General features: G+C 38.7%; 63 protein-coding genes and 5 tRNA genes (1 of these 68 cut by a window edge). 40 read left to right on the top strand and 28 right to left on the bottom strand.

Annotated features, from left to right (window positions below):
- The 3 genes in view from V4519_00340 to V4519_00330 are tightly spaced (at most 12 nt apart) and all read left to right on the top strand, a layout consistent with a single transcriptional unit that may run on beyond the window.
- Window positions 1–221 carry the final stretch of a hypothetical protein gene (locus V4519_00340; protein ID MES2436441.1) on the top strand. The gene continues 772 nt to the left of window position 1, outside the view, so only the last 221 of its 993 coding nucleotides appear in the window; the start codon falls outside the window, past its left edge; the stop codon is at window positions 219–221.
- Window positions 202–2247: a pilin gene (locus tag V4519_00335; protein ID MES2436440.1), complete on the top strand. Its 2046-nt coding sequence runs from the start codon at window positions 202–204 to the stop codon at window positions 2245–2247. The genes V4519_00340 and V4519_00335 overlap by 20 nt, the downstream gene beginning before the upstream one ends.
- Before the next feature lie 12 nt (window positions 2248–2259).
- A complete protein-coding gene (locus tag V4519_00330) occupies window positions 2260–3480 on the top strand; it encodes a hypothetical protein (protein ID MES2436439.1) in 1221 nt (406 codons plus the stop codon).
- An 8-nt stretch (window positions 3481–3488) separates the two neighbouring features.
- Here the strand turns inward: V4519_00330 and V4519_00325 are convergent, their stop codons facing one another.
- Genes V4519_00325 through rpmH form a run of 3 tightly spaced genes read right to left on the bottom strand, consistent with a single transcriptional unit; the run spans window position 3489 to window position 4726 of the window.
- Window positions 3489–4205, bottom strand: a complete 717-nt coding sequence (locus V4519_00325) for a YidC/Oxa1 family membrane protein insertase (GenBank protein ID MES2436438.1) — start codon at window positions 4203–4205, stop codon at window positions 3489–3491.
- A gap of 35 nt (window positions 4206–4240) precedes the next feature.
- Window positions 4241–4582 carry a ribonuclease P protein component gene (gene rnpA, locus V4519_00320; protein MES2436437.1) on the bottom strand — a complete coding sequence of 114 codons (342 nt, stop codon included), beginning with the start codon at window positions 4580–4582 and terminating at the stop codon, window positions 4241–4243.
- Between the two features lie 9 nt (window positions 4583–4591).
- Window positions 4592–4726: a 50S ribosomal protein L34 gene (gene rpmH, locus V4519_00315; protein MES2436436.1), complete on the bottom strand. Its 135-nt coding sequence runs from the start codon at window positions 4724–4726 to the stop codon at window positions 4592–4594.
- 128 nt (window positions 4727–4854) lie between these two features.
- On the opposite strand from rpmH, the gene dnaA reads away from it, so the two are divergent.
- From dnaA to V4519_00300, 3 genes are all read left to right on the top strand, one after another.
- Window positions 4855–6231: a chromosomal replication initiator protein DnaA gene (gene dnaA / locus V4519_00310; protein MES2436435.1), complete on the top strand. Its 1377-nt coding sequence runs from the start codon at window positions 4855–4857 to the stop codon at window positions 6229–6231.
- Between the two features lie 273 nt (window positions 6232–6504).
- Window positions 6505–7602: a DNA polymerase III subunit beta gene (gene dnaN / locus V4519_00305; protein MES2436434.1), complete on the top strand. Its 1098-nt coding sequence runs from the start codon at window positions 6505–6507 to the stop codon at window positions 7600–7602.
- A 52-nt stretch (window positions 7603–7654) separates the two neighbouring features.
- Complete coding sequence (locus V4519_00300) at window positions 7655–7912, top strand: hypothetical protein (GenBank protein ID MES2436433.1); 258 nt, start codon at window positions 7655–7657, stop codon at window positions 7910–7912.
- A gap of 53 nt (window positions 7913–7965) precedes the next feature.
- On the opposite strand, the gene V4519_00295 is transcribed toward V4519_00300, so the two are convergent.
- Window positions 7966–10479 (bottom strand): penicillin-binding protein, encoded by a 2514-nt coding sequence (locus tag V4519_00295; protein ID MES2436432.1) that lies wholly within the window; start codon window positions 10477–10479, stop codon window positions 7966–7968.
- A gap of 64 nt (window positions 10480–10543) precedes the next feature.
- Here V4519_00295 and tyrS point away from each other — a divergent pair, with 64 nt between their 5' ends.
- Entirely contained in the window at window positions 10544–11962 is a 1419-nt protein-coding gene (tyrS, locus tag V4519_00290) for a tyrosine--tRNA ligase (protein ID MES2436431.1), read from the top strand.
- A 49-nt stretch (window positions 11963–12011) separates the two neighbouring features.
- Here the strand turns inward: tyrS and V4519_00285 are convergent, their stop codons facing one another.
- The 5 genes from V4519_00285 to V4519_00265 form a co-directional block, all read right to left on the bottom strand.
- The gene (locus tag V4519_00285; protein ID MES2436430.1) at window positions 12012–12266 is read right to left on the bottom strand and encodes a hypothetical protein; all 255 of its coding nucleotides are present in this window, start codon (window positions 12264–12266) and stop codon (window positions 12012–12014) included.
- An 80-nt stretch (window positions 12267–12346) separates the two neighbouring features.
- Window positions 12347–12838: a crossover junction endodeoxyribonuclease RuvC gene (gene ruvC / locus V4519_00280; protein ID MES2436429.1), complete on the bottom strand. Its 492-nt coding sequence runs from the start codon at window positions 12836–12838 to the stop codon at window positions 12347–12349.
- Window positions 12839–12840: 2 nt separating this feature from the next.
- Window positions 12841–13371 carry a YebC/PmpR family DNA-binding transcriptional regulator gene (locus V4519_00275; protein MES2436428.1) on the bottom strand — a complete coding sequence of 177 codons (531 nt, stop codon included), beginning with the start codon at window positions 13369–13371 and terminating at the stop codon, window positions 12841–12843.
- A 29-nt stretch (window positions 13372–13400) separates the two neighbouring features.
- Window positions 13401–14420 carry a Holliday junction branch migration DNA helicase RuvB gene (ruvB, locus tag V4519_00270; protein MES2436427.1) on the bottom strand — a complete coding sequence of 340 codons (1020 nt, stop codon included), beginning with the start codon at window positions 14418–14420 and terminating at the stop codon, window positions 13401–13403.
- Window positions 14421–14726: 306 nt separating this feature from the next.
- On the bottom strand, window positions 14727–16403 hold the full coding sequence (locus V4519_00265) for an ATPase, T2SS/T4P/T4SS family (GenBank protein MES2436426.1): 1677 nt from the start codon (window positions 16401–16403) through the stop codon (window positions 14727–14729).
- Between the two features lie 138 nt (window positions 16404–16541).
- Here V4519_00265 and V4519_00260 point away from each other — a divergent pair, with 138 nt between their 5' ends.
- The 6 genes from V4519_00260 to V4519_00235 all read left to right on the top strand — a co-directional run bounded on the left by V4519_00260 (window position 16542) and on the right by V4519_00235 (window position 26599).
- Complete coding sequence (locus V4519_00260; protein ID MES2436425.1) at window positions 16542–17078, top strand: hypothetical protein; 537 nt, start codon at window positions 16542–16544, stop codon at window positions 17076–17078.
- Window positions 17079–17174: 96 nt separating this feature from the next.
- Window positions 17175–17606 (top strand): tRNA (adenosine(37)-N6)-threonylcarbamoyltransferase complex ATPase subunit type 1 TsaE, encoded by a 432-nt coding sequence (gene tsaE / locus V4519_00255; protein ID MES2436424.1) that lies wholly within the window; start codon window positions 17175–17177, stop codon window positions 17604–17606.
- A gap of 7 nt (window positions 17607–17613) precedes the next feature.
- Window positions 17614–20010 carry a DNA polymerase gene (locus V4519_00250; protein ID MES2436423.1) on the top strand — a complete coding sequence of 799 codons (2397 nt, stop codon included), beginning with the start codon at window positions 17614–17616 and terminating at the stop codon, window positions 20008–20010.
- A 17-nt stretch (window positions 20011–20027) separates the two neighbouring features.
- Entirely contained in the window at window positions 20028–20750 is a 723-nt protein-coding gene (locus V4519_00245) for a hypothetical protein (GenBank protein MES2436422.1), read from the top strand.
- Window positions 20751–20829: 79 nt separating this feature from the next.
- The gene (locus tag V4519_00240) at window positions 20830–23526 is read left to right on the top strand and encodes a hypothetical protein (GenBank protein ID MES2436421.1); all 2697 of its coding nucleotides are present in this window, start codon (window positions 20830–20832) and stop codon (window positions 23524–23526) included.
- 76 nt (window positions 23527–23602) lie between these two features.
- Window positions 23603–26599: a right-handed parallel beta-helix repeat-containing protein gene (locus V4519_00235; protein ID MES2436420.1), complete on the top strand. Its 2997-nt coding sequence runs from the start codon at window positions 23603–23605 to the stop codon at window positions 26597–26599.
- Between the two features lie 52 nt (window positions 26600–26651).
- Here V4519_00235 and V4519_00230 read toward each other — a convergent pair.
- A tRNA-Lys gene (locus V4519_00230) sits at window positions 26652–26724 on the bottom strand.
- A 99-nt stretch (window positions 26725–26823) separates the two neighbouring features.
- On the opposite strand from V4519_00230, the gene V4519_00225 reads away from it, so the two are divergent.
- Window positions 26824–27321 carry a TrmH family RNA methyltransferase gene (locus tag V4519_00225; protein MES2436419.1) on the top strand — a complete coding sequence of 166 codons (498 nt, stop codon included), beginning with the start codon at window positions 26824–26826 and terminating at the stop codon, window positions 27319–27321.
- Here the strand turns inward: V4519_00225 and mutM are convergent.
- Complete coding sequence (mutM, locus tag V4519_00220; protein MES2436418.1) at window positions 27318–28232, bottom strand: bifunctional DNA-formamidopyrimidine glycosylase/DNA-(apurinic or apyrimidinic site) lyase; 915 nt, start codon at window positions 28230–28232, stop codon at window positions 27318–27320. The two genes, V4519_00225 and mutM, sit on opposite strands and share 4 nt — an antisense overlap.
- Before the next feature lie 21 nt (window positions 28233–28253).
- Here mutM and V4519_00215 point away from each other — a divergent pair, with 21 nt between their 5' ends.
- Window positions 28254–29432, top strand: coding sequence for a peptidoglycan-binding protein (locus V4519_00215; protein ID MES2436417.1), 1179 nt, complete (start codon window positions 28254–28256; stop codon window positions 29430–29432).
- Window positions 29433–29444: 12 nt separating this feature from the next.
- Here V4519_00215 and murE read toward each other — a convergent pair whose 3' ends face one another.
- Window positions 29445–30740 (bottom strand): UDP-N-acetylmuramyl-tripeptide synthetase, encoded by a 1296-nt coding sequence (gene murE, locus V4519_00210; protein MES2436416.1) that lies wholly within the window; start codon window positions 30738–30740, stop codon window positions 29445–29447.
- 19 nt (window positions 30741–30759) lie between these two features.
- The gene (gene ruvA / locus V4519_00205; protein MES2436415.1) at window positions 30760–31338 is read right to left on the bottom strand and encodes a Holliday junction branch migration protein RuvA; all 579 of its coding nucleotides are present in this window, start codon (window positions 31336–31338) and stop codon (window positions 30760–30762) included.
- Window positions 31339–31410: 72 nt separating this feature from the next.
- Between ruvA and rpsT the strand changes: the two genes are divergently transcribed.
- The 4 genes from rpsT to V4519_00185 all read left to right on the top strand — a co-directional run bounded on the left by rpsT (window position 31411) and on the right by V4519_00185 (window position 33027).
- Complete coding sequence (gene rpsT, locus V4519_00200) at window positions 31411–31680, top strand: 30S ribosomal protein S20 (protein ID MES2436414.1); 270 nt, start codon at window positions 31411–31413, stop codon at window positions 31678–31680.
- A gap of 62 nt (window positions 31681–31742) precedes the next feature.
- Window positions 31743–32456 (top strand): UMP kinase, encoded by a 714-nt coding sequence (pyrH, locus tag V4519_00195; protein MES2436413.1) that lies wholly within the window; start codon window positions 31743–31745, stop codon window positions 32454–32456.
- Between the two features lie 18 nt (window positions 32457–32474).
- Window positions 32475–32708 carry a hypothetical protein gene (locus tag V4519_00190; protein MES2436412.1) on the top strand — a complete coding sequence of 78 codons (234 nt, stop codon included), beginning with the start codon at window positions 32475–32477 and terminating at the stop codon, window positions 32706–32708.
- A gap of 10 nt (window positions 32709–32718) precedes the next feature.
- Complete coding sequence (locus V4519_00185) at window positions 32719–33027, top strand: hypothetical protein (protein ID MES2436411.1); 309 nt, start codon at window positions 32719–32721, stop codon at window positions 33025–33027.
- Window positions 33028–33030: 3 nt separating this feature from the next.
- Here V4519_00185 and V4519_00180 read toward each other — a convergent pair whose 3' ends face one another.
- The 3 genes from V4519_00180 to V4519_00170 form a co-directional block, all read right to left on the bottom strand.
- Window positions 33031–33237, bottom strand: coding sequence for a hypothetical protein (locus V4519_00180; protein ID MES2436410.1), 207 nt, complete (start codon window positions 33235–33237; stop codon window positions 33031–33033).
- 16 nt (window positions 33238–33253) lie between these two features.
- Window positions 33254–33325 (bottom strand) — tRNA-Arg (locus V4519_00175).
- A gap of 26 nt (window positions 33326–33351) precedes the next feature.
- A complete protein-coding gene (locus tag V4519_00170) occupies window positions 33352–33810 on the bottom strand; it encodes a hypothetical protein (GenBank protein ID MES2436409.1) in 459 nt (152 codons plus the stop codon).
- A gap of 57 nt (window positions 33811–33867) precedes the next feature.
- Here V4519_00170 and V4519_00165 point away from each other — a divergent pair, with 57 nt between their 5' ends.
- Together V4519_00165 and V4519_00160 are read left to right on the top strand one after the other, a co-directional pair.
- Window positions 33868–34386, top strand: coding sequence for an alpha/beta hydrolase (locus V4519_00165; protein ID MES2436408.1), 519 nt, complete (start codon window positions 33868–33870; stop codon window positions 34384–34386).
- 40 nt (window positions 34387–34426) lie between these two features.
- Window positions 34427–34879 (top strand): hypothetical protein, encoded by a 453-nt coding sequence (locus V4519_00160; GenBank protein MES2436407.1) that lies wholly within the window; start codon window positions 34427–34429, stop codon window positions 34877–34879.
- 3 nt (window positions 34880–34882) lie between these two features.
- On the opposite strand, the gene V4519_00155 is transcribed toward V4519_00160, so the two are convergent.
- Window positions 34883–35812 carry a TerC family protein gene (locus V4519_00155; GenBank protein ID MES2436406.1) on the bottom strand — a complete coding sequence of 310 codons (930 nt, stop codon included), beginning with the start codon at window positions 35810–35812 and terminating at the stop codon, window positions 34883–34885.
- Between the two features lie 59 nt (window positions 35813–35871).
- Here V4519_00155 and V4519_00150 point away from each other — a divergent pair, with 59 nt between their 5' ends.
- A complete protein-coding gene (locus V4519_00150; GenBank protein MES2436405.1) occupies window positions 35872–36387 on the top strand; it encodes a DUF4385 domain-containing protein in 516 nt (171 codons plus the stop codon).
- Here V4519_00150 and V4519_00145 read toward each other — a convergent pair.
- Window positions 36378–36647, bottom strand: coding sequence for a hypothetical protein (locus V4519_00145; protein ID MES2436404.1), 270 nt, complete (start codon window positions 36645–36647; stop codon window positions 36378–36380). The two genes, V4519_00150 and V4519_00145, sit on opposite strands and share 10 nt — an antisense overlap.
- 51 nt (window positions 36648–36698) lie before the next feature.
- On the opposite strand from V4519_00145, the gene V4519_00140 reads away from it, so the two are divergent.
- The gene (locus V4519_00140) at window positions 36699–37244 is read left to right on the top strand and encodes a methylated-DNA--[protein]-cysteine S-methyltransferase (protein MES2436403.1); all 546 of its coding nucleotides are present in this window, start codon (window positions 36699–36701) and stop codon (window positions 37242–37244) included.
- Here V4519_00140 and V4519_00135 read toward each other — a convergent pair.
- From V4519_00135 to V4519_00110, 6 genes are all read right to left on the bottom strand, one after another.
- Window positions 37207–38157 carry a phosphotransferase gene (locus tag V4519_00135; protein ID MES2436402.1) on the bottom strand — a complete coding sequence of 317 codons (951 nt, stop codon included), beginning with the start codon at window positions 38155–38157 and terminating at the stop codon, window positions 37207–37209. The genes V4519_00140 and V4519_00135 overlap by 38 nt on opposite strands.
- Window positions 38154–38528: a hypothetical protein gene (locus tag V4519_00130; protein ID MES2436401.1), complete on the bottom strand. Its 375-nt coding sequence runs from the start codon at window positions 38526–38528 to the stop codon at window positions 38154–38156. Before V4519_00130 ends, V4519_00135 begins: the two co-directional genes overlap by 4 nt.
- Before the next feature lie 119 nt (window positions 38529–38647).
- Complete coding sequence (locus tag V4519_00125; GenBank protein MES2436400.1) at window positions 38648–39499, bottom strand: hypothetical protein; 852 nt, start codon at window positions 39497–39499, stop codon at window positions 38648–38650.
- 143 nt (window positions 39500–39642) lie between these two features.
- The gene (locus V4519_00120) at window positions 39643–40941 is read right to left on the bottom strand and encodes an MFS transporter (GenBank protein ID MES2436399.1); all 1299 of its coding nucleotides are present in this window, start codon (window positions 40939–40941) and stop codon (window positions 39643–39645) included.
- 47 nt (window positions 40942–40988) lie between these two features.
- Window positions 40989–41669 carry an ABC transporter ATP-binding protein gene (locus V4519_00115; GenBank protein MES2436398.1) on the bottom strand — a complete coding sequence of 227 codons (681 nt, stop codon included), beginning with the start codon at window positions 41667–41669 and terminating at the stop codon, window positions 40989–40991.
- A gap of 5 nt (window positions 41670–41674) precedes the next feature.
- Window positions 41675–42973 carry an ABC transporter permease gene (locus V4519_00110; GenBank protein ID MES2436397.1) on the bottom strand — a complete coding sequence of 433 codons (1299 nt, stop codon included), beginning with the start codon at window positions 42971–42973 and terminating at the stop codon, window positions 41675–41677.
- Window positions 42974–43072: 99 nt separating this feature from the next.
- Here V4519_00110 and V4519_00105 point away from each other — a divergent pair, with 99 nt between their 5' ends.
- Genes V4519_00105 through crtI form a run of 3 tightly spaced genes read left to right on the top strand, consistent with a single transcriptional unit; the run spans window position 43073 to window position 46544 of the window.
- Entirely contained in the window at window positions 43073–44179 is a 1107-nt protein-coding gene (locus V4519_00105; protein ID MES2436396.1) for a polyprenyl synthetase family protein, read from the top strand.
- Window positions 44176–45039, top strand: coding sequence for a phytoene/squalene synthase family protein (locus V4519_00100; GenBank protein MES2436395.1), 864 nt, complete (start codon window positions 44176–44178; stop codon window positions 45037–45039). The genes V4519_00105 and V4519_00100 overlap by 4 nt, the downstream gene beginning before the upstream one ends.
- A gap of 2 nt (window positions 45040–45041) precedes the next feature.
- Complete coding sequence (gene crtI / locus V4519_00095; protein ID MES2436394.1) at window positions 45042–46544, top strand: phytoene desaturase family protein; 1503 nt, start codon at window positions 45042–45044, stop codon at window positions 46542–46544.
- Here the strand turns inward: crtI and V4519_00090 are convergent, their stop codons facing one another.
- Window positions 46545–47393: a prenyltransferase gene (locus tag V4519_00090; GenBank protein ID MES2436393.1), complete on the bottom strand. Its 849-nt coding sequence runs from the start codon at window positions 47391–47393 to the stop codon at window positions 46545–46547.
- Window positions 47394–47560: 167 nt separating this feature from the next.
- Between V4519_00090 and V4519_00085 the strand changes: the two genes are divergently transcribed.
- Complete coding sequence (locus V4519_00085) at window positions 47561–47929, top strand: hypothetical protein (protein MES2436392.1); 369 nt, start codon at window positions 47561–47563, stop codon at window positions 47927–47929.
- Between the two features lie 128 nt (window positions 47930–48057).
- Here V4519_00085 and V4519_00080 read toward each other — a convergent pair whose 3' ends face one another.
- Window positions 48058–48294 carry a hypothetical protein gene (locus tag V4519_00080; GenBank protein MES2436391.1) on the bottom strand — a complete coding sequence of 79 codons (237 nt, stop codon included), beginning with the start codon at window positions 48292–48294 and terminating at the stop codon, window positions 48058–48060.
- A gap of 83 nt (window positions 48295–48377) precedes the next feature.
- A tRNA-Ser gene (locus V4519_00075) sits at window positions 48378–48462 on the bottom strand.
- 66 nt (window positions 48463–48528) lie between these two features.
- Between V4519_00075 and ruvX the strand changes: the two genes are divergently transcribed.
- The 9 genes from ruvX to V4519_00030 all read left to right on the top strand — a co-directional run bounded on the left by ruvX (window position 48529) and on the right by V4519_00030 (window position 53177).
- Entirely contained in the window at window positions 48529–48924 is a 396-nt protein-coding gene (gene ruvX / locus V4519_00070) for a Holliday junction resolvase RuvX (protein ID MES2436390.1), read from the top strand.
- Between the two features lie 7 nt (window positions 48925–48931).
- On the top strand, window positions 48932–49267 hold the full coding sequence (locus tag V4519_00065; GenBank protein MES2436389.1) for a hypothetical protein: 336 nt from the start codon (window positions 48932–48934) through the stop codon (window positions 49265–49267).
- A gap of 35 nt (window positions 49268–49302) precedes the next feature.
- Entirely contained in the window at window positions 49303–50370 is a 1068-nt protein-coding gene (gene pilM / locus V4519_00060; protein MES2436388.1) for a pilus assembly protein PilM, read from the top strand.
- A 5-nt stretch (window positions 50371–50375) separates the two neighbouring features.
- On the top strand, window positions 50376–50912 hold the full coding sequence (locus V4519_00055; GenBank protein MES2436387.1) for a hypothetical protein: 537 nt from the start codon (window positions 50376–50378) through the stop codon (window positions 50910–50912).
- Window positions 50909–51442: a hypothetical protein gene (locus V4519_00050; protein MES2436386.1), complete on the top strand. Its 534-nt coding sequence runs from the start codon at window positions 50909–50911 to the stop codon at window positions 51440–51442. Before V4519_00055 ends, V4519_00050 begins: the two co-directional genes overlap by 4 nt.
- An 8-nt stretch (window positions 51443–51450) precedes the next feature.
- Window positions 51451–51864, top strand: coding sequence for a hypothetical protein (locus V4519_00045; GenBank protein MES2436385.1), 414 nt, complete (start codon window positions 51451–51453; stop codon window positions 51862–51864).
- A 35-nt stretch (window positions 51865–51899) separates the two neighbouring features.
- Window positions 51900–51971: transfer RNA gene (locus V4519_00040), tRNA-Arg, on the top strand.
- A 41-nt stretch (window positions 51972–52012) separates the two neighbouring features.
- Window positions 52013–52085 (top strand) — tRNA-Val (locus V4519_00035).
- Window positions 52086–52166: 81 nt separating this feature from the next.
- Window positions 52167–53177, top strand: a complete 1011-nt coding sequence (locus V4519_00030; protein MES2436384.1) for a hypothetical protein — start codon at window positions 52167–52169, stop codon at window positions 53175–53177.
- A 115-nt stretch (window positions 53178–53292) separates the two neighbouring features.
- Here V4519_00030 and V4519_00025 read toward each other — a convergent pair whose 3' ends face one another.
- On the bottom strand, window positions 53293–53904 hold the full coding sequence (locus V4519_00025; protein MES2436383.1) for a hypothetical protein: 612 nt from the start codon (window positions 53902–53904) through the stop codon (window positions 53293–53295).
- A 175-nt stretch (window positions 53905–54079) separates the two neighbouring features.
- Here V4519_00025 and V4519_00020 point away from each other — a divergent pair, with 175 nt between their 5' ends.
- The 4 genes from V4519_00020 (at window position 54080) to rplS (ending at window position 56968) form a co-directional block, all read left to right on the top strand.
- Complete coding sequence (locus tag V4519_00020) at window positions 54080–54349, top strand: acylphosphatase (protein MES2436382.1); 270 nt, start codon at window positions 54080–54082, stop codon at window positions 54347–54349.
- Window positions 54350–54375: 26 nt separating this feature from the next.
- Window positions 54376–55755, top strand: a complete 1380-nt coding sequence (locus V4519_00015; GenBank protein ID MES2436381.1) for a L,D-transpeptidase family protein — start codon at window positions 54376–54378, stop codon at window positions 55753–55755.
- The gene (locus V4519_00010) at window positions 55748–56482 is read left to right on the top strand and encodes an RluA family pseudouridine synthase (protein ID MES2436380.1); all 735 of its coding nucleotides are present in this window, start codon (window positions 55748–55750) and stop codon (window positions 56480–56482) included. Before V4519_00015 ends, V4519_00010 begins: the two co-directional genes overlap by 8 nt.
- A 63-nt stretch (window positions 56483–56545) precedes the next feature.
- Complete coding sequence (rplS, locus tag V4519_00005; protein MES2436379.1) at window positions 56546–56968, top strand: 50S ribosomal protein L19; 423 nt, start codon at window positions 56546–56548, stop codon at window positions 56966–56968.
- Window positions 56969–57085: the final 117 nt, after the last annotated feature.

Here is a 57085-nt window from a genome sequence, read left to right as displayed (position 1 = left end):
ACTTCTCTACAGACTTTAGAGGAGGAACACCTACACTTTCTTTTGTGTGGAGTATCAATGGTACAGATTTGAATACCTCAGAAAGCACACTCCTACTACGTCGTCCGAATGGAACTACTTCAGGAAAAACCCAGGTGGGAGTAGAGGTAAGTAGTATTCCAAACATTTTGCAATCAGAATCACAAAACATTTTAATTAATTATGAAACACCTACTCAATAATAGTTTTAAGATTGTAGTTATAGGAGTAGTGTGTGCACTACTTTTTCCAATCGCTCATGTATTTGCAGCTGGGGAAGTAGGAGAAGCATATCAATTCCTAGCACCACTTCCTACAGAAACTGGAGCAACGTTACCTGCTGAAAATGGATTGAGTGTCTATGCAAATTCGATGTACAGAATTCTCGTGAGCATATCAGGAGTTATTGCTGTATTTATGCTTGTATATGGTGGAATTCTCTATATGTCGAGTGATGCTATTACAGGTAAAAGAGAAGGTAAAGATATAATTAAAAGAACCTTGTGGGGATTGATTCTCGTAATTGGATCTTGGCTCATAATCTATACACTCAACCCTTCTTCTCTTAACCCAGATACAGTTTCAAAGGGCGCTGAAAGTGTAGGAAGACAGGTTCCAGGAGTACCTCGACCAAAGTTGAATCCACGAACACCCGCATCATATGAACTACCTAAATATAATCCTGAAGATGCAGGAATCTACGTACCTGGCGATAGCAGTGGTGGACCGTTGGGCCTTCCAGGAGGGAGCACAGGTGTTTATAACCCTAATACAGGAGGAGGGGGAACAATTCCAGGTGGAACACAACCAGGTCCATCATACACACCTCCACCAGTACAACCAGAACCAGCATACTCAAACAATTTTACCCAAGTCACACCATCACCAACAAGTAAAAAAGTATATGTTAGCACATCGGGTAATGACAGTAATCCCGGAACCGAGGCAGCCCCAATTTCAAGCATAAACAAAGCTCTTACAAAGAACCCTGATTTTATCTACCTCAAACGAGGAGATACATGGACATCCGGATTTGATCTTACCGGAAGAAACGGTGTTAAGGTGTTGGCGTATGGTTCAGGACCACGTCCAAAGATTTCAATTCCTGGACAAGGAACTGGAATTCGAATTTGCTCAAATACTGGTAATATCCTCATCCAAAGTATTCATCTTCATACAACTACTTCAAACAATCAAGGAATTGCGATGGAAGGATGTCAGGGAGTTCACGATGTAACAATTGAGGATGCCTATATCGAAGGGTTCCGAATGGGAATCACCTTGAATATGACAACTAATGATGGTTCTGTAATCAATAATAAAAACCGAAACTTCAAATTGAGACGCTCAGTTATTACAAATAGTCATTCAAAAACAGGCGGAGACTCTTCAGGTTTATATATAGATCAGACTGATGGAATTCTATTAGAAGATAATGTGTTTTTTAGTAATGGACGACGTCTCGATGGAGGAGGGGAAACCACAAGAAATCACAATGCATATATTCATGCACTCAATTGGAATGTAACGGTCAGAAATAACATCTTTGCTTTTGCATCAAGCCATGGTCTTCAGGCACGAGCAGGTGGGGTGGTAGAAAACAACCTCTTTTATGACAATGCAATCCACTTATCATTTGGGCTCGTTAACGGTAGTGGAACAGGACATCCAAATGGTGTAGTAGGACGAATTACAAACAACGTAATGGTGGGTGCTAAGAATATTGGCAGTGAACCGCGAGGGTTTGGTATTATTTTTGGAAATATTAAACCAGGGGGTAATACTGTGGCTTCAGGAAATATTATTGCAAACAACCGAACTGGATCAAATTTTCCTGCAATACAATTGGAAAGTGGAGTGGGGGATTATGCACATCTTGCAGTAGGAATTCATGACTTAACATTGAAAGATAATATCGTCTTTAACTGGTCAAAAGCACTATTGGTAGAAGGAAGTATTACTCCCGGTGGAACAGGGAAGGAATCTTCAAGTAATATTATTGTTACCCAAAACTCATTCCCAACAGGAATTGTTGATGCTCGTAATGTATTAACAGTTAGTTCTCCTATAACTGGCGTGACCTATCCACATCCTGAATATGCTAATGATGGTTATCTCTCACTTATACAAGAAGCAATGAAAAATGATATTAATAACTGGAGACCAAACTACACAGCCAAGCAAGTTATCAACCGTGTTCGTGAAGGATTTGGTAAACCTGCGATATAATAAAGTGCGAACATGTTAAAAAAACTATTTATTGGAGGAATCATATTCTTTATACTTGCAGTTGGGATTGCTACATATTTTTTATTTTTCCGTTCATCAAATCAAAATGATTCTACGGATGTTATTACGACAGATTTTCCAATTTCAGGAGACAGACCAGTTGCAAGTCTTCCACCAAATCAGTCAACAACATCCACACCAAATCAAAATCCATTTTTAGCAAGTATTCTTGTGAAAGTATCATCTGCACCAGTGGCAGGTGGAGCAGCAGTAAGCATTGCAAGCACGACCATCATACGATATACAGAGCGAGGAACAGGACATATTAGTGATGTATATCCTGGAACAGGGGAGCTTAGAAAAGTTGTTAATACAACCGTCCCTACTGTGTATGAATCTCAAATGGATCCTCAAGGAAAGAATGTATTGTTACGTTATGTTGATGAAGCACATGCTGACATTTACACATCAGGATATGTCTTTTCTACATCAGCCACATCTACAGCGCAGTTTACTTCGTATCCAATAAATATTCGATCTGTTGCGTACTCACCTTCAGGTAAAGAGATATTTTATATACAAAAAACTGCTGATGGAGCCGATGGGATAGTTGCAGCATATGACGGTTCTAACCCAAAAAAGATATTTGACTCATCAGTGAGCGAATGGATAGTATCTTGGCCAGAAGCAAATACTATTATGTTGGCGACCAATGCTTCAGCCACCGATGATGGGTTCGCGTACTTTTTAAACCCAAAAACACAAGAATTTAAAAAGGTCTTAGGTGATATTAGAGGATTAACCGTTCTTGTGAATCCTACAGCGACTCATTTAGCATATTCAGATAGTAACAACACGTTAAATATTCTGTCTCTTAAAGATGCTACGGTAATTAATACTGGTGTAAATACGCTTACAGATAAATGTACATGGTCAACAGTACAAACAGATACACTTTATTGTGCAGTACCCGAATCTCTCTTTGATGGAGCATATCCTGATGTATGGTATTTAGGATTCACATCATCAAATGATGCTATTTATAAAATAATACCCGGAACAGCACCAGAACTCGTAGGCTCATTGGTAGCAACCTATAAACAATCAATCGATGTTATTAATCCCACAATAAGTCCTGATGGGAACTTCTTTATCTTTGGTAACAAGAAAGATTTCTCACTATGGAGTCTAAGAATTACTCCACAAAGTACACTAAATGAACCTCAAGTTTAGTAATCTAGTTATTTAATCCCTTTTTCTAGACGTCGACGAATGTATACCTCTTGAATAGACATAAAGATGTTACTAGTTATGAAATAGAGTGAGATTACCGATGAAATATAGGCTATAGGGAAGATAATCAAAGGAAATATATACCGCATTTGAGTATTCATACTCTTAGCAAAGTCATCTTGAAATGATGGCTTTTTGTTTGGGTTAGGAGCAGTTGGAGGCTGTTTTGGGAGAGCAAGATTAATTTGAATAAACTGAGTAATAACAGCTATAAGGGCGAGAATAAAACTTCGCTGAAGTAGATCAGTTCCTAAGAACGTCATCACAACTATTGTAGGTTCTTGAACAAATGAGTACAAAATACTTACATCAATTTTTGGTAAACCACTTCGAAACACATTATAGAGACCAATGAGAATAGGGAACTGGAGAATAAGGAGGAATAATCCAGCAAATGGATTAATATCATTATCTTTATAGAGCTTCATAAGCTGTCGAGCTTGATCTTGCTTATCTGCAACATTTTCTCGAATTCGCTTTGCTTCAGGCTCTATGCGTTTCATCAAAATCTGAGTTTTGATTGATTTTTTCGCAAGAGGATAGAGAACAAAACGGATTAGTATAGTAAGCAGAACCACAGCCCAACCAGCACTGTGCCCTGGGAGAATATCAATAATAAAAACTAATGCATTGTATATAGGTATATAGAAAAGTGTTTTAAACATGAGTTGATTGTATCAAATGTAAATAAAAAGAGCTCCTAAATCTTACCTGTAGCTCTATGTACCAACTGAACGAGCTCTGCACCACATTCTTCAACAGTAGAGCGTGTAAGCCCCTTTTTAACGGAAATAAGGACAATATAACCAGACGGTAGGGTAGCTAGGATCTCTTCTATATATGAAGACAGTTTTCTACGTAATCTATTACGTTCAGTAGCTCTTGTATCTACTTTTTTAGATATCGTTATAGCACAACGACTCAGTTCTTGTGGCATTCCAGAACTGAGTCGGAGTAGAAAATGAGGTGAATGAAAGGTTTTTCCACCTTTCATTGCCTCATTGAAAAGGCTTTTTGAAACCCTACGGTTTCGAGGAAGCATAAAATATGTTTATACGGTCAATTTATGACGTCCTTTTGCTCGTCGTCGCTTGATAGTATTTCGGCCAGTTCGTGATGCTGAGCGAACGAGAAACCCATGGGTCTTTGCTCGTTTACTTCGTTTAGGTTGGTATGTTTGAGACATAATAGGGGAGTATAGAATAAAAGTGTGAAATTGTAAATGGTTATCAAGGGTTTTTCACTTATCCACAAGTTATCAACATACTTATAGACTGTGCACAAGTTCTCGAAAAATTCTTGGAGGTATATACTATGTCCACACTAATTTTCCTAAAACATATTATGGACACCAAGAGATTATGGGAAAGTGCACTTGCTGAAATTGAAATTGAAGTTTCTAAGGCTAACTTCAATATGTGGTTTAAAGATACACACATATCTAGAGTTGATGATGGAATGGTGTATCTAAGCGTTCCTAATGTGTTTGTAAAAGATTGGCTCTATAATAAATTTCATAAATTTATCTTGAAATGCCTTCGAAACAATGCTGATATTCGAGGTTTAGAATATGTAGTTTCAAAAGATGAACCAAAGAGACAAGAAATTCAGCAATCTCAAAGAAACACCCTCCCAACAAACCCTACTTCTGAGCTCCCACTCAATGATTTCTATATTAATAAAGATGATAATCTAAATCCTCGCTATACCTTTGAATCATTCGTAGTAGGGCCATTTAATGAACTTGCTTATGCTGCAAGTCAGGCAGTAATAAAGAAACCTGGAATTACGTATAATCCACTCTTTATATATGGAGATACAGGTCGAGGAAAGACTCATCTTATTCAAGCAATAGGAAATTACTTAAAAACGGCTACATCTAAGAAGATTTTCTATGTAACATCGGAAAAATTTTCACTTGATTACATAAATTCACTTCAAAATAACAAAATAAATAACTTTAAAGAAAAATATCGTAAATATGATGTACTTATCATGGATGATATTCAGTTTTTCTCTAACAAAGAAAAGTCTCAAGAAGAATTATTCCACTTATTTAACAACTTATACGATGATAATAAGCAGATTATTTTCTCATCAGATAAGCACCCAAACTATATTCCAAACCTAGAAGAGCGCTTAAAATCACGCTTCGGAGCGGGAATGATTATTGATGTACCTCATCCAGATCAAGAATCACGTGCTGCAATTTTACGTGCAAAAGCAAAGCTTCAAAATGTCGATCTTTCTCCTGATATTATCGAATATTTGGCTTCCACTATAGATGGAAACATTCGAGAGCTTGAAGGTGCCTTAAATTCTGTACTTATGCAGTCTCAGCTTCGGGGAAGGGAACTTAATGTAAATGAGGTTAAAAATATCATTAAAAATAACGCTAAACCCAAAAAAGCGGTATCTGTTAAGGATGTAATTAAAACCATTGCTGACTTCTATAATATAGAGGAAGCGAGCATTTATGAGAAAACACGCCGAAAAGAAGTAGTTCGGCCTCGTCAGCTCATAATGTATGTTCTTCGAGAAGAATTTGATGTTTCATATCCATCAATAGGCCAAAAGTTGGGCGGAAGAGACCATACAACAGTTATTCACTCATGTGAAAAGATTAAAAATGAGCTAAAGACAAATCATATCTTAGCTCAGGAATTGAAGCAGATTAGATCAATGTTCTAAAAAACACATGGGAAATAGCTGGGGACAAAACTGTGGATAAACCTGGGGACAAAGTGGATATAAATTGTGTAGAGCGTGTGAACTAGATGAGGATGAATTGGTGATAAAAAATAACAGGTGGATAACTTATCCGGAATCCACAGTGCATATCCACAAGTGAGGGGATATGCAAATGAAGAAAAACCGTTACCCACAGCTATCCCCAGAGTTATACACAGTATCCACAGGGTTAATAGTAGTAATAAATCTTTTAATTAAAGATAATTAATATATATGAAGATCGAAGCAGCACGAGAGAAATTGGTTGATGCGATAAGCAAAGCAGATAAGATCACAGGGAAAAATTTAACCCTACCGGTTTTAAGTTGTATTCTCTTTGAAGCAACAAAACATGATCTTATTATTCGATCTACAAATATGGATCTTGGAATTGAAATCACTATTCCTGTAAAAGTCTATACAGAAGGTAAAGTAGCTATTCCTGGATCAATCATTTCAAATTTTCTATCAAATATCTCAAGTAACCTTATTACTCTTGAAGTGATAGAAGGAAATGTAAAAGTAACTACTGATTCAAACACTACTGTTATTAAATCTCTTAACCATGATGACTTTCCTACTATTCCTATGCTCGAAGGGGATAAGAAACTGTTATTGGCCGCTCGCGACCTCGTGAAGGGCATCAAATCTGTAAGCTATGCATCTGCTACCTCGAGCATGAAACCGGAGCTCTCAAGCGTGTATATCTACTCTGACGATGATCAGGTAGTGTTCGTTGCTACCGATTCTTTCCGTTTGGCGGAAAAGAAAGTAAAAATGAAAAATGCTCAGGATATTGGTCAGCTTCTAATTCCGGTTAAAAGTATCAATGACATTATTAGAATTCTTGATGCATGTCATGGAGATGTTGAAGTTGCTCTTACAAAAAACCAAATTTCATTTAAGTTTGATGGTACGTATTTAACATCACGAGTTGTAGATGGTGTATTTCCAGATTATCGACAAATTATTCCAAAAGAATATAAAACAGTCTGTACTGTATTAAAACAAGATCTTATTAAAGCTTTAAAAATAGCTACTCTTTTCTCTGATAAGTTTAATAAACTCAATTTTAAGATTCTTCCTTCAGAAAAGAAGTTTATGTTGAGTACGAGAAATGCTGATGTTGGAGAAAACAGCACGGCACTAGAAGCTGTATGTGAAGGTGACGATCTTGAGATAAACTATAATTACAAATACGTAGTAGATTGCTTCCAGTCTGTAGATTCAGATTCAGTTGCCTTGGAATTTAACGGTTTAAACAGACCACTTGTAATAAGAGGCGTTAACGAACGTTCTTTCTTATATCTCGTCATGCCGATTAACAAATAATCCACACACATCTATGTTGAAGGGAATATACATGAGGTATACTAGAGATACCATGAATAATCTCCAGCATCTTTTGGAAAAGTTTGCTAAGCTTGTTCAATCACCGGCACTTGTTAAAAAACCAATTCTCGCTTCAATACATAATGTCTCACGTATTCAGTTAGAAGAAGGCGATATAAACCTCAAGGAAAGTATTTTATACATCACTGCCTCTCCAAGTATCCGCAATGAACTCTACATGCGTAAGCGATCCATTTTGAAGGATCTAGAGCGTACCATGGGGGAGAACTGTCCTCGAGATATTCGATAAATAAAAACACCCTGACTTTTGATCAAGGGTGTTTTTATTTTGAAACTCAAGATTTATTTTATACTGAACTGTAAAGTTGTTTCATTTTTTACTTCGTTTTGATCGAAGACAACAACCTTAAGTTGATTATTGCTTCCTTGTGAAGCAGGACTGAGGCTCAGATCAATATCTAAGTTGAATGGTGCACTGTTTTTTACTCCAACATACGTTCCGTTAATGTAGAACTCTGCTCGCTTGAGAGGAGTTTGGCTTTGAGTTGAAATAGCTGCATTCATTCGGTCGGATTTATTGAAGCTTGCGTTGGCAGTTGGACTTGTAATTATCACAAGGGGAGCACCATTTTGAGGCTGCTGTTGATTTTGTTGTGGATTAGGGGAAGCAGCACCATTTTTTTCTGCCCAGTTTCGTACCGGAGTTTCCCATAGATAATACTGTGAATCACTTGCAGGGTTTGCTGGTGGATTACCTGTAGGATTATTTTTATCTACGTAGTGAAGAATCGTGTGAACCTCACCTCCGCTTGATCTCTCTTCACGATTTTCTGGAGGTGTTGCATCAGTTGCCGGTAGTCCAGTTGTTCGATCAACAGTATATGTCTGACCTCCTTGCCATGATCCTCGAAGGATTGGTTTGAGATTTGGATCAATAGGTTCTGGTTCTTTGAAGGCAACTTCAGGAAGATCTTTCAAAGCCTCATTCATAAATTGTCGCCACATTGGAGCAATGATAAGTCCTGAAGTTTTTCGAATCATTACAGAGTTGTCATTGTTTCCAGCCCAAGCTCCTACTGCAATTTGAGGTGTATATCCAATGATCCATGTATCACGAGTATCGTTTGTTGTACCAGTTTTGAGAGCTACTTGGCGAGAACCAAAGTCAGTTGCAGAGCCTGGGCCGTTCAATGGAAGTCGAGCCACATTATCACTCAATACATCATTGAGTAAGAGTACTGATTGCTCTGGAACTACTTGTTTTGGATCTGCCTTAAATTCTTCTAATACTTTTCCTTCTCGATCGGTGATTTTAAGAATTCCAGTAGTTGGATTTCTCATTCCGTTGTTGGCAAACACACCGTATGCGCCTGTCATCTCGAGTGGGGAAGCTTCGCCACCTCCAAGCACAAGTGTAAGTCCATATTGATTTACATTACTTAAACTTGTGATTCCCAAATCTCGAGCTGTTTGAAGAGTATCTTTCATTCCTGCTAGATACAGAGTTTTAATCGCTGGGATGTTGATTGATTGTGCTAAGGCGTTTCTTAGACTCATTGGACCTCTAAAGTTTAAGTCATAGTTATTTGGCATGTAACAACTATCTTTTTGAATTCCAGGAGATGTTGGGTTTCCATATGCATCACAATTTGTTGAAAACTGCGTAGGTACATCAAAGAGTACTGTTTCAGGCGTATATCCTTTAGTAAATGCTGTTACGTAGGCAAATGGCTTAAATGAAGAACCTGGCTGTCGGTGTGCCGTTGTAATGTTGAAGTTACCATCAATTTCTTTGTCGAAGTAATCACGTGAACCTACCATGACAAGCAGTTGTCCTGTTGCAGGATCAATAGCAATCATTCCTGCATTTGTTGCATTAAAATTTTTAGTATTTTTTAATGCATTCTCTTTAACTATAGCTTCAGCTTTTTCTTGGAGCTTATAATCAAGCGTTGTAATTACCTTAAGACCACCAGTATTTACTACATCTTCACCATATTTCTCTATGAGATATTCTTTAATAAACATCGAGAAGTGAGGTGCTTTGATGCTATTTATATCTTGCTTAGTAAAGGTTACTTTTTCTGCTCGAGCAGTTTCATACTCGGCTTCAGAAATGAAGTTGAGTTCTTTCATTCGTTGAAGAACAACATTTTTTCGAGTTTCTAGTTTATCAACATGTTTTCCAAAAGGAGAATAGGTGCTTGGAGCTTGAGGAATTGCTGCAAGATATGCTGATTCAGCAAGCGTAAGATCTTTAGCTGATTTGTTAAAGAAACGCTTACTTGCTTCTTCTACACCGTAGGCATTTCCTCCGTATGGTGAGCCATTAAGATACAAATTCAAGATTTGATCTTTTGTCATGATACGCTCAAGCTTAAGAGCAAGAACCCATTCTTTTATTTTACGAGAGATTCGTTTGTCTGAGGTAAGGAGAGCGTTCTTAATAACCTGCTGTGTAATAGTTGATCCTCCTTGTTTGAACTCTCCAGATTGAAGGTTCACAATAACTGCTCGAAGAAATGCCATTGGTCGAACACCTTTGTGAACATAAAATTCACTATCTTCAATAGCTATAGTTGCATTTTTAATGTAAGGAGAGATGTTTTCATACGGAACAACTTGCTGGCGTACATCTTTATTGAGGTCATACAAAACTATTTCACCAGTTTTGTCATAGAGACGAGTTGACCCAGAGAGGATTTTATCTTGAAAAGACTCTAAATCGGGGATCTTAAGCGTTGCGACCCACAAGAAAATACCACCACTTATGAATAATAATACTATTACAGCAAGCAAAATAAGCTGTTTCCAGCTATCTCTCCTCAATAACCAACCCGTTACTCTTTTTTTCATTAGGTTAATCCTATCACATACATATATAAGACAAAATGGCCTTAATATGCTAAATTTATGCGGTATGAGTGATATAAAAAATCTAGAACTAGAAATTGATGAGCTGCTTAAGCGAGGAGTGGGTGAATTTATCGACCCAGATGGAAGTTTTAAGCAAAAACTCCTAAAGAAGGCTCGAGGGGAATATACAAAGCCTATTGTTATTAAATTTGGTGTTGACCCAACACGTCCAGATATTCACCTGGGTCATGCTGTGGTTTTTCGAAAATTACGAAAATTTCAGGAGTTGGGCTGCAAGGTGATTTTCTTGGTTGGTGATTATACAGCTCAGATTGGTGATCCAACAGGTAAAAGCAAAGTTCGTCCAGAAATTGATCAGGCGGCAGTAGTTGAAAATATGAAGACATATCTAGATCAGATAGATTCTATTTTGCTTACTGATGCACGTGTTTTTTCATGGATTCGAAACTCAGATTGGTTTACAGCAATTACAGATCTCACAGTAAATGATCCTCGATTATCTATTACAGACAACAACGATCCTCAGAAACATATTGAAGTAGATGGTAATAGTTTTATAGGTAAGGCTGCTGTGTTTGAAAGTACTCGAATGCAAATTACTGATTTGAAGATGCGAGAAAATGTGTCTGTCATTACCATGCGTAATCTTTTGTGGACGCTCCGAAAAATAACGCATTCTCAGCTTATTGAGCGTGACATGTTTCAGCAGCGAATCAAAAACAATGAAGAGCTATACATGCATGAAATGATGTACCCAGTGCTTCAGGGAATTGACTCATCAGTGCTGCATGCAATTTACGGTAGCTGTGATCTTGAAGTAGGGGGAACAGATCAAACCTTCAATATGCTTATGGGTAGAACTGTAATGAAAAATAATATGCCGCCTCAAGAACCTCAGGCAGTACTTTCTTTCAAACTTCTTGAAGGACTTGATGGTAAAGAAAAGATGTCTAAGAGTCTTAATAACTATATTGGTATTACAGACGAACCAAGTGATATGTATGGCAAAGTAATGTCTATTCCTGATACATCTGTTCTTAATTACTTTGAGCTCTGTACATTTACTCCAACAGATGAACTTGAAGATATAAAAAAAGACCTTGCTGATAAAGATCTCAATCCAAAAATTCTTAAGATGAAATTAGCAAAACAAATAGTTGCTATCTATCACGGACAATTGGCGGCAGATAAAGCAGAAGAAAATTTCAACAATACATTTAAGAAAGGTGGCATTCCAGAAAATGTAGAATCAGCTGAGGTGGAGAAGGGGACAATGCTGGTAGATGTATTACTCGCAGAAAAAATTATAGCATCTAAGACTGAATGGCGACGACTACTTGATGAAGGAGCTGTGACGGAAATGATACTGGATACTCAAGTGTCTGATCCGTTTCAAAAAATAGAACAAGACGGAGTATACAAAATAGGTAAACGTAGATTCTTAAAGATTGTAGTAAAATAAAATATTAAAATAAAAATACCCGCACTGGATCAGTGTGGGTGTTTTTATTTTAATATTCTTCTTCGTCTTTATCGATTCCAAATGCATCATCTTCTGCATCCTCTTCATCTCCAAATGCATCATCTTCTGCATCCCAATCTTCATCTTCTTCATCTACAGCATCGTCGTCATCATCCTCGGTGATGGGAGCTTCTTCATCATCCTCATCTTTATCATCATCGTCTTCGTCCTCCTCTAATTCACTGAAGGAGACTTCGTTTTCATCTAATGATGTGTATTCATCTTGAATCATGCCTTTACCCATTTTTCTATTTCTAAATGATCTTTATAATTTTTTGTCACCTCGTTGTATCAAATCCGCTATTTTTTTGCAAATATTTAGAATCATTTTTGTGGATAACCAAATCGTTCTGTCGCAAAAAGCGTTATTCCTACGGCTATTGCGTCATATTCGTCGTCATATTTGATAGGCTTTGAAATAGCTACTAGTCGCTCAACCATAGCTGTAACTTGGGTTTTATCACTTTTACCATGTCCTGTTACGGCTATCTTAATAGCAGACGGATTATACTCGTATACTTTCAGTCCTTTGCGTGAACATTCAGCAAGTATTACTCCTCGTGCCTCTGCTACTAGCAACGCTGTTGTAGTGTTTTTACTAAAGAAGAGTGTTTCTATAGCTAACGCTTCTGGATTAAACTCATTAATAATTCGAGCAATTTCTTCGGCTACCATTGCTAGACGTTCGTGATGGGCTTTTGTTTTTGGTGTAAAAAAGCAATTAGAATATACGAGCATTTCTTTTCCACGTGGTTCTTTATCTAAGATGGCAATGCCTAGGCGTTCGTAGCCAGGATCTATAGCAATGATTCGCATGATTATTCAGCGTTTGTGTATACTTCTTGCACCTCATCGTTTTCTTCAAGCTCGTTCATAAGTTCTTCAAGTTTGGTGCTATCTTCTGGAGAAAGGGGAGTTGTTGTTTCTGGAATCCATTCCTGATGTTCTTTTTTAAATGCCCATGTAGCAGCGCCCATGGCAGCTAATGCAAAGCCGTTCTTAGAGAGAATATGTTTGATTTCCTGAGCAGCTTTATTTCTATTATCAGTGAGGGTTTCAATAACAAGCGCACAACCTCCTGGGCCATACGCTTCATAAGTAATGTTTTCCATTGATGCAGAATTGTCAGTGGTTGCTTTCTTTACCGCACGATCAATAGTATCGTTTGGCATATTACTTTCTTTGGCTTTTTTTATTGCTGCTGCAAGTCCTGGAGAAGCAAGATTACCAGCGGATTTTTTAGCTTCAACGGTGATATATCGAACGAGCTTAGTAAATGTCTTACTCTTTTGTGCATCTGAAGCACCTTTTTGTCGCTTAATTTTTGACCATTTATTATGTCCTGCCATAGTGTAACTATAGTAACAATAGAGCGTAGCTAGATCAACTTTTCTTGTCGTTCAGGTGGTTTCATACCTAAATGAGTATATGCTGCGTCAGTCGCAGTACGCCCTCGAGATGTTCGTTCGAGCATACCGATTTGCAATAAGTATGGCTCATTAAATTCCTCTATTGTTGCTTGCTCTTCTGAAAGAGACGCTGCGATAGTATTTAATCCTACAGGGCCGCCGTTGTATTTTTTAATAATAGCTTCAAGGATAGATCGATCAGAAGCAGTAAGTCCTTTGTCATCAATACCAAGCATATCAAGAGCTTTATCTACTGCTGTTTTATCAAGATCGGTTTTGTGAACTTGCGCATAATCACGACAGCGTTTTAAAAAGTAGTTGGCTGTTCGTGGAGTTGAACGGCTGCGTTTTGCAATTTCTGCAGCACCTTCATTTCCAATTTCGATAGTTAGAATTTTTGAAGATCGTTTTACGATTTCTTCGATTTCTTCATTAGTATAAAATTCCAATCGAAATACTCCTCCAGAAAACCGTGATCGAAGTGGGGAAGAGAGAAGCGAAATCCGTGTTGTAGCTGCAATAAGAGTAAACGGCGGAAGATCAAGCTGAATAGTGCGGGCTGATGGACCTTTACCAATAATAATATCCAAACTTCCTGATTCCATGGCAGGATATAATATTTCTTCAATAGCTTTATTAAGTCGATGGATCTCGTCTATAAACAAAATATCACCAGGAGACAGATTGGTGAGCACTGATGCAAGATCACCAACCTTTTCAATAGCAGGGCCCGAGGTGACTTTAATTTGGGCGTTCATTTCTTTTGCAACAAGATGAGCCAAGGTAGTCTTTCCAAGTCCTGGAGGGCCATAAAAAAGGATATGTTCAGGAACAGTATTTCGTTCACGAGCAGCAGTTAAAAGAATGTTGAGATTATCCTTGATTGCTTTTTGACCTATATAATCGTCCCACTGACTAGGGCGTAGTGCTGTATCTAAGAATAGTTTATCTTCCTGCGGAGGAATTTGTGGCTCAAAGTCGCTTGACATTGGTATTGTTTCGTGATAGTATACATCCATACCTATTGATGAGGTATGTTTTTTTAAATCCGCGCTATAAATCTCTAGACAAAAAGCCTTCCGAGGTTACATAGTGTTTATTCGAGTGTACTCTGGTTGTTACCTTGTGTAACGTACTGTGGTACTACTTAGAGAAACATTTAACTTTTAATGTTCATTATTAAAAGTATTGTCTAGAGATTCATGGGGCGGATTTTCTTGTGCCCACATATAGAATAGTACGCTATTTTATAAAAGGCACAACTTCACAATACACAGTTTTGTTTTGTATTGTTGCTAGAGCTCGGCTTCAAGGTCGATCACTCGTTCTAACTCCTGAATAGACGTCATTTTTTGGAGAATTTTAATAATTCCGTCTTGTTTCATATTTAAGATACCCTGATCTTCAGCAGCTTTCCAAATTTCTCGCTCACTTGGATTTTCTCGAATAGCTTGTTCAACTTTTTCACTTCGAAGAATTGCTTCAAATACTCCCACGCGTCCTTTATATCCTGTGAAGTTACATTTTTCACAGCCTTTTGCTTTTCCAATAATAGTAGGAATTGTAGGCAAGTATTCACTCACATTTTTTATAGTCCCCAAGATTCTATCAATAATAATTTTATCTCGGCCTTCTATTGGCATTTCTTCAGCACAGGTACAAAGTCGTCGCACCAATCGTTGTGCCATTGAAACAGAAAGTGCTGATGTGAGAATTTTTGGATCTACTCCAAGGTCTATAAGACGTGGAAATGTTCCAGCTGCATTATTTGTGTGAAGGGTAGAGAACACTAAGTGGCCAGTAAGCGCTGAGTTTACTGCGATTTCTGCTGTCTCTGTATCTCGAATTTCTCCAACCATGATAATGTCGGGATCTTGTCGAAGTGCTGAACGCAAACCTTCTAAGAATGTGTATCCAGTATCTGGATTAATCTGTGTTTGCACGATGCCTGGAAGGTGATATTCAACGGGGTTTTCAATAGTAATAACTTTAATCTCAGGGCTAAAAACCTTGCGTAAAAAAGCATAGAGGGTAGTGGTTTTTCCGGAACCGGTAGGGCCTGTGGTTAGGATCATGCCTTCCGGTTTTTCTACTTCTCTTAATAGTATTTCTAGAAGCTTTGGAGGAATACCCATCGATTCGAGTGATACATTGATAGCACTAGGATTGAGAACTCGAAGCACTATAGAGTTTCCATATGCTCCTGGCAAAATTGATGCTCGAATTTCAATTTCAGTATCTTCAAGCATAATACTAAATCGGCCGTCTTGAGCACCGTTAAGATTGAGTTTCATTCCTGCAATCAATTTGATTCGAGAAAGGAGCAGTCGGAAGGTATCGTGATCAAAGTGCAAAAAGTCATTAAGCACGCCGTCGATACGAAATCGAATACGGACAAATTTTTCTTCAGGTTCAATATGAAGGTCAGAAGCTTTCAAGGCAAGAGCACTTGAAATCATGATTTCAAGAAGTCGTGAAATCTTGTAGCCCTTCTTTTGGGTGAGGGTAGTGTCGATAAGTCGTTTTACATCCTCAACACTGTGCACATCTTTAAGGAAGTTTGTGATTTCGTCATTAGAAATATCAAGAGCTCCACCCTTTGTTTCAAAAGAAAAAGAAAGGTCTTTATAGCGAACCCATACTTTTTTAAGACTATCAATAGAAACCATGTAGAGGGTTGGAATGTATCCCTTAGTTTTAAGATCCTCAAGAATAGCCTCAGTCTTTGGATTTCCAGGCGCAAGGACAGCAACTTTAATTTTTTTACCAACGATATCAAAAACCGCAAGCGTTGCGTCTCGAGCATCTTCTTCTTTTACCACGCGAAGGGCATCACTATTAATAGCAACAGTCGTGAGATCTATATAATGAATACCGTATCGTGTTGATAAAGCTTTAGCTAATCCTTCTTCTTCATCGCGATGCAAATCTTCTAATTTTTTATCCTGCTTTTCTTCGTCAAAGACAACCATATAGAGACATTATCTCATTTAATACAGGGGAAATGTAGTGTATAAGTATATATTGACTTTTGCTGTAAATAGTGCTATAATTGGGTCTGAGGTTTCACGTTCAATATCTTTGTTTTTCAGCGTTTTTTGGAGTCCGACATGCGTGTTTCGTCCCTGATTCCGGCCGTTTTGCTCGCCATCGTCGCTTCGGCTTCGGTGGGCTGCACAGGGCCTCGTCCAAGTTCCAACACATTGGTGGTCAGCAACAGCATCGCTGATACCGTGATCGAGATCTACGGCAATGGCCACCTCTGCGACATCTGGCAGCCCGACGGTTCCTTCAAGGATTCGATCATCGGGTACCCTGAGACGGCTCGCGTCGATGTGGGCTATGCTGCTTCCGGTGGCAAAGTACACCTCGAAGCCAAGGTCTTCCGCAAGGAAGGCTATGGCACTCCGAAGCAGGTGTTCCTCGGGAACGCTGCTACACGAGCCATTCGGTTCGCGGAGAACGAGGTCCTCGGGCGCCGAGCGCAGATCCGTCATGAGGTGGTGCGATGGGACATCCGTTCCTACACGCCACCGGCCATTCCGATTCAGGACAGGCAGCAGAAGACCAAATCTTCGAGCGGCACGTCCAAATCGAGCGGCCCAGGCCCTCGTGTGCTACGCAACGGTGCGTGGTACAACAAGTAAAACAGGTAAAGAACAAGGAGGTTCTTTAAAGTACAACCGGGCGCGCTTCGCAAGATGTGAAGCGCGCCCTTTCGTTTGTGGTACTATGCCTTATATATGAAAGTACGATGCTCAAATCTTGAACAAACAAAAGCGCTTGCAAAACAGGTAGTTGCAACATTTATACCCGGTCCACAGGCAACTCTTGTAGGTCTTTATGGCAACCTTGGTGCTGGTAAAACTACTTTTACACAATCTGTAGCGGAAGCCTTAGGGGTTACCGAAACAGTGACAAGTCCTACATTTATTATAGAAAAAATATATAAGCTGGATCATGCTACTTTTGATCATCTTATTCATATAGATGCGTACAGATTGGATAGGGAAGAAGAACTCGTTAATTTAGGCTGGAAGGAAATTATTTCTAACCCTAAAAATCTTATATTTTTAGAATGGCCAGAGAAAGTATCAGGGATTTTACCTACACAAATTCAGAAAATAGTGTTTACTGTTGTGGATGAAACGACAAGAGATATAGAAGTTGTATAATACCTCAATGCCACGACCAAAACTCTCAGATAAAAAGCGAATTATCCTTCTCGATGCTCATGCAATTTTGCATCGAGCGTATCATGCAATGCCCGACTTTGCGTCTTCAAAAGGTGAGCCAACAGGAGCTCTTTATGGTCTATCAACAATGATCATGAAGATCATTGAAGAACTTAAGCCAAGCTATGTTATTGCCTGTTACGATCTTCCTCAGGCCACATACCGACACGAAGCTTATAAAGAATATAAAGCTGGACGTAAAAAAGCAGATCCAGAACTTGTGGCCCAAATGAAAAGTTCTCGAAAGATTTTTGAGGCGTTTTCTATACCTATATATGATAAGCCTGGATTTGAAGCCGACGACATGCTCGGTACTATTTGTGAAATCATGGATAAAAATGATGAGTATGAAATTGTTATCTCATCGGGTGATATGGATACCATGCAGCTTGTGAAAGATGGCAAAGTGCAGGTCTACACGCTTCGAAAGGGAATTAAAGATACTATTTTATATGATGAGGCAGCCGTGGTAGAACGCTTTGGATTTCTACCAAAGTTTCTCACTGATTTTAAAGGATTACGTGGTGATACCTCAGACAATATTATTGGTATCAAAGGCATTGGAGAAAAAACAGCAACAACTCTTATTCAAAAGTTTGGAACTATAGAAGAAATGTATGTAGCTCTTAAAAAAGACAAAGAAAAGTTTCAAAAAGAAGCAGGAGTATCTCCACGTATAGCACAGCTTTTAGAAGATGGGGAAGAAGAAGCATTGTTCTCAAAAATGCTAGCTACTATTCGACGTGACGCACCAATTGATTTTAAAATTCCTGAAAAAGAATGGAAAGAGGCTGTAGATATGGATGCTGTTGAAAAGCTTTTTACTGAGCTTGAATTTCGCTCTTTGAGTATTAGAGTAAAAGAAGTTTTGGGTCACACCGACGCGTTTGGAGACATAATAGAAACACCACAGGAAGAAGAAAAAGATAAAGAAGAGATAGATGCTCAAGAACTCCGAGAAACAGCTTTGGCCCTATGGGTTATAGATTCAAATCTTGCTAATCCAGAACTTGAAGATATCTATGCATTTGCTAAGACAAAAAAGTTTTCTGAAGCTCGAAAGATTATTTTAGCTGAAATAGAAAAGAAGGGTCTTTCAAAAATATTTAATGAAATAGAAGCTCCATTGTTTCCTGTGCTTGATGCTATGCATACCCGGGGGATTAAGGTGGATACTATTTATCTTAAAAATTTAAGTATTGAATATCACACTAATTTAGACAGACTCCAAAAAGAAATTTGGGAACATGCTGGTGAAGAATTTAATATAAATTCTCCAAAGCAACTTGGTGTTGTTCTCTTTGAGAAAATGGGTCTAAAAGCCAAGGGTCAAAAGAAAACTGCCGGGGGAGCAATGTCGACTCGAGAATCAGAACTTGAGAAGCTCGCCGATTTACATCCTATTATTCAGTGCATAATGCAGTATCGAGAATTGCAGAAGCTTTTGTCTACCTACATAGATAGTATACCAACTCTTGTAGAAGCAGATGGACGGCTTCACACAACATTTGTACAAAACGGCGCAGTTACAGGCCGTATGTCATCTCAAAATCCTAATCTCCAGAACATTCCTATTAAATCAGAGCTTGGTAGAAAGATCAGAAAGGGATTTGTTGCAGAAAAAGGCTTCAAGCTAGTAGCTTTTGATTACTCACAGATCGAACTTCGTTTAGCTGCTGTCATTTCTGGCGACGAAAAGCTTATAGAAATTTTTAAATCTGGAAGAGATGTACATACTGAAGTTGCTGCTCAGGTTTTTAAAGTACCTGCAGAAAAAGTTGATAAAGAAATGCGACGTAAAGCAAAGATTATCAACTTCGGAATTCTCTATGGTATGGGCGTTAATGCCCTCAAAGCAAATCTTGGAGGAACTCGAGAAGAAGCCCAGAGATTTTATAATGAATACTTTTCTACATTTACTGGAATTGCACAGTATCTTGAAGATGTGAAAAAAGAAACCGCACGTACTGGATTCACTGAAACAATGCTTGGTCGTCGCCGCTATTTTGAAGGTATCAATTCTCACTTACCATTTATTCGAGCATCTGCAGAACGAATGGCAATTAATGCACCAATTCAAGGGACATCAGCTGATATGATTAAGGTTGCGATGATCAGAATTAATGAAGCTCTTGAGAAAAAGAAACTCACAGATGATGTGCGAATGCTTTTGCAAGTACATGACGAACTTATTTTTGAAGTGAAGGAAGATAAAATTCAGGAAGCGTTTGATATTATTCCAGATATTATGCAAACGACACTTACGTTAGAGCAGACAAAAGGTGTGCCAATAATTGCCAATAAGGCAGTAGGACCAACCTGGGGTGATATGGAATCTAAATAATTAGTATTGTATTCAGCATGATTTATCTATTGTACGGCTCAGATATAATTAAATCTCGCAACAAGCTTCATGATCTTGTGGGTTCGCTTATCAAGAAAAAGCCAGATGCTTCACATGTGAAAATAAATGACGAAACATTTGAACCTTCATATCTAGATGAATATATTGGAGGGATGGGACTTTTTTCTTCAAAGACTATTGTTGAAATGGATATGGTTTTTCGCAATAAAGAGGCGAAAGAAGAAATAATGTCCAGAATTAAAGACATCGCGGCTTCAGATAATATTTTTGTATTCCTTGAAGGGACACTTAACAAAGCAGAACTCACAAAATTTGAAAAGAATGCGGAGAAGGTTCAAGAATTTTCACTCAAAGAAGAACCAGAGAAAAAGAATAAAGATTTTAATATATTCTCACTTACTGATGCATTAGGACGAAGAGATAGAAAGCAGTTGTGGGTGCTCTACCAGAAGGCACTTATGAATAACTCAGCTCCTGAGGAGATTCACGGGATTTTGTTTTGGCAAATTAAAGCTATGCTTCAAGCAGCAAAATCAAAAACAGCTCAGGAGTCAGGACTCAATCCATTTGTGTTTCAAAAATCTCAGGGATTTCTAAAAAATTATACCGAACAAGAAGTAAAAGAGCATTCAGCTAAATTAGTTGATATCTATCACAAAGCGAGAAGGGGAATACATGAATTTGATGTAGCATTAGAGAAATATATTTTAGAGATATAGACAGGTATGCATTTGTTGTGGCAGAGATATGTACTATAATAATGATATCTATTATTAAGATACTATTAATTTGCCCACTGTGTTAAAAAAATCATTACTCGCTGTTCTTGCTGTTGCGATCCTAGCTGGAAGTTTTGTAGTCACTGGAGCACTTATTAATTACCCAATGTCTGTGCCTGCTGCCATTGGAAGTCTTTTCAGTACTGAGAAACCTGCCGTGACAAGTTTTACTCTCATAAATGCTGATACGAATAATCCCGTACCAGGATATGAAGTAATTTCCGATGGTGTAGTGCTCAACTTAGCAACATTACCTACCAAAAATCTTAATATTAGAGCAAATACAAGTGGGACTTATATAAAGAGTGTAAAATTTTCAATGGATAGTGGATCATATGTCAATTTTGAAAACACATCACCATTTGCTATGTATGGTGATGCTTCAGGAGATTATGCTGCATGGACTCCAACTCTTGGTAAACATCTTATGCAAGCTACTCCATATACTGGATTATCAGGTGCTGGATCAGCAGGAACAGCTAAAACTCTACAGTTTACGATCATTGATGTAAGCGCACCATCTCAGGATTTTACGCTCTCTTTAGTAAATACAAATACGCAAATTGTGTATCCAGCATTTTCATCCATGAAGAATGGGGATATCATAAATTTAAATTCTCTTCCAAATAAAAATCTTAATATTAAATTAAATCTACCAGCAGGTGAATCAATTGCAAAAGTTCAGTTTGATTACAATGGTGTTATAAATTATCGAACAGAAGTAAATGCTCCGTATTCATTAGCAGGGGATAGTGACGGTGTCTTAAATGCATGGACTCCAGCAGTAGGAAATCATACTATTACTATTACTAAGTATGCACAGGCAGGGGCAGTTTTTGTATCAAGTGTTCCACGAACTATCTCATTTAGAGTGGTTGCACCTGCTCCTGTAACTCCACCAACTACTCCAGTTACACCGCCAGTTACACCACCAGTTACTCCACCACCCGTTTTACCACCTGTTGTTATCCCTGAGGCTCCAACAGTATTTTTGAGTGCCCCAGTATCAGTTGAAAGTGGAAGTAATGTTACTGTTGCCTGGTCTTCAACTAATGCAACGTCATGTGTAGCATCTGGTGATTGGTCTGGAACAAAATCAACATCAGGTTCAGAAACAGTATCTGGCGTAACGACAGGTAAGACATTTACTATTGTATGTACTGGAGCGGGGGGAACAGCATCTAAAACTGTTTCTGTAACCGTTACGGTTCCTCTACCTCCTACAATTCCTGATCCTGTTACACCAACACCTCCACCTGTAGTTACTCCTGATCCAATACCACCAACAAGTCCTGTTGTAAGTGGGTATACAAACATTTCTCCAAAATTTGATTCACGCGTAATCTATGTATCGAATTCTAGTGGAAGTGATTCAAATGATGGGACAATTACATCTCCAGTTCAAAGTTTTACAAAAGCATTAGGAATGGTTAGAAGTGGATTCCCAGATCAGATTCTTCTTAAGAAAGGTGACACATGGACAACTACTTTGAGAGTAACTTCAGGATCTGGAAGTATTTCTGGGCGTTCAAATACTGAGAAGTTTGTGATTGCGTCATATGGTACAGGCGCTCGACCAATTATTTCTCCAACAACAGGCCCCGGAATTAGATTGGTTAACAATACAAGCAATCTTGCAATTGTAGGGATCCATCTTATTGGTAAGTATTCAGAACGTGGTATTGATAGTACAGGTATTTCAACAGGAGGATCAAACATTCTTGTTGAAGATGTGAAAATCGAAAAATTCAGTAAAGGAATTTCATTCTCAGCAACAGCAAAACCAAGTCGCACAAGTACTCAGACAATGAAGAACGTTGTTATTCGACGCTCTGTAGTAATAGATAACTATAATCCTGATCCTGCAGATTCTAATGAAGCAACTGGAATTTATACCTATGGAGTAGATAACCTACTTATTGAGGATTCAGTAATTGATAATAACGGCCGAAATGCGAGTGGTTGGGGAGGTACTCCTCGCCATCAAAATCTCTACATCAATGCTATCAATTGGAATGTAACTATCCGAAATAACATTAGCTCAAATGCTGCAAGTCACGGCCTTCAGCTTCGAAGTGGAGGTATTGCAGAAGGTAACTTTTTCTACAAAAATCCAACCCATATGTCATTTGGATTAGTTCACGGTGCTGGATATCAGGTGAGTGGAGGAGTAACCGGGACTGTAAGTAATAATGTAATGATAGGAACAAGAAAGATTGATGTCCCAGATGGAACTGATTCAGGAACTCGAGGACAGGCAATGCTTCTCGCAAATATTAAGAGTGCCACAATATCAAATAATATAATGGCATTTAATACAACTGATAGAACTGCATTGCTTATGGAACCAGGAAGAGGGGCTTACGAGGCAGATGCTTCAGGTCTTCATAATGTTACCTTTGAACGAAATATTATTTACTCATGGCCAAAAGCGGTAGAAATAAATAGCTACATCTTAAGCGTAGGTGGAACAGCTAAAAACTCAGCAAGTAATGTGGTATTTAGAAACAACTATATTTCAGGTTTGGTGGAAAGTAGCCCTATTTTTAGTTTCCCAACAGGGACAGTAAATCCTCCAATAACTGTTTCACCAGATATTTCAGCAAACTTTGATGCGTTCATCGCCGGTGCTCGAAATCAATCAAAAGATAATTGGCAAGATCAGTTTACTGCTCAAGCAGCAAATAATTATGTAAAAACTCGGTTGAACTTTTAATGTTCTACGTTGGTTAACTGTTGAATTCGTATTATAATTACTACATAAATTATTAGTACGTAACAAATTACTGACTGTGTTAAAAAAAGTATCACTCTTTGCATTGACTACATTAGTCCTCGCAGGTAGCTTCATTGTTACCGGGACACTCATACAACAAAACTCGACTTCACAAAGTGCTCTAACAATCGGAACAGCCTCATCTCCAAATGTCGTCAGCTTTACGCTTATTAATGCAGATACAAGCAAGCCTGTGGCCGGCTACGAAAATATGGCAGATGGTGCTGTGTTGAATCTTGCTACGTTGCCAACAAAAAATCTTAGTATGCGTGCGAATACAAATCCTGCAGTTACTGGAAGTGTGAGATTTGCTCTTGATGGTAATCAAAATTATCAAACAGAAGCACTTCCTGCATATTCTTTAACTGGGGGAGGTGAGACAGAAGGTTATTTACCCTGGACTCCTCCAGTTGGTAAACATGTAGTAAAAGCAACTCCATTTACAAAAGCGAATGCTCAAGGAGTTCAAGGTACATCACGATCAATACAGTTTACTGTTATAGATGTTGTACCACCTACGCAAATCACTACTGCATCACTTGTTAATACAACAACAAATACTAAGATTTCCGGGTATACAATAATTCGAGATGGAGAAGTGATTAAGCTTGCTGATCTTAAGACAAAAACATTTACACTGACTGTAGAACCAGCAAATGGCGAAAAATTAGCCAAAGTCCAGTTTGGATATGATAGTCAGATAAATTATAGAACAGAATCTGTGGCACCATATAGTCTTATGGGAGATGCTAGTGGGGATTATGCAAATTGGAATCCAACTCCTGGAGCGCACACTGTTACTATAACGCCATATAAAGAATCAAATGGTATTTTTGTACCTGGTAAGTCATCAGTAATGCGATTTACAATTGAACCCGCTCCATTACCTCCGCCACCGCCTCCAACTCCCGTTGCTACAATTCAATCTGCAGTTTTGTATAATGCACAAATGAGTACTCCTATTAGTGGCTTTAATCCATTACCTGATGGTGCTGCTTTTGATGTATCACTACTTCCAACAAATAAATTAAATATTTTGGCATTAGCTCCAGATAATACAGTTGCTGTGCAATTTGATTTAGATGGGGTAACAAAATTTGGATATCAAGGATCTCGGCCGTTCTTTATGGCAGGTGATACAGGTGGAATGCCAAATCAATGGACTCCAAGTATCGGTAGTCATACTCTAAAGATGATTCCATTTTCTAAATCAAGTAGCGGAGTACTCGTAGCTGGAACACCTCAAACTATTCGATTTGTAGTAACAGCTCCAATTGTTGCTGAAGCTCCTTCAGTATATCTAAGTACTCCTACAAGTGTTACTACTGGAGGCGCTGCAACTATTACATGGTCTTCAACTAATGCAACTTCATGTATAGCATCAGGTGGATGGACGGGAACAAAGTCTGTATCAGGTTCTCAAACTATCGCAGGTATTTCATCAAATAATACGTATACACTTACTTGTACCGGCCCAGGAGGAACTGCGGTAAAATCGTCATTAATTGTAGTTGTTGTGCCACCACCTCCACCTGTGACTCCACCAGTTACTCCTCCAACTATACCTACTCCACCAGTTGTCAGTGGATATACAGATATTTCTCCAAAGCTTGATTCAAAAGTAATTTACGTAGCAAATTCAGGTAATAACGCAAATGATGGAACAATTGGCAGCCCAGTACAAACTGTGACTAAAGCTTTTACGATGGTACGAAGTGGGTATCCTGATCAGATTTTATTAAAACGTGGAGATACATTTCCTGAATCGTTAAAAAATTACACCGGCCCACATGCTAGTTCCGTTGGTATATCGGGAAGATCAAATTCAGATAAAATGGTAATTGCTGCGTATGGTTCAGGCCCACGACCAATTATTGCTCCTCCAAGTGGGGATGGATTACGACTCGGCCTTGGAACTAAAAATCTCGCTATCGTAAGTATTGAGTTTAGAGGAAGTAAATATGATGGAACAGGAATCAACAATGAGGGATCATTTGGTGGAGGGAATCTTCTTTACGAAGATCTAAAGGTTCATCAATTCTTTAAGGGTATATCATTCTCAGCTACTGGTGATTTTAGTTCACAGACAAAGCCGCAGGTCGTAAAAAATCTAACAGTTCGAAGATCTGTAATTGTCGATAACTTCAATCCTGATATGGCAAGTACAGATTATGCCCAGGGAATCTATAGTTATGGATCTGATGGATTGCTTATCGAAGAAAACGTTTTAGATAATAACGGAAGAGATATGTTTGGAGGAAATGGTTCAAACTTTACTCACAATGCATATATCCATGGTATAAACTGGAACGTTACAGTACGAAATAACATTATTTCTCGTTCAGGAAGTCACGGATTGCAATTGCGAAGTGGGGGAGTATCAGAGAACAACTTCTTCTATAAAAATCCTATTCATATGTCATTTGGTCTTGTGAATGGTGGTGGGCGACCACATCCGGGAGGTATTACGGGGAGGGTGAAGAACAACGTAATGATAGGCAACCTTCAAATTGAAAACTCAGGTGCATCTACCCATGATCGAGGTATTGGACTTCAGGTAGCAAACGTTAAGGCTGCAACAATCTCTGATAACATAATTGCATTCAATACTACAACTCAGTTTCCAGCAATTCTTATGGAAACAGGAACTGGTACCTATCAAGCTGACGCTATTGGTATTCACAATCTTGTCTATGAAAGAAACATTGTATATAGCTGGCCCGTAGCTATTGATATTAATCGCTTTGGTCTTACTGCATTAAATCAATATGCTGCAGATCCAGTAGTACTACGAAAGAATTATTTTTCAGGGCTGGTAAAACGAAGTAGTGTGCTCACATATCCTGACGGTTCTATAAATGTACCAATTACTGTTGCTCCAGATGTTTCATCAAACTTTGATGCATTCATCACAGAAGCTCGAAATCAATCAAAAGATAATTGGCGAAATCAGTATACAGGTGCGGCTGCGGTACAGCAGTTTAAGACAAAGTTAAACTTCACAAGTATTTAAATCTCACAATCCAACAAAAAGCCACATATCTATGTATGTGGCTTTTTTCGTGTCCGGCCAGTTGGAATCGAACCAACGACCCTCTGCTTAAAAGGCAGGTGCTCTACCAACTGAGCTATGGCCGGATTTCCTTGAGATCGCTCAAGGCGGTACCAAAAAATATAGCTTATTTTTTGCAAAAAGTCTAATATTGCGTAGTATTGTCCCTATAAATCTATCTAAATATGACAAAAGCTAATAATCCATTAAAAAGCAGTTATCTATTACTTCATAACATTAGGAGTGTTCATAATGTTGGCTCTATTTTTCGAACTGCAGATGCAGCTGGTATAAAAAAGATTTTTCTCACAGGATATACACCAACTCCGGTAGATCGTTTTGGGAGAGAAGTAAAAGAATTATCAAAAGTGTCTCTTGGCGGGGAGCTTTCTGTAGAATGGGAGTATTTTAAAACTCCAGGATTTGTACTAAAAAAACTTGAGACTCTTTTGGAACCAATACAAATTATAGGAATAGAACAAGACAAAAAAGCTCAAGATTATAAGAAAGTAAAGGTAAAGCAGCCCGTTCTTTTTATAGTGGGGAATGAAGTAGAAGGAATTCCTGCTTCACTGTTAAGTCGCTGTGATGTTATTGCGGAAATCCCAATGAAAGGGAAGAAAGAGTCTCTTAACGTGGGAGTGTCGCTTGGTATTGCACTCTTTAGAATGCTTAATATCTAGGTAAATCTTACTTGATGAATATCACAAAAGTGAGCACTGCGGCCACCCATTTTGAGGCGGGCTATTGTGCCATTACAACCTTTTTTATCACAAGCTTCTCCCGTGCGACGATATGCATGATGTTTATTTTGAAAATTCCCAGATTCACCATGTATGTTGCGGTAATCTGAATCTGAGTCACCACCAAAATCGATACCACGTTGCAGGAGAGGAGTAGTAACACTAAACATTTTTTTGAAATTCTTTTCAGGAATTTTACCCACATGAGATTCTGGATGGATATCTGATTCCCAGAGCATCTCATCAGAATAAATATTTCCAATACCAGCAATAAGTTCCTGACTCATGAGGGCAAGTTTTATTTTCCATGTGGGGCGTTTTAGAAGCTGGCTCTTGAAAACTTCATAGCTAAAACTAGAGTCGAGGGGATCAGGCCCAATACCCATCAGATCTTCAATAGTTTTTTCGTTTTCAGTATCAAAGATGAACACTTTGGCAAACTTTCGAAGGTCTGAAAATGCAAGATGTTTGCCATCGGACAGGCTAAAGACCAAGTGAATATGTCGGTTAAATGGATCTCGTAGCGGGCCGTCTTGAGCTTCTGGTTGCCAGATTTTATCTCTATATACATATTTCCCATACATATAGTGCCCAGTCATTTTCATGTGGGTCAAAATAGTTTTTTTATTCGATAAATGAATGAGTACATTTTTACCTACACGTGAGGCATTTTTAATTTTTGACCCAACCACATCTTTCTTAAACTGTGAAAAATACTCAGGATTCTTGATATTATCCTTTCCGGCATGAAATAAGCTATTGTAATCAGTCCAAACATCGGTAATAGTAAGGCCTTTTACAACGTCATTGATCCCATCAACAGTAGTTTGGACTTCAGGTAATTCGGGCATAGGTATATACTATACAGACGTATGAAAAAGAAAAGCTTAAAATATTTTATCTTTAGTATAAGTAGTCTGATTTTTATTCTTGGATGTGCTTCAAATGCTTATGCCGTAACACCATTAGAACTAATAAATGAATATAAGACAGCAACAAAAACTGGTGAGAAAGTAAAAATTCTTATTGTGCCAGGACATGATGATGAATATTGGGGTACTGAATTTGGTGATGTTCGTGAAGCAGATGTTGTCGTAGCTATTGGACAGTATTTGTATGACTACTTAAAAAATGATCCACGACTAGATGTGCAGATTACGCGTACACAGATGGGATATACTCCAACATTTAAAAACTACTTCACAGATAATAGACAGCAAATTCAGGATTTCATAACAACAAGTAAAGCTGCCCATCAGCAAAAAATCTCTGCTGGTGAAATAAAAACAACAGAAAATGTTCCTCATAATGATGCTCGTCCTGAAGTCGCACTTCGGTTGTATGGAATTAATAAATGGGCAAATGAAAATGATGTTGATATAACACTTCATCTTCATATTAATGATCATGGAGGACGACCATGGGGCCAAGTAGGGGATTATACTGGTATTGCTGTGTATATTCCTGAAAGTCAGTACTCAAATGCCCGAACAAGTGCAGTATTGGGAGAATCAGTTTTGAGAGAGCTTCTTCTTAAGAATAGTGTAAGTACATTGCCTGGTGAATCACGAGGCGTTGTTGAGGATCAGGATCTTATTGCAATTGGAGCACGTGATACGGTAAAGAGTGCTGTTGCGCTTATTGAGTATGGTTATATTTATGAACCTCAGTACAGAAATTTAGCTATTCAAGAACAAGTAGCAAAAGATTTAGCTCAGCAAACATTCTTAGGTGTGCATAGATTCTTTGGCGATCGTGATGTCTATGCTACTGGACAGGCTGCCACAGCAAAGCCAATCACTATTTCAACTCCAGCTAAAACAACATTCGCATATTCATGGAAGAAGGATTTAAAGAAAGGAAGTAGTGGATCTGATGTCTCAGCACTTCAAACTGCGCTTACAAATTCTGGAGTATACTCATGTGGTAGTACGGGGACTTTCGGTCCATGCACAGAAACAGGCGTAAAGGCATTTCAAAAGAAATATAAAATTCCACAAAATGGCTTAGTAGGGCCAATGACTCGTGCAAAACTTAATGAATTGTTCTAATCTAACTATATATTAGATTCGCTCCATAAGTACTTTTTCCAATTCTTCCTGAGCAACTTTTGCATCACTCCATTTAGTCTTCTTACCATTGGCTTCCATAATATATGGATCAGTTCCTTTTCCCGTAATAATTACTGAGTCACCTTTATGAGCAAGAGATATTGCTTTATGAATTGCTTCTCGGCGATCCATAATAATCTCAAATGGGGTAGAAGAGATCCCAGGAATCATCTGATCAACAATAGCTTGAGGATCTTCATCATAAGGGTCTTCATTGGTAAGGATAATATGTGAGCAGTGTTCGTTTGCTACACGTGCCATTTCAGGTCGCTTCCAAGTGTCTCGGCCTCCTCCTGTATTTCCAATCACACAAATCTTTCTAGAATCTTTAAATACAGTATAAACTTTTTGAAGTGAATCTACGGTATGTGCATAATCGACAACTACATTAAACTTTTGTTTTGCTGCATGAGCATGGTCTTCAGGCAGAGTAATTTTTTGTACACGTCCTAAGATACCCGTGAGATTATGTAATCCTTTTTGTGCTGTTTCAGGACTAATTTCTTGAGTAGAAGCGTAGGTAAGGGCTGCTAATATATTAGAAATATTGAAGGTGCCTTGAAGATGCGTACGCATATTGCGGCCTTTATATGTCATATAGAGTCCAAATTGATCGAGCTGATAGGGTTCAGCATCTTTGAGCCCAAATGTATATTTCTCTGGTACATCTATATCCAAGAACTTGTGGTGTTCAGCATCATCTTTATTTGCGATGATTATTTTACGTGTTTTTTTGGATTGCTCTAAAGCTTTTGCCAATTCAAGCTTTGCTGCTAAATAGTTTTCAAAACTTCCATGCTGCTCAATGTGCTCTGGAGAAATATTTAAAAAGATAAGTGAATCGAAATCTATAAATCGATGTCTATACTGAAGTACCGCTCCTGAGGTCATTTCTAATACTGCGTATTCGCATCCTGCGTCCACTGCTTGCCGTAGGAATTTTTGAATAAATCCACGTCCAGGCACGCTCATTTTGTAGTTGTTTGACCATGATTTGTCACCAACTTTAAACCGAATAGTCCCTGCAACTGCAGTTTTTTTACCAGCGCCTTCTAAAATTGCATTCACTATCTCTGTTGTACTCGACTTACCTTTTGTGCCAGTAATAGCAATTACATTGATATGACGAGAAGGGTAGCGATATCGCATAGCACTATATACAGCCCATGTATAGTGATATGCCGGTTGAAATGTTTCAAAAATACCGTTAGGGATAAGTTTTCGTGCCGCTCTGAGGATAATGTCCATATGCTCTATAATAAGCTTTTTATTTGCTTGTAGAAAGTGCTTTTAATGCGTGACGAATGCATTCTGCCGTATCGGTAATTTCTTTGGGGACTTTTTTGAGTGCATCTCGAGCATCTCGTTCTTGGTAGCCAAGTGATTTAAGTGCCTCAAGAGCATCAGATTCATGACTCTGAGGAACTTCTTCAGCTCCTTCTGTAAAGATATCAGCAAGTTTACCTTTAAGCTCGAGCACAATTTTTTCAGCATTCTTTTTACTAATACTTGAAACTTTTGTGAGATACGCTGGATCTTCTGTGAGAATTGCTTGGCGAATAGTAGCAACACTTGCCATGTTTAATATTCCCAATGCACTTTTTGGGCCAATACCGTTTACAGTAATAAGTAGTTGAAAGAACTCTAATTCATCTCGTGTAGGGAAGCCATAGAGATCAAGTGCATCTTCGCGCACTGCCAAATGGGTCCAAAATGTAACGCTATCCGTAAGGTTTTTTTCTAATATCCCTGTAGTTGTAAAAACCTTATATCCTACGCCATTAACGTCAAGAATCATAAAGCGTGTATCGGCATGGACTATTGTTCCAGTAAGTCGGGCAATCATGGAAATAGTATAGCATGTGGAGATAAACCACTCTTCTTGCCTTTTCTATATATATAAGGTATTATCTGGCCTATGCCAATTACATCATCAGCAAAAAAGGCGCTACGAGCTTCAAAAACAAAGCGAGTATATAACCAACGCCGAAAGGATGCTATGGGTTCTGTTGTAAAGAAGATTAAAAAATTCGTTACTGACAAGAACACTAAGGAGGCGATGACTCTTCTTGCTCAAGCTTATCAAGCTATCGACAAGGCTGCTAAAACAAATCTCATTAAGAAGAATGCAGCGAGCCGAAAGAAGTCACGACTTTCAAAGCTTATCAAAAAAGCATCAGCAAAATAAACAAATAACCCTGTATCATATGATACGGGGTTTTTTGTCGCAAAAATTAACAAAATAAAAATATGCTTCATAGAATACTACTCAAACTTTCAGGTGAACAATTTGCAGGAACAACAGGATTTGGGATCGACACTGATTTTATTGCTAGTCTGGCTCAAGAGATACGAGAAGTAGTAAAAGAAACTAAAACTCAAATAATTATAGTGGTTGGAGGAGGAAACTTCCTACGAGGAGCGACACTTTCAAAAAATGAACAGACGATAGAACGAGCGACCGCTGATTATATGGGAATGCTTGCGACACTTATCAACGGCATGGCATTAGTAGATGTTTTAGAATATTATGGCCAGCCTGCACGACTGCAATCGAGAATTCAAACTAATAGCGTAGCAGAACCGTACATTCGACGACGAGCACTTCGCCATTTAGAAAAGGGAAGAGTGGTAATTGTGGCCGGTGGTACAGGTAATCCGTATGTAACTACAGACACAGCGGCTGTGTCTGCTGCCTTAGAATTAGAATGCCAAATCGTGTTGAAAGCCACTAAAGTAGATGGTGTCTATACTAAAGATCCAAAGAAACATAAAGACGCTACAAAGATTTCTAATATATCTTTCTTAGATGCAGTAAAAAACCCCGATATTAAAGTGATGGATAATGCAGCTCTCTCTTTAGCAATGGATAATAAACTGCCAATTCGAGTATTTGACCTTCTTTCTAAAGGCAATATTAAAAAAATAGTTAAGGGTAAAGAAGTAGGAACCCTTATTTCATAATTTTGATATACTACAGATATGAGCGAAAAACCTGCAAGTCCTGAATCATCATTTAAAGGCAAACATTTGGGTTGGTTAAGAAATAATAAAGTAGAAATAGGAGTCCTTGGTGCAGGAACACTATTGGGTACTCTTGGAAAAGGTCTTCTTACAGCTATAGGGATTGCTAATCCTTTTGGTGTTGCTATTGTGGCTGCTGCTGCGGTTGCTACTGCTGTGAAATTATATAGAATGGGAGGATCTAAAAAATAATAGATATAACATGGATACTGAATCATCACTAGCAATACTTAAAGAAAAGCTCATCTCACTGGGGGCAGAAGAACATGAACTTGATGCCATCATTAGTGATGTAAGTAGTGTTATTTTTCAAAAAGCACTCGAGGCTTACTTTTCAAATATACAAGATCCAGCACTAACACAAATTTTAGAAACATCTCAAGATCCGCAAGTACTTCTTGATTATGTACATACGCACAAAGAATTATTCCCACATTATTCTGAAGAATCATTTACAAAAATAGCTACTGATGTGTGGACTGACTATTTTGAATATATGGAACAACAGTAGATTCTAAAGTCCCAACTCTTGTACTTGTTGTGAATAGATGTTTATAAAAGAGGGAATAGCAAATGCCATAGCAATAAGAGGTAGTACGAAAAGTACTACGGTAATAATAAGAGTCCAAAAGAAATATTTTCGAGTTTTCTCAACAGATACATAAATAGCATCTATCTTTTTCTGCTGATCTTCTAATATTTTTTGGACTTCAGGTGACATGATTGGATAGATATTGTGCCCTCGATAGGAATCGAACCTATATTTAGAGTTCCGCAAACTCTTGTCCTATCCATTGAACGACGAGGACTGTGGCCACTAGCTTACCACATTTCCTTAAAAACCAAAATATTCGAGGAGGTGGTGTAGGGGAGATTCATGATGTTCTTCTTCTACTAAATGCATAAGTAGAAACATCCGAATATCATCATGGTGATGCTCTTCAATTGGTACAATGATGTATGGCATCAACATTTTCTTTGATTTCAATATGATTTGAGGAACATGTGCATCTTCATCAATCCAAAATGAATCAAGAGAATCATATCGATAGAGCTTGTCTTCGACAATGATGCCTTTCATATTTAGAGTCACTGTAATAAATCGCGGTACTTTGCGTGCATGAAGTGCTGCTGTGAGTGCGGCTATAAGAATGAAAATTCCAAGGAGGACATTATTGAAAAAAATACAAAGCACAGCAAGTGAAACTGCAATAATTCCAAGTGACCAATACCAGTCACTACTTTTATCTTCATGGTGATGCTCAAATGCTTCCCATACAATAGTATCTCTCATACAAAATATTGTAGCATATTCGAGCTCAAAGCAAGAGAGTGTTATACTATTTCGATCATGACGAAGCATGTTTTAATTTCATACCGATGGGAGCGAGATAGACCTGAGGAAAAATGGTTGTTTTGGCTTAAGAAAAAACTTGAAGAAAAAGCATTTCATGTAACTATGTCTGAGCTGCGTGATCTTCCACAAGGACGGGATTGGGTTCAAGACATTCAAACAGTTTATGGCATCAATGATTCACGAGTACTTAAAGTACCTCATGATCCCGGGTGTCTTACTATATTAAGTTATTTAGAATCGGTGGCTAAGCGAGATACAGAGGAAACGGTATTGCTTGTTGCAAGCATAGGGGAGACTTCATCACATAGTACTGCGCCAGAAAAAGAAAATGTACTTAAACTTGAATCAACTAAAAAAGTAGGTTTTTTTAAACGTGCACTTGGATATGGCGGTCAATCAACTGATACTACCGATACTTCAGATTCGTCTGGTACAAAGCTTGTAGTTCTTTACAGTTCACTCGGACCACTGCTTTCTCCACAGGAATCGTACAAGCAGCTTTCATCAAAATAATTTTGTTATATACTAGAGAAGAGCTCATCAACTAATATTTATGCAACATCCACATCATTCTCATCACACGCATCCACACACTCATCATCGGCCAGCTATCCTTACTGCAACTTTAGGGTATTTTGTTGTTTTGTGGATTCTTATGTTATGGACAACCCTTTACTTAGGTTTTACAGGAAAGCAGCCTCTTGAACTTTTATTTATGAACATTCGTTGGTTGAATATTAAAGTACTTTCTCTTATTGGGGCAATAGTTCTTGCTGGAAGCGTACTTTCAGTTGTGGGAATTAGTAAGATGCAGAAATGGGGAGTATACACTCTTATTCTTACTATTCTTATTGCTATGTTTGCTAATTTGTATGTGGCTCCATCACATGTGTTCTCAACACTTCCAGCGTTTCTAAAAATGCTTATGGATCTTGTTGCCCTCTATGTATTTACACCTGTGATTCTCCTTATTGTTTCTCTTAAGTATTTTTCTTGGATGAAATAACTTTTAAGATTTCTTTTTAGGGAAGGCAAGTGATGCTACTACTGAAATAAAGAGTGCTCCCATAATAATGGCAAATGATACAAGAGAGTTGATGTGAATATCTACCACACCTGCAAGCATTTTTACTCCAATAAAGATAAGAATAAATGCCAATGCTTTTGAAAGATGGTGGAATTTATGCATGATTCCTTCTAATAAGAAGAACATTGCTCGCAATCCCATAACTGCAAATATATTTGAAGTGTAGACAATAAATGGATCTTGAGATATTGCAAATGCTGCTGGAATAGAATCAACTGCAAAAATAAGATCTGTCGCTTCAACGACTATAACTGCTAAAAAGAGGGTAGTGAATACTCGCTTCCCATTTATGATATGAGTGAATTTACCGTGATGAGGTTCTGTTGTAAACGGCAGGAATCTTTTTGCGAGTTTAATTACTTTGTTTTTCTCAAGATCAATATGATCATTTTCTCCACCGCTAAAGAATAGTTTGAAACCACTATACAAAAGAATGGCACCAAAGACATAGAGGATCCAATGGAACTGGCTAATGAGAAAAGCTCCTGCTCCAATAAATAGCGCTCTCATTACAATTGCTCCCAAAATTCCCCAAAACAGAACCTTGTGGTGATACTTTTCTTCGAGTTTGAAATAGCCGAAGATTAAGAGAATAACAAAGAGGTTGTCGACAGAAAGTATTTTTTCTGTAATATAGGCACTGAAGAATTGGAATGCCAATTCAGGTGATTGGAAGAAATAGACAAGGGTACCAAACACTACTGAGATAAATACCCAAAAAATACTTTGCCAAAGTGCTGATTTAAATGATATCTTATGAGCCTTGCGATCAAAGAATCCAAGATCAATTGCTAAAAATCCCAAAATTATAATTCCGAATACTATTCCCAAAATAAGCTGTGGTGTAAACATAGAAATATATACTATCACAGTTCAGTAAGGATGATATTCCGACAGCGTCCTACATATATATGGCCTCATATTCCAGTAAATTATTTGATTATTCACGTGATTATTCCAAGATAAACTTCCGTGAACATCCAGAGCTCTACCAGGTAGGTAAGGGGGAGCAGGGTGTTTTAATGGTGGAACCCTACAAATCGGAGATTTTACCGTACTGGAGATTTAAGAATCCTGAGATCGCACACAAATCTGCAAAGGCAATTTACCGACTCTTTTTACATTACAAACGAGAACGTGATTTTGTGGGAATGGATATGGCTCGCAAATTTTTGCAAATGGGATTTACTCGTTCACGAAGATACGCCAATCATCCCACAGGTAAAAAATATGAGATCCATCACCATCCGCTAAATGGACAGAAAGCAGAAATGCTAGGACCCCGTGCTACGCTTCCACAAGCACATGATTGGGCGACAAATGAAAAATCACAGTCTGCCGAGGTGTTTTATGGCTGGTATCTCAAGGCAAAAGATGATGCATATTATTTACAGTTGAAAGAACAGCATCAAAAACTTTACGGATAATTAGGCAGCTTTTTGTTGTTTTCTTTATGTAGCTTTAAAATTCTACTTGCTGTAAAAAAAGTGAGGAGAGTAAATAGAGCTAAAAAGATTCCGTAGAAGATAAGCGCCTGTTCCTCGTAAATAATCCCATAATTTTCATCAAGATATCGTCCCATTTCATTGTAGGGTAATGCCTTTCGTTCTGCATAGGTTACCGCAGAAATGATTGCTGCTAAGAGTGATAATGAAAATGCGATAGCGTAGAGATGAATTCTTTTCATGAGAGTATTATCTCGTAAATGTAAGTAAAATGCTACAATAATTATGCATCTATGATTAATTTCAAAATCACTCCGATTGTAAAAGGGGAAAAGTTTGATATCTCATATTCATTTTTCCAAACATCATTTGGTATATGCTTAGTGGCCTCAACCAAAGAGGGGATTTGTAATATTCTTTTTTCAGATTCAAAACAAGAAACACTCGAAGATTTGAAGTCTCGTTTTACATCTGCAACTTTTGTGCATAAGGAAGAATCAGTTCATAAAGAATTAGAGAACTATTTTAAAACGTATTCTTTTATTACTCCAATTATGTTTCATCTCATAGGTACACCATTTCAAACGAAAGTATGGCAGGCACTCATTTCTATAAAAAAGGGAACTACTTCAACTTATGGAGAGATAGCTGAAATTATTGGAAACAAAAAATCATCACGTGCAGTAGGAACTGCAATTGGCGACAATCCATTAGGCTATATTATTCCGTGTCACAGAATTTTAAGATCAAATGGCGAGCTTGGAGGTTTTCGATGGGGAATAGAACGAAAGAAGGCAATGCTTAGCTTTGAGCAAGATACTTCTGTACATTACTCATAGGTACTAATTTGTTTTTCTTGTGCCAGTACGGGAATTTCCAGTAAGCATTTACTACTATTGCAGATTTTAGTGCTTTTTCATCAATTGCATCAGTACCAAAATATCCAGCTTTTAATCGAGCAGCACCATCATAGTATCCGCCTGAACTTAAGAGCAGCATACTTCTTCCTATATCTATAATTCCATTTGTGACCATTGGATCCGGATCAATAATTGTCAGAGGATTTGTTGCTAGCATATTGTTCCCACCATAATCAAAGTGGCAGTATGTGCTTTCTGGATATTTTTCGGTATATGCAATAAGAGTTGTTAGTACATCATCAATAGGACCATGTTCATCTCCTAGTAGGTTGTGTTCTTTAACATAATTAATCCTTTCTTTCATATCATCGCTTAAAATCCATTCTTTAAATGTTTCAAATTCAGGCTTACTATTTTTTATTCGCCCAAAGCCATGTGCTTTTGCCGTATGCATTTGTCGCAATATTTTCCCTTGTTCAAAAGGTAGATCTTTTATTTCTTTAAATTCTTTTGCATCAGTTAATAGGGGAGCATCAACAAACTCCATAAGAATGTAAGGCCGATCGCTTATTTTCCCATACTCATATACGTGCGGGACTTTTACACCTACACTTTCCCACGCTGATAAAAACACTGCCTCATTGCCATCAGGGTCTGCATTTGTTAGGGGAATTTTTAGTACATACTTTATATTTATATCAGCTACTTCTAGAAAGCAGACTTGTGATGATACACCTTTGTGAGAGAACTCAAGGGTTACTTCTTTGTTTTTGAATAATTTATTAGTCTCTAAAAAATTTTGAATATGGGGGATAAGAGCAATTCGCCTGTCATTAAGTTTTTGATCTACTTCTGCTTCAGATAGCTTTGGTTGGTTTTTGAACGTAATCATGATAAAAATTTTCGAGCAATAAATGTTGAAATCACTAATAACACAATGTAAGGAATAATTACCACCAACATCATCATCCCAATGAGGGGAAGCATACATTCACGCTGACAGAAAGTAGAGAATGTAACGATCCAAGGAGTAGCGGCAACAGCAACTACTGGAATTAATTTATATCGCAACATTCTGAATGATCGTGAATATGCGAGTATGCCTGCAATTCCTCCGATGAATGCGGCTCCCCACATTACAGTGTCAGTATCCATAACAGTTCTAAAAAAACGAAACCCCACTGCATCTTCTACAATAGCTAGTGCTATTATAATTGCGGCTAAAATATAAATACTAAAAAAGAGTTTGTTTTTATTTTCCATAGTAGCTTAACTGTACTATAGATTTACAAAAAATTCAGGTAATAAAAAACCACTCGGTGAGACCGGGTGGCGATAGAGGTAGGGAACTAATGTGCGTAGAAGCTCGTCGACGCCGACGATTACTTCTTGGTGATGACCTTCGGCGCCTTGATGAGCGCGATGGCCGCATCGGGGTCGAACTTTCCTTGGTCGTTCTCCCCGAGGACCTTGAACCGGATGAAGGCGCTGACCGCCTGGTTACCGGTGACCAACGTCGGCTTGGGGCCGATGGTCGCCTTGCCGTTGACCTTCTTGCCGGCCAGCGACACGTCGATGACGCACTTCTTCTTGAGCAACTTGCTGAGCTGCTCTGCCTGCTTCAGGACGATCGACAATTCGTCGTCCTTGCCGAGGTTCAACACGAACCCGTCGGCGTGCTCGATCCCGGCCAGCTTGGCCATGGTCACGATCTTGTCGGTGAGCTCGGACGAGGGTTCGGCCCAGGTCGTGAGGTCGAGCATCCGGGCGCCGGACTTGTCCTTGAGCGCCATCAGCGAGTCGGAGACTTCCTTCAGCTTGAGGGCGTCGGGGTTCTCCAAGTTGTTGCTGATCACGTGGGGGGCCACGACGATCAGGCTGTTGGTGCCGGTCGTGACCTCCTTCATCCGGACGCAGTGGGCCAAGTACTGGCCCTTCTCGCTGGGACCGTTGTTCACGATCGGGACGATCGCGCCTTTGGCGGCCACGTTCTCGTCCTTCACCCGCTCGAAGTCGTCCTGGGAGTTCACCCAGATGGACGCCGAGACGTCGGCGATCTCGTTCTTGATCTCCTTGGCTCGGGGGTCGGCGCTGTTGGCCTCGACCCAATCTTTGGCCTGCGTCTTGACGACGTGCAGCTTCGGGACGGGCTTGGTCGCGGCGTTCGCGTGCGTGTTCACCAGGATGGAGGCCATCAGGGCGAACACGAGTGCGAGGCTGAACTTCTTCGACATGACAGGGCTCCTTAGATGTGCAATCGGCTCGCTCCAAGCGGACCAAGTACAGATCTGTGCGCGCTACCTATACAGTAGCGTCTGCTGTGGAAACTAACATAATTAAATAGTTGTGTCAAGTATGTTGGGTTTAAGAAAACAGTTTAGTTTTTAAACTGTGTCGACAACATTTTCGCAGAGCGAGATCGAGCAGCAATGATTGTTGCAACAAGTCCGATTATTCCAGCAAGTGTAAATACAAGTCCAAGACCTCTTCCAACACCAACGCCATACCAACTTCCAATAAGTTCTACTCCAACACCAGTTGTCATAAATGGAATAAATATAAACTGAGCTACGGGGCCAATGACAAATGCCGTAATAGGGGATGCTGATTGTTCCACACTTTGGGCAAAACCAAATACGCGGCCCAAGCGTTCTTGAGGTACAACTTTCTGCATAACTGTTTGTTCACTCGCTTCAATAAAAGGAAACATGCAAAGATAGATAAACATACATACGCCAAGCAACACTATTGAGTGTTGAATGGTCATAAATATTGATATCGTCCAAATTATTCCGTTTACTACAAACAGTGTTCGCACTGGATTTTTCCCAAGACCACGCTTTGCGATGACAAGTCCTCCAATAATGAATCCACAACTCAAGAAGCCCCATAATGTACCCCAAACTTGTACTGATACGAGGGTAAGACCGTATGGATCCATGAGTGACATAAATACTCCTCCCAAAAAATTGTTGAATGTTGTAAATAAAATAAGGGGAAACAATCCAGGAATAGATCGCACGATTGCTATTGTTCCTTTGATATCAAGTTTACTCTTTGGTACTTCGTGCACTTCGGGTGCAACTTTTTCAGGCTCAGGAATAGAAATATATAAAAGATGAAGTATCGCAATAACGGTAGCTCCTAAAGCAATTGAAAGTACTCCAGAGATTCCAATATATGCATATCCAAATCCTGCTCCTACATTTGAAAGTGCAAAAGCAATGCCCATAATTGTTCCTGTCATACCGTTTGCGCGATCTCTTTTTTCTTCTGGAACCAAAAGGGGAACAGCAGTTGGTAAAGCTATACTTCGAATATTTCCGGCAATAACACCAAAAAGCAGAAATGCTACTACAACCCAAAGTCGCACACTTTCAACAGTAGTAAACGATTCTTTAGGGGATACAGAATACATCAAGAGTGCACACGCAAAAAAGAATAGTGTAGCAAAACTTGAAATAAGCATAGCTGTTTTCTTTTTGTTGTGATCAACAATTGATCCGAGCCAAAATCCCGACACCATTACTAATACTAAGTACATTCCCGACATGATGGATGTGCCAAGTACTGATCCTGTAGTGAGGTAGACCCAATATACGACGGTAGACCATACGAGAAAGTTGGTCACAACTGCAATGAGCGAATTCCCGAGTAAGTTGAAGAATGATTTCATGATTTTAGTAATGAGATTCTATTCTAATATAGAAAACGCATTTCCAGCTAGTTCACATTCTTTGTATCAGAAACAATGATTCCGTCTTTGAGTGCAATGGTGCGTTGTGCTTTTCGAGCATATTCATTTTCGTGCGTAACCATAATGATAGATTGTCCCTCACTATTTAGCTTCAAAAATACATCAATTACTATTTTGGCATTTTCAGAATCGAGATTGGCAGTAGGTTCATCAGCAAAAAGAATATGTGGTTTATGAGCAATCGCACGGGCAATTGAAACTCGCTGTTGCTGACCTCCCGAAAGCTGATTGGGGAGATTATTCCTTTTGTGTTTGATTCCAATTCTTTCTAATGCTTCATCGGATTTTTTGTACGCTTCATGTTTTGACATCCCTTGCATAAGCATGGGAAGAGCCACGTTTTCTAATACAGTGAGTTCAGGGAGAAGGGCATAGTCTTGAAATACATAACCAAGTTCACTTAGGCGTAAATTTGTTTTTTGAGATTCACTTAAACCTGATGTGGGCTTGCCATTAAAGTACACTTCACCTGATGTAAGGGTATCAAGTAGTGATAATTGGTAGAGCAGGGTAGACTTTCCTGCGCCTGATGGACCGATGATTGCCACAAATTCACCAGTCTTAATTTCAATATCAATCTCTTTGAGTACGGTGAGTTCAAGTTCACCACTTCCATATTTTTTTAATATTTTTTCTCCTTTGATCATAAATTTTATCGTCCTAAAATAGAATCTAATGTATTCTTTCTCACAATAAGCTTTGCTGGAATGTAACCAGCAAGCACGGTAATTACTAAAAGAATAGCAACGCGCACAAGTGAGCCTGAAGTTGTGGCAACTAAAATTCCATCAGAAAATGGGAAATCAATTGGGTAGGCATCGAAGTATGGTTTTAATACTCCAAAGGTGAGGAACAATCCAATACCTGATCCTACGATCCCATAGAAGAATGCCTGACATATATATGAGAACTCAATTGCAAGAGGACTAATTCCAATACCTTTCATAACACCAATAAATTTTCGTTTTGTAACAGCGTTGATAAACACCACAATAAATACGGTGATCGCTGCTACGACAAGTGCAAATGAAGAAAGAGCATTTCCTAAAATAGTCATTGTTGATTCGATATCTCGGAGGAAAGAGGGAATAGCTTCTTCTGAAGTTTGAACTCGAGCTACTTCATCACCAAAATAGTTTTTTAATTCTGCTACAAGCGTTGGCGCATAGTCAGGTGGAACGCGTACTGCAATTTCTTGGTATTCCTCTTTGTTTACAGGAATGAAACCCTTAACTTCTTTATCAATAATAAAAGCTCTGGTTGATATTTCATCTACTTTGCTTTTTACAATGCCTTTAACCGTATATTCTTTAATTATTTTCTCACCAGATTTTGTAGTGAAAGTAACGCGTACTTTACTGCCTACATCAACTCCTTCCAATAACTCAAGTCCTGGAATGTTTGCATCAGCAAAAGAAGAATACTGCTTGAGGAGGTTTGAACCAATGAGCATTGAAGTGCGATCATCAGCATAAAGTGGTTCTCCTTTAATAATGAATCTAGAAAATCCTGTCACACGTTCTTCTATGTCTGGGTCAATACCAGTAAGACGGGCACTAATTAAATTTGTGCGTTCATTCTTTTTTGGAAGAGTAGTAAGGCTACCTAAAATTCTCACATTCACTCCATAGCGTGGAGTAAATGATTCTACCTTTGGATGATTCTCAAGAAATGAAATAACTTCAGAAGATCTCTCTATGAAGTTGTATCCCGGAAGTGCAGTGACTATAACATCACCAGAGTAGCTCTCTCGAAACTGCTTGTAGGAGCCTGAGATGAGACCTATCAACAATCCAGATACTACCACTAAGTTGAGGAAGGTGAGTACCATAATAAATATGATAAGCACTGTTGTGCCTCTATTAGCCCGACGGATTTGCCGGAAAGCTAAGAACCATCCCACGCTTATTGCAATCATGAGATGCTTGCGTATATGGTTAAGTTTCTTCATGAGTTCATTATACACACGAGGTGTAAAGAACCTAGTTTTTGTTTATTAAAAAATATTAAGTTACTTCATTATTTTCATAATACTTGATAGACTTGTTTTATGTATCTGAATTCTATTGTACAACTGCTCAAAAGCTATAGCAGAAGCGATCAGCCTGTTTTAAGCATCCTCGAATTTAAGCAAAAATTCGATGCATATTTAGAAGTGTTTCTGGCTCAAAAAGTAGCTTCAGCAGGTATTCATACTTCTGATGAGTCAATCAAAAAGATAATTGCTCAGGCTGCACTTATTGCCCATGTCGGAGGTAAGCGAGTTCGACCATATATGGCATACCTTGGATACAGCATGAGTGGGGGGATCAATAACGATACTTTTTTTGATGCTCTTGTAGGAATTGAGCTCTTTCACACATTTGCTCTTATTCACGACGACATTATTGATGAAAGTGATGAACGACATGCGCAAGCAACCGTGCATACCTTTGCTGAAAATTTATTTCCAAACGCAAAACGTGGAAAGCATTTTGGAACTGCACAAGCAATACTTGCAGGAGACCTTGTGTTTGCCTGGAGTCAGGAAGCATTGATGTGGAATACCAAACCTTCATGTTTACAGGATGTACGATCTATTTTTTCTAAAATGATTGAAGAAGTTGTTGTAGGACAAATGATTGATGTATCAATTACAAATACTGAACACGTTAAAAAAGATGATATAGAAGAGAAAAATAAATTAAAAACTGCACGATATACATTTGTTAATCCACTTAAGATTGGTGCTGCATTGGCAGGGGACGCAAAGACGTATGATGCTTTTTTTGAAGAATTTGGGATGGCGCTTGGAACAGGGTATCAAGTGCAGGATGATCTTTTAGATATTTGTGGAGATCCAAAGAAGACCGGCAAAGATAGCATGAGAGATCTTGAAGAAGGGCAGCACACATATTTTACTCAGTATATTTTTGATGAAGGAACAGAAGACCAGAAAAACACACTCATGTTACTTTTTGGAAAAGTACTTACTGAATCACAAATCGCTCAAGCGAAAGTACTCTTTGAGAGTTCAGGAGCTCTTGCTGCAGGGAGAATAATAATTGATCAAAAACTAGCAGCTGCAGAAAAATCATTAACCACGTACTCAATACCTCAAGCACACTGCGATGCATTTACTTCTATTCTTTCTCTTATCAAACAACGCTCTGCATGAGTACTCAAAACCTAAAATCTGATTTTGAATTTTGTCGCTTGATCCACAAAAAGTATGGTAAAAGTTATTACTTTGCCACAAAGTTTTTCCCCAAGGATTTAAGAAACGCAACCTATGCACTCTATGCATTTTTTAGATTGCCTGATGAAATAGTTGATTCACAAAAAGATAAGACAACAACAGAAACTAATAAAGAATTACAACAATTTAAACAGCAGTGGGAACAAGCATACACAACAGGACAGAGTAATAGTCCTGCGTTGCGAGCTAATTCATATGTATTCAAAAAATATTCTATTCCGTATGAATATAGTGAAAGCTTTTTGGATGCAATGGTGCAAGATACTCATGTTGCTCGATATGCTACATATCAAGATTTGGAAAAATATATGTATGGCTCGGCTTCTGTGGTAGGACTCATGATGAGCTATGTAATTGGTTTTTCTGATAAGCAGGCATTGGAATATGCAAAGAAATTGGGCTATGCAATGCAACTCACCAATTTTCTTCGAGATATAAAAGAAGATTATGTGCAGCGGGGAAGAATATATATGCCGTTGGATGAACTTGCGAGATTTGGTTTGCGAGAAGAAGACATTGCTCAAGAGAAAATGTCTGAGAATTTTGTGGATTTTATGAAATTCCAAATCAACCGAACTCGCGAATTATTTAAAGAAGCAGATATTGGAATTCCAATGCTTTCCCAGAAAGGCAGGTTTGCTGTAAAGATAGCAGCGGTGCTGTACGGGCATATCTTACATGAAATAGAAAAGCTAGATTACAATATTTACAAACAGAGAGCCCGTGTTTCTGTGACAAAAAAAATACTATTACTTATTAAAACAGCATTAACTACATAATTATGAAACAAAAAGCAGTAATCATTGGTGGGGGGATAGGAGGACTCGCTACAGCAATTCTCCTAGCAAAAAAAGGTTTTGAAGTTGAATTAGTAGAAAAGAATGAAAAAATTGGAGGACGAGCTAATGTATTTGAGGCTCAAGGTTTCAAATTTGATATGGGACCATCATGGTATTTGATGCCAGATGTATTTGAACACTTTTTTAATTTAGTTGGTGAGAAAATAGAAGATCATCTAGAGCTTCAGCAACTCACTCCGTCGTACCGAATATTTTTTAAAGATGAGGGGAAAGTACTAGATCTACAATCTAATGTAGCAGAAGATAAAAAACTTTTTGAATCTCTCGAACCTGGTTCTGGTGCAAAGCTTGAAGAATACTTAGCTTTGTCAAAGATACAGTATGAAATTGCAGTTAAAGATTTCATGTATAAGAATTATGATTCTATATTTGATTTCTTTAACAAGAGAGTAATGACAGAAGGTAGAAAGCTATCAGTACTTTCTAAAATGAATAAGTATGTTGAGAGATTCTTCAAATCTGAAATTATTCAAAAGATAATGCAATACCAACTTGTATTTTTAGGTAGTTCTCCTTACAACACTCCTGCGCTCTACAACATAATGAGTCACATTGATTTTAATATGGGAGTGTTTTATCCAAAAGGTGGTATCTACAAAATTATAGAAGCACTTGTAACTATTGCAAAAAAGAATGGAGTTGTATTTCGAACGTCATCACCTGTTGGAAAAATTATAATTGAAAATAAAAAAACCACTGGAGTAGAGCTAGAGAGCGGGGAAGTGATTGCTGCAGATCTTGTGATTTCAAACGCTGATATAGAACATACTGAAATGAAATTGCTTCCAAAAGAGTCTCAAACTCTTAAAGAACGATACTGGAAAAAGCGCACTATGGCGCCATCTGCATTTATTATGTATATCGGTATGAAAGATAAAGTGCCTTCTCTCACACACCACAACCTTATTTTTTGCAAAGATTGGAAGAAAAATTTTGCTGAGATATTTGATAATCCACAATGGCCTGACGATCCATCATTGTATGTATGCTGCCCCTCAAAGACCGACCCTACGGTAGCTCCAGAAGGCAAAGAGAATCTTTTTGTGTTGGTCCCTGTAGCGTCTGGACTCGAGTACGATGATGCTACATTAGATGCGTACAAAGATAAGATACTTTCTATCATGGAAAAGGAAATGAATATTCCAAATTTCAAAAACAGAATCGAATATATTCGAACGTATTCTCTCAAAGACTTTGCTAAGGACTACAATGCATACAAGGGTAGCGCATTAGGTTTAGCTCATACAATAATGCAGACAGCATTTTTCCGGCCAAATAATAGAAGTAAAAAAGTTTCAAATCTCTACTATGTAGGAGCAGGAACAAATCCGGGAATTGGAATGCCAATCTGCCTTATCTCTGCAGAACTTGCATATAAGCGAATTATGAACATCACTGATCCCGAGCCACTCAAGAAACTTTAATTAACTTCGTAGAAAGACGATACTCCAAAACACGATCATACCCACGATCGTGTTTAGTTTTGGGAAATATGTATATAGCTTGAAAAGCTTTTCTTCACTACTATTTAGTGACATGATCATGAGAAGAAGATAGGGAACTAAAAGTAGCACTGCAATTGCTCCAATATATGTATAGGCAATTATTGCTGAAACAATATAAAACACAGTACACATTACGAGTGTGGGTTTCTTTGTAAGTACGGTAGCTACAGTTGCAATGCCACTGGTTTTATCTGCATCAATATCTGGTACTGCAGAATAAGCATGCATGGCCATTGCCCACAGCATCCCACCAATAATTGGGAGAGCAGAAGGAAATACTCCTGAAATAAGTGCGTAAGTAAATACTCCCGTTGCAACATAGTGTCCTGCACTAAATATCATATCGAAACCTGGTTTTGTTTTTGCACGAATAGGAGATGCAGAGTAAAACGATGCAAAGAAAATAAATGCTGCAAAACCAATAACGCTAGGAATATTTGAAACATCTAAAAAGAATACAAAGGGTAAAGTAGTAAGAAGTACTGCAATCAAAATATATTTGTGTTCTGCAGGCATGAGCAAAGACTCATATGCCACTTTTTTGGGATTGAGCTTATCTGTCTCGTAGTCAAAAATATCGTTGATGCCGTAAATTAAGAGATTTGCAGGAAATAAAAAATAAATAAAGAATGCAATGATCCGTACATCTAATAGTACTGCAGGATTTTCCAGAAGGGGAAGAGTAGCTGCTAGACCAAGAAGGTATGGCCCGAGTTCATAGATCCAAAACCTAGGTCTGCTGATCTTTAAGATTCTTTGTAATGTCATTATGTAAGTATATCAGAATTTAAATCCTCAAATTGTATTAAATCGATAGGTACAATTATTTGATGGATAGTGAAATAATTAGTGTTTTGTGGTAATACTATGGTAGCTCTTTGATGGTAAGTAACCTTTAACTGCGGGTTTAAGCAGTATTTTTTTAGGGGATTCTTGTGATCATTCTCATTGTCGAAGACGTCCCATCGGTACGCAGAGGATTCGTCAGGCTTTGCTGTGCATCCATTAAGCCTGAACCGACGATCTATGAAGCAGGCAACCTTGAGCTTGCTCTCGAACTGTTCACCGCACACAAGGATGATCTCGACGCCGTGATCATGGACGGGTGCGTCAACAATCCCGATGTCGTTGATTCGGACGTTCTTATTCGGACGATTCGTGCCATGGGATTTCAGAAGCCTGTAATCGCCAACTCTGGTGAGGAGGACAATAACAAGCTCCTCTTCGCTGCTGGGGCAAGCCATGCGTTTCGAAAGATTGATTGCGTAGGGTTGATGAACTTTCTTAAAACCCTAGCAAGTTAGTGCCGGCAAGATTGAATCTTGCTGGTTTTTTTATACAAAAATAATGTGTAGAGATTCTATACACTAGGATAACAAAAAACAGCCCGTACGTAGGGCTGTTTTTCTTTTGCGGGGCACCGTGGAGGTTGTTAGAACTTTTTATGCAATTTCTTATAAACATAGGTAGCGAGTGTTCCACAGAGTGCCCCGACAATTAAAGTTATAAAGATTCTAAAAGGTGTAGAAAATTCTTCATTATATGAATATCCACATCCATCATTACCACAAAAAAACATTTCATATGTTAAATATCTGCCATAGATATACCAAAATACGATTGCTATTATTACAGATACTATTGAAAATACTGCCAGCGTTTTTTTCATGGATTTTATTGTATCACAGCCATTGTAGATGACTGTATTAAGTAACAAAAAACAGCCCATGTTTAGGGCTGTTTTTTTCGATGCGGAGGAGGTGAGATTCGAACTCACGGTCCCTTGCGAGACTCTTGTTTTCAAGACAAGCGCGATAGACCACTCTGCCACTCCTCCGTGTCAGCTATACTAGCAAAAATTCAGATTATTGCAAAACTTAGCGATACCGCATACTCTATATATATGAAATACATGGGCATCGACTTTGGGTCAAAGCGGGTGGGGGTGGCTGTTTCCGACAGCTCAAATGCCTTTGCCTTGCCACTAATAGTGCTTGAAAATAAGAAGAATCTCTATGATGAGCTCAATACTATTATATGTGATAAAGAAATCACACATATTATATTAGGCGAATCAAAGAACTTTCAAGGCCAGGATAATGTAATTATGGAAAAGATGCGGGTTTTTAAAGAAACTATAGAAAACAAGTTTCAAAAGCCTGTGATATTTGAGCCAGAGTTTATGTCATCTCATCAAGCAGAGCGATTCCAAGGAAAGAATGATATGCTCGACGCTTCCGCAGCTGCTATTATTTTACAAAGCTATTTAGAGAGACTAAAGAACACCGAAAATAAATAAAATATATATGAAACCAACAATTACATTTGATGATTTTGCAAAAATAGAAATTACTATTGGAAAAATACTTTCTGTAGAAAAAGTTCCTGAGACCGATAAGCTCCTCAAACTTTCTGTAAGCTTTGGTACTGAGATTCGCCAAATTGTTTCTGGAATATCACAGTATCTTCCGGATGCACAAGTATTGATAGGGAAGAAATGCCCATTTGTAACCAACTTAGAACCGAGAACAATTAAAGGACTTGAAAGTCAGGCAATGATTCTTGCCGTATCTACTGATGATGGATTATTTTCTTTACTTCAACCAAACGAAGATATCCCCGAAGGTACACGCGCGAAATAATTTTTGTATAGTATAATGAGCTCATACATAGAAGTATGAGCTCTTCACTTTTTAGAAAAATATTCACTGATCATTTTCCTCCTCCGAAATTCCTTGAGATGCCAACTATTGGATTAGATATTTCCGATGAGGTTATTCGATTTGCTGGAATGAGACACCGAGGTTCTCATTTAGAGGTTTCAACATATGGAGAAAAAGCGTTGCCAAAAGGATTGATTGAAGAAGGGTACATAAAAGACAAACAAGGATTTACAAAGATTCTTACTGATCTTCGAAAACAAAATAATTTGCAGTTTGTGAGTGTTTCATTACCTGATGAAAAGTCATATTTGTTTAAGACTCAGATTCCAGCGATGGATGAAGCTGATATTCGAGGTGCTCTGCAATTTAAAATTGAAGAAAACGTTCCTATTTCAGTTCAAGATGCCGTATTTGACTACCGTGTTATGAATCATCCAAAGGAGGGAGAAAGCATTATTGATGTGGGAGTAACAGTGCTCCATGCAAAAGTTGTTAAAAGTTATCTTGATTCTATTCGTGCATCAGGGCTTGTACCGCTCTATTTTAAAACTGAATCTCAAGCGATTGTACGTTCGGTTATTCCAAAGGGAGATCCTGGAACACATCTTATAGTTACCTTACGAGAAACCAAAGCTGTACTTATTCTTTACTCAGGAGGAGTTATTCATTTTACATCTACACTTCATATTGGAAGCGACTCTATTATCAATGCAATCAAAAAGCAGTTTTCAGTTAATGATGATGTTGCACAAAAGATCCGACAGGGAAGAGAGATTCGTGATAGTCATGACATTTTCATGACACTTGTAAATGCAGGTAATGCATTACAAGAAGAAGTACAAAAATTATTTATGTACTGGGAAAGTCATGGCAATAGTAAGCCTATAAACACAGTAATACTTACAGGATCTGATTCACTACTTGGTCTTGATGTTTATCTAGGCAAATCACTAACTATACCTGTGCATATTGCAAATGCCTGGGTAAATATAGCTCCACTTGGAGAATATATTCCTACAATTACCGAACGAGAGTCGTTGGACTATGTAGCTGCATTAGGCTTGGCAATTCCACATGATTAATTTGTATGATTAACCTTTTACCAGAACAAGAAAAAAAGTTAGCACGCGATGAGTATCGACTTAGAGTAATTGCTGTTGTTCTTTGCTCGGTTCTTATAACCATTGGTATTGGAGTTGTGTTACTCATCCCATCATATGGATTGGCAATGTATAAAAGTCGAGTTGCCCAAAATGAAGCACAGTCACTTATTGATACTACTCGAGAAGTTGCAGAACGAGCGGAACTCACAAAAGAGTTGAATACTGTAAGTAGTACTATGTCAGCTTTGTCTGGAAATCAAACAGGAAGTAATCCAAGTAGTATTGTTGCTCTTCTCATCAAACATAAGACTGCCGATAATAAAATTACTGGGTTTGGATATGAGAAGCGTGAAGGAGCATTTGTTATCCATGTGAGAGGAATTGCAAAAACTCGACAGAGTTTGCAATCTTTTGCAGCTGCAGTGCGAAAAGAAAAGGGAATAGATGATGTGGTCGTGCCTGTATCAAATTTTGCAAAGGATACAGATATTGAGTTTACATTTGATGTACTAGGAAAATGATACATTTCTCATCAACAAAAAAATTATGTCTTGTGCTAGGTCTCATAATTGTGGTGGCTATTGCTGCCTATGGTTTTTCAATAAAGCTTATTCGAGACAAAGTGATTGAAGTGTCAAAGTATCAAATAAAAGCTGATGAGAAAACAACACTTGATACAAATAATAGATCGCTTGAAGATCTCATAAAGAATAATAAAGTGGAGATAGATCAGCTACAATCACGAATTGTGAAAAAGGATGGAACTGTTTCTTTTATTGATACTGTTGAATCATATGCAAAAAGTAGTGGAATATCAGTGCTAGTAGAAAATGTCGAGGAGCGCAAACTTACTCCTGAAATAGAAGGGTACCAAGCATTGCACTTAAATGTGAAAACTCAAGGGTCATGGGAGGGAACATATAGATTCTTGTCACTACTCGAATCACTTCCATACAAACTTACTATTGAATCTGCAGAAATCAAAAACGAGATGCGAGAAACAGCTGCATGGAATAGTTTGATATCAGTTTCTGTTCTTCAGCAAAAATAAGTATTTTTATGGCATCACTAGAAACACAAGTAAAAACAGTCATCAATAAGCTTTTTAAGAAATCTCCAAAGCGTGCTTTTCGACGTAACCCTTTGCGAGACTGGCAAAAAATAATGGTTGGCTCTTTTTTGATGTGTCTCGCAATCTTTATAGTGGATGGATATTTTTTCTTTAAAATAAATAAGGGTGAGTTGTTTTCCGGGGCAGCACCACAGGCTGAAGCTTTACCCACCCTTGATCGTTCATCATTAAAAAAGTTGAATGAGACATATACTGTGCGTGAACAAAAGCTCCAAGTCCTAAAGACGACTAATGATATTCCGGCTGATCCATCTCGAGATACAAATGAAAAAAAACCGGCAACTATCAATGCTTCAGTAGCTACATCAACGGCATCATCAACTCCAGAAATAGTTGATTGACCAGGCCGTGTAGTACTGATATAGTCTTTTCACTTGCCCCTGTAGTTCAATGGATAGAACTGCGGACTTCTAAGCCGTCAATGTTGGTTCGATTCCAACCGGGGGCACATGTAGCATTTTTTTGAGAATTTGCTATAGTCATATCCACGGGCGATTAGCTCAGTTGGTAGAGCAATCCGTTTACACCGGAAAGGTCGCAGGTTCGAGTCCTGCATCGCCCACATAGATAACAAAAAACTGCATAGATATATGCAGTTTTTTGTTGGGTGTCATAGTAAGTCTGTGCTAGAGTTAATATATATATGAAAAATACAAAGCGTGGAATTGTCGCTCCGTTAGTGGTTGTATTAGTCGCTGTACTTATTATTGGTGGATTAGTATTTTATTCACGATATCAGTCTCAGTCACAGCAAGATCAAAGTTCTTATCCTGAAGTAAACAACGCAGAACAATCTGGAGCATCTCCAATCAAGCTTCTCAGTGCTGAGCTTCCTACATCTATTCCCGAACAAAGATCATATGCTGATATATTTGATTGTCAGCCCAAAGATTTTGATCCTAACCAGCGAATCCTCAATGAGAATATGACTCGCCAGGATACTGTAGATCTTGGAGGAGGATACTCACTAACTCCGTATCAGTTTGGTTGTGCTAGTAGCCAAGATTTTGTGCTAGAAGTTACAAAAAACGGCGCACGACACACGCTTTATACTCATATTTCAACATGGAGTCTTTCAGCTAATAAAGAGTTTTTGTTTTTAAATAATGCTATTAAGAATCAGAAGGGGACCTATGATTTTCAGACTCGAATAATAAACGTGAAAACAAAACAAGCAGTGAGTTTGCCAAACATTGCCTGTGCATCAACTCGAGGTTTTTGGAATGGTCAAAATCTTGTAACTTATTCTGATTACAATACAGTTGAATATGGAACTACAGAGATGAGCGATTACATAACAAATATTTGTCAGTGGAATACAGAAGGAAAAGTGCTCAATCAACTAGAAGCAAAATTATATTGGGGAGCAGCATCAGCAGCATATCTCAATGATAAAATTGGCTTTCTGCCAAAGAATTCAAATATTTTCTATGCGTACAGCAACACTGTCGCTCCAGAAAAAGTATCTGACAACACATACATGTGCTACTTGTACCTACAAGATGTAACAAATCAAAATAATCATAAGAAAATTAGAATCACAGAAGGGGAAAGGGGATACTGCCCAGAAATAGAATTTGATTTTGATGCTTTCAAGTACGATGCTACAACTATTAATTTTAAATTAGTGGATCAGAATTCTAAGAATAATTAAGTAGAAAATAAGTATAAAAAAACTTCACACGGGGGTGTGAAGGTGGACAAGGTTAAGGTACTTGTCTCGATACCGTAGAGAATACACTCTACTATTTGGAATTGCCGCTTAGGCCTTAGGCCGCCATGGAGGTGACTCCGGGCGACAGCTTGATCCGGACGCGCTTGTGGCCGATCATGTAGGCCACGACTTCCGTGAACAGCTGGGTGTCACCTCGAAGCATGGCTGTCTCGACATCGGTGAACTCGTACACTTCGGGGAACGAAAGCCCAGTGAGGGTCTCGTCTGTCCGAAGCTTGGAGAGCAGTTCGTCCGAGTTTTGGCAGTCACCAGCGATCCTTATGATCGTCGCTCGGATGAATTGCGACTGCGAGAGCTTCAGGAACGCGGTGTACTTGGCCTCGTTCTCGAAGTGGGCCCGCATGAGTGATACATGGCATTTCTCGATGCCGAAGATGTTCATGAGGACCAACCCCGTCCAGAGCCAGAACAGGAACCACATCGCCGCCAAACCGACTAACGCGATCACCACCTTACCGCTGAGCGTGAGCTCTGGGGAGAAGTGGATACCGGTGCCGAGGGCGAGGCCACCAAGGCCAAAGCACACGCAGTAGAACACGACGGTGTTCCACGAGGTGAGCCGCTTGGCCTTCATGAGCAACAGGCTCACGTGGGCCGAGACGATGACGAGCAGGGCCGGCAGGGCGAGAATCAGAGCGTACTTCACGAGAGACTCCTTCTAAGCGAATTGAGGACACGGGAAATTTGGACAAGTGGGTAAATCCCACTACTGATACTATTATACCATATATACAGTAAAAGTCAATGATTTGCATCCTCAAAATATGGCTATACTAAAGCATTATTTCCCATTTCTAGTATTTATATAGTAAGATGTGCTAATGAAGGAGATCTACTGCAAGATTTATGGCAATGTTCAAGGCGTTTTCTTTCGTGAATATGCTAAGAAAAGAGCAGGTGAATTGGGGGTTACAGGGTATGTAAAAAATCTTGATGATGGCACTGTCGAGCTTGTGGCACAAGGTGAAGATGCAGATTTGCGAACCTATTTAGGATATGTAAGTGTGGGTCCCGAAGATGGAGAAGTTGAGAGTATTAATGTGCAGTGGGGACCTTTGGATGTGCGAGAATCTGGGTTTTCGTTACTTTAAATTTAATAGAACGTAGTTAGGGAAGGATGGAAAAAATAAAATCACTATTTTCAAAACTTATAGGAGCTCAAGTTCACATTTGGATTGTGGGTGCTTTACTCGTGGTCCAGCTCAGTATTTTTGCTGTAGTCTTTTGGGCATATCGCATGACCACTGCAGAATACCTACTTCCAGTTTCACCAAATTCTGTTAAGGCGGAATTTGCCTATGGATCACGACCAGGTCTCATGAATGCTGATTACTTCAAAGAAGTGAAAGATACTTTTGTGCAGGAACAAGCAAGTTTTATTGAAGCCGATCTATCTGCCATGCTTGTGCGAGTTTATAAAGAGGGAGTCATGGTGAAGGAAGTAAAGATTCTTACAAAGGGACGAGAGGGATCATGGTGGGAAACTCCAGCGGGAATTTATAAAATAGAATCAAAATCAAAGAATCACTTTTCATCATTTGGAAAAGTGTATCAGCCATGGAGTATGGCATTTCAAGGTAACTTCTTTATTCACGGCTGGCCGTATTATCCTGACGGTACACCCGTAGCGTCTGCATTTTCTGGAGGATGTATTCGCCTTGCAGATGAAGATGCAAAAGCAATTTATGATTTGGCAGAAAAAAACATGCCGGTCCTTGTGTTTGAAAAAGATTTTGCTCCTGATTCATTCTCATACAATGCAAAGAAGCCTGATCTCTCAGCAACAAATTATCTCGTAGCAGATCTTAAGAACAACTATGTATTTCTTGAAGAGGGAGTAGATGCCGAAGTGCCAATTGCGTCTGTGACAAAGCTTATGACCTCTCTTGTCGCTGCCGAATTTATAAATATAGATAATGAAATAACCATCACAGAAAGCATGATTGCTTCTACATCGAAGCCACGATTGTTTCCTGGTCAGAAAGTTTCTATTTATAACTTGCTGTTTCCATTGCTCATGGAGTCTTCAAATGAAGCAGCTGAAGCAATTGCTCGGAGTGCTGGGCGAGATCGATTTTTAGGTCTCATGAATCAAAAGACGACAGCTCTCGGCATGAGCCATACATCACTTACAGATCCCGCAGGATTTCAGCCAACAAATATTTCAACAGCTCGAGATCTCTTTCAACTTTCAAAATATCTCTACAACAATCGAAGCTTTATTCTCAAATTAACAGCCGGACAGGTGACTAATTCTGCATATGGAAATTCTCAATTTACCAATCTTCAAAACTTTAATGCTATTCCAGGCATCAATGCAAAGTTGATTGGAGGCAAAGTGGGAAAAACAACAGCGGCTCGCGAAACGGCTGTATTAGTGTATGATATGGAACTCCAAGGTGAAAAGCGACCAATTGTTATTATTCTTCTAGGATCAGAAGATCGCTCTGCTGATGCTATCAAAGCAGTAAACTACGTAAAAGCTATATATGAGTAAATTATCTATTCCAGTTTTGTATGAAGATGCTGAGTATATTGTTATCAATAAACCAGCAGGTCTTGTAGTGCATGCCGATGGCCGCACAACTGAACCAACCGTAGTGGATTGGATTTTAGACGTGCATCCTGAAATGAAGGAAGTGGGAGAGCCCCTTGTTGTTCGTCCTGGTCAAGAAAACGAACTCACTATTTACCGACCAGGTATTGTGCATCGAATCGACCGAGATACATCAGGGGTTTTAGTTATTGCTAAAACTCAAAGTGCTTTTGAATTCCTTAAAGATCAATTTCAAGACAGAGAAGTAGAGAAGACTTACAACACATTTGTATTTACTGAGGTACCTGAAGACGAGGGAATGGTAGATCGACCAATTGGAAGAAACAAAAAAGACTTTCGATTGTGGTCTGCTCAGCGAGGTGCACGAGGAGAAATGCGTGATGCCGTCACTCATTATAAAGTACTCAAACGGGGGAATGGGTTTAGCTTTATAGAAGCAAAGCCTCGTACCGGACGAACGCATCAAATTCGAGTGCATTTTAAAGCTGTAAACTTTCCCATTGTTGCAGATCCATTATATGCGCCGAAGCGAGAAAAAGCTTTGGGTTTTGATAGATTGGCCCTTCATGCCCGAGCTATTTCCTTTAAGAACCGAGAAGGTAAGACTATTACCGTAGAAGCCCCATTACCTGAAGATTTCCAAAAAGCCTTGAAAATGCTTGATTAGCTTCAATTGTTGCCAAATATAGCAGCATATGTTACATTATCTTCTACTTATATGAACACGACCATGATCACAATTTCCCCTGTAAATATCGACGAGCGAAAGAAGCTCGACCTTCGAGCCGGAGATACTGTAAAAGTATGGCAGAAGATTAAGGAAGGCGATAAAACACGTCTTCAAGCCTTCGAAGGCCTCGTACTCGCGCGAAAGCACGGACGAGAAGCTGGAGCAACATTCACTGTTCGAAAGACAGCGTCTGGAGTAGGAGTAGAGAAGATCTTCCCATTATACTCACCAAACATTGATAAAGTAGAAGTACTCCGACGAGCAAAAGTACGACGAGCAAAGCTTTACCACATCCGAGACAAGGCAGCCAAGGAAATCAGTCGACAGATGCGACGAGTACAGGATATGCGAACAAAGGCAACTGATACTGATACAGCAGAAGAAGCACCAGTCGCAGAAACTCCAGCAGAAGTAACAGCATAAAGAATAAGCCCGCCACTCGGCGGGCTTTACTTTAGCCAAATTTTAAGTATTATAATCGTTACGCGCAGGTGGCGAAATTGGTAGACGCACTACCTTGAGGTGGTAGCGCCTTCACGG

Source organism: Patescibacteria group bacterium (assembly GCA_040387855.1).
Lineage (GTDB): Bacteria > Patescibacteriota > Minisyncoccia > Phycocordibacterales > JAKAEA01 > JAZKCY01.
Note: the sequence above shows the minus strand (reverse complement) of the source record. Positions and strands in the feature narration are given on the sequence as shown.

Coding starts and splice junctions, on each gene's coding strand:
- V4519_00335 (MES2436440.1), top strand. CDS start 202: ATGAAACACCTACTCAATAATAGTTTTAAGATTGTAGTTATAGGAGTA.
- V4519_00330 (MES2436439.1), top strand. CDS start 2,260: ATGTTAAAAAAACTATTTATTGGAGGAATCATATTCTTTATACTTGCA.
- V4519_00325 (MES2436438.1), bottom strand. CDS start 4,205: ATGTTTAAAACACTTTTCTATATACCTATATACAATGCATTAGTTTTT.
- rnpA (MES2436437.1), bottom strand. CDS start 4,582: ATGCTTCCTCGAAACCGTAGGGTTTCAAAAAGCCTTTTCAATGAGGCA.
- rpmH (MES2436436.1), bottom strand. CDS start 4,726: ATGTCTCAAACATACCAACCTAAACGAAGTAAACGAGCAAAGACCCAT.
- dnaA (MES2436435.1), top strand. CDS start 4,855: ATGTCCACACTAATTTTCCTAAAACATATTATGGACACCAAGAGATTA.
- dnaN (MES2436434.1), top strand. CDS start 6,505: ATGAAGATCGAAGCAGCACGAGAGAAATTGGTTGATGCGATAAGCAAA.
- V4519_00300 (MES2436433.1), top strand. CDS start 7,655: ATGAATAATCTCCAGCATCTTTTGGAAAAGTTTGCTAAGCTTGTTCAA.
- V4519_00295 (MES2436432.1), bottom strand. CDS start 10,479: ATGAAAAAAAGAGTAACGGGTTGGTTATTGAGGAGAGATAGCTGGAAA.
- tyrS (MES2436431.1), top strand. CDS start 10,544: ATGAGTGATATAAAAAATCTAGAACTAGAAATTGATGAGCTGCTTAAG.
- V4519_00285 (MES2436430.1), bottom strand. CDS start 12,266: ATGGGTAAAGGCATGATTCAAGATGAATACACATCATTAGATGAAAAC.
- ruvC (MES2436429.1), bottom strand. CDS start 12,838: ATGCGAATCATTGCTATAGATCCTGGCTACGAACGCCTAGGCATTGCC.
- V4519_00275 (MES2436428.1), bottom strand. CDS start 13,371: ATGGCAGGACATAATAAATGGTCAAAAATTAAGCGACAAAAAGGTGCT.
- ruvB (MES2436427.1), bottom strand. CDS start 14,420: ATGTCAAGCGACTTTGAGCCACAAATTCCTCCGCAGGAAGATAAACTA.
- V4519_00265 (MES2436426.1), bottom strand. CDS start 16,403: ATGGTTGTCTTTGACGAAGAAAAGCAGGATAAAAAATTAGAAGATTTG.
- V4519_00260 (MES2436425.1), top strand. CDS start 16,542: ATGCGTGTTTCGTCCCTGATTCCGGCCGTTTTGCTCGCCATCGTCGCT.
- tsaE (MES2436424.1), top strand. CDS start 17,175: ATGAAAGTACGATGCTCAAATCTTGAACAAACAAAAGCGCTTGCAAAA.
- V4519_00250 (MES2436423.1), top strand. CDS start 17,614: ATGCCACGACCAAAACTCTCAGATAAAAAGCGAATTATCCTTCTCGAT.
- V4519_00245 (MES2436422.1), top strand. CDS start 20,028: ATGATTTATCTATTGTACGGCTCAGATATAATTAAATCTCGCAACAAG.
- V4519_00225 (MES2436419.1), top strand. CDS start 26,824: ATGACAAAAGCTAATAATCCATTAAAAAGCAGTTATCTATTACTTCAT.
- mutM (MES2436418.1), bottom strand. CDS start 28,232: ATGCCCGAATTACCTGAAGTCCAAACTACTGTTGATGGGATCAATGAC.
- V4519_00215 (MES2436417.1), top strand. CDS start 28,254: ATGAAAAAGAAAAGCTTAAAATATTTTATCTTTAGTATAAGTAGTCTG.
- murE (MES2436416.1), bottom strand. CDS start 30,740: ATGGACATTATCCTCAGAGCGGCACGAAAACTTATCCCTAACGGTATT.
- ruvA (MES2436415.1), bottom strand. CDS start 31,338: ATGATTGCCCGACTTACTGGAACAATAGTCCATGCCGATACACGCTTT.
- rpsT (MES2436414.1), top strand. CDS start 31,411: ATGCCAATTACATCATCAGCAAAAAAGGCGCTACGAGCTTCAAAAACA.
- pyrH (MES2436413.1), top strand. CDS start 31,743: ATGCTTCATAGAATACTACTCAAACTTTCAGGTGAACAATTTGCAGGA.
- V4519_00190 (MES2436412.1), top strand. CDS start 32,475: ATGAGCGAAAAACCTGCAAGTCCTGAATCATCATTTAAAGGCAAACAT.
- V4519_00185 (MES2436411.1), top strand. CDS start 32,719: ATGGATACTGAATCATCACTAGCAATACTTAAAGAAAAGCTCATCTCA.
- V4519_00180 (MES2436410.1), bottom strand. CDS start 33,237: ATGTCACCTGAAGTCCAAAAAATATTAGAAGATCAGCAGAAAAAGATA.
- V4519_00170 (MES2436409.1), bottom strand. CDS start 33,810: ATGAGAGATACTATTGTATGGGAAGCATTTGAGCATCACCATGAAGAT.
- V4519_00165 (MES2436408.1), top strand. CDS start 33,868: ATGACGAAGCATGTTTTAATTTCATACCGATGGGAGCGAGATAGACCT.
- V4519_00160 (MES2436407.1), top strand. CDS start 34,427: ATGCAACATCCACATCATTCTCATCACACGCATCCACACACTCATCAT.
- V4519_00155 (MES2436406.1), bottom strand. CDS start 35,812: ATGTTTACACCACAGCTTATTTTGGGAATAGTATTCGGAATTATAATT.
- V4519_00150 (MES2436405.1), top strand. CDS start 35,872: ATGGCCTCATATTCCAGTAAATTATTTGATTATTCACGTGATTATTCC.
- V4519_00145 (MES2436404.1), bottom strand. CDS start 36,647: ATGAAAAGAATTCATCTCTACGCTATCGCATTTTCATTATCACTCTTA.
- V4519_00140 (MES2436403.1), top strand. CDS start 36,699: ATGATTAATTTCAAAATCACTCCGATTGTAAAAGGGGAAAAGTTTGAT.
- V4519_00135 (MES2436402.1), bottom strand. CDS start 38,157: ATGATTACGTTCAAAAACCAACCAAAGCTATCTGAAGCAGAAGTAGAT.
- V4519_00130 (MES2436401.1), bottom strand. CDS start 38,528: ATGGAAAATAAAAACAAACTCTTTTTTAGTATTTATATTTTAGCCGCA.
- V4519_00125 (MES2436400.1), bottom strand. CDS start 39,499: ATGTCGAAGAAGTTCAGCCTCGCACTCGTGTTCGCCCTGATGGCCTCC.
- V4519_00120 (MES2436399.1), bottom strand. CDS start 40,941: ATGAAATCATTCTTCAACTTACTCGGGAATTCGCTCATTGCAGTTGTG.
- V4519_00115 (MES2436398.1), bottom strand. CDS start 41,669: ATGATCAAAGGAGAAAAAATATTAAAAAAATATGGAAGTGGTGAACTT.
- V4519_00110 (MES2436397.1), bottom strand. CDS start 42,973: ATGAAGAAACTTAACCATATACGCAAGCATCTCATGATTGCAATAAGC.
- V4519_00105 (MES2436396.1), top strand. CDS start 43,073: ATGTATCTGAATTCTATTGTACAACTGCTCAAAAGCTATAGCAGAAGC.
- V4519_00100 (MES2436395.1), top strand. CDS start 44,176: ATGAGTACTCAAAACCTAAAATCTGATTTTGAATTTTGTCGCTTGATC.
- crtI (MES2436394.1), top strand. CDS start 45,042: ATGAAACAAAAAGCAGTAATCATTGGTGGGGGGATAGGAGGACTCGCT.
- V4519_00090 (MES2436393.1), bottom strand. CDS start 47,393: ATGACATTACAAAGAATCTTAAAGATCAGCAGACCTAGGTTTTGGATC.
- V4519_00080 (MES2436391.1), bottom strand. CDS start 48,294: ATGAAAAAAACGCTGGCAGTATTTTCAATAGTATCTGTAATAATAGCA.
- ruvX (MES2436390.1), top strand. CDS start 48,529: ATGAAATACATGGGCATCGACTTTGGGTCAAAGCGGGTGGGGGTGGCT.
- V4519_00065 (MES2436389.1), top strand. CDS start 48,932: ATGAAACCAACAATTACATTTGATGATTTTGCAAAAATAGAAATTACT.
- pilM (MES2436388.1), top strand. CDS start 49,303: ATGAGCTCTTCACTTTTTAGAAAAATATTCACTGATCATTTTCCTCCT.
- V4519_00055 (MES2436387.1), top strand. CDS start 50,376: ATGATTAACCTTTTACCAGAACAAGAAAAAAAGTTAGCACGCGATGAG.
- V4519_00050 (MES2436386.1), top strand. CDS start 50,909: ATGATACATTTCTCATCAACAAAAAAATTATGTCTTGTGCTAGGTCTC.
- V4519_00045 (MES2436385.1), top strand. CDS start 51,451: ATGGCATCACTAGAAACACAAGTAAAAACAGTCATCAATAAGCTTTTT.
- V4519_00030 (MES2436384.1), top strand. CDS start 52,167: ATGAAAAATACAAAGCGTGGAATTGTCGCTCCGTTAGTGGTTGTATTA.
- V4519_00020 (MES2436382.1), top strand. CDS start 54,080: ATGAAGGAGATCTACTGCAAGATTTATGGCAATGTTCAAGGCGTTTTC.
- V4519_00015 (MES2436381.1), top strand. CDS start 54,376: ATGGAAAAAATAAAATCACTATTTTCAAAACTTATAGGAGCTCAAGTT.
- V4519_00010 (MES2436380.1), top strand. CDS start 55,748: ATGAGTAAATTATCTATTCCAGTTTTGTATGAAGATGCTGAGTATATT.
- rplS (MES2436379.1), top strand. CDS start 56,546: ATGATCACAATTTCCCCTGTAAATATCGACGAGCGAAAGAAGCTCGAC.